The 57501-nt window shown below is 46.6% G+C and carries 55 protein-coding genes and 2 pseudogenes (1 of these 57 cut by a window edge); 38 read left to right on the top strand and 19 right to left on the bottom strand.

Features of this window, described 5'->3' with window-relative positions; all coding sequences use genetic code 11:
• Window positions 1-355, bottom strand: the 5' portion of a protein-coding gene (gene uspA, locus ACVA54_RS10540) for a universal stress protein UspA (protein ID WP_099079127.1). 71 nt of this gene lie to the left of the window's left edge; the window shows 355 of its 426 coding nt (coding positions 1-355); it begins with the start codon at window positions 353-355; its stop codon lies beyond the left edge, outside the window.
• A 227-nt stretch (window positions 356-582) separates the two neighbouring features.
• Here uspA and ftnA point away from each other — a divergent pair, with 227 nt between their 5' ends.
• The 3 genes from ftnA (at window position 583) to ACVA54_RS10525 (ending at window position 2835) form a co-directional block, all read left to right on the top strand.
• Complete coding sequence (gene ftnA, locus ACVA54_RS10535) at window positions 583-1110, top strand: non-heme ferritin (RefSeq protein ID WP_099079128.1); 528 nt, start codon at window positions 583-585, stop codon at window positions 1108-1110.
• A gap of 86 nt (window positions 1111-1196) precedes the next feature.
• Window positions 1197-1520, top strand: coding sequence for a universal stress protein UspB (gene uspB / locus ACVA54_RS10530; RefSeq protein WP_099079129.1), 324 nt, complete (start codon window positions 1197-1199; stop codon window positions 1518-1520).
• Window positions 1521-1641: 121 nt separating this feature from the next.
• A complete protein-coding gene (locus ACVA54_RS10525) occupies window positions 1642-2835 on the top strand; it encodes an NAD(P)/FAD-dependent oxidoreductase (RefSeq protein ID WP_099079130.1) in 1194 nt (397 codons plus the stop codon).
• A gap of 225 nt (window positions 2836-3060) precedes the next feature.
• Here the strand turns inward: ACVA54_RS10525 and ACVA54_RS10520 are convergent, their stop codons facing one another.
• Entirely contained in the window at window positions 3061-3966 is a 906-nt protein-coding gene (locus ACVA54_RS10520; protein WP_446580945.1) for a DMT family transporter, read from the bottom strand.
• Window positions 3967-4191: 225 nt separating this feature from the next.
• On the opposite strand from ACVA54_RS10520, the gene rmuC reads away from it, so the two are divergent.
• From rmuC to tatC, 7 genes are all read left to right on the top strand, one after another.
• Window positions 4192-5724: a DNA recombination protein RmuC gene (gene rmuC, locus ACVA54_RS10515; protein ID WP_099079132.1), complete on the top strand. Its 1533-nt coding sequence runs from the start codon at window positions 4192-4194 to the stop codon at window positions 5722-5724.
• 78 nt (window positions 5725-5802) lie between these two features.
• Window positions 5803-6582, top strand: a complete 780-nt coding sequence (ubiE, locus tag ACVA54_RS10510; RefSeq protein WP_099079133.1) for a bifunctional demethylmenaquinone methyltransferase/2-methoxy-6-polyprenyl-1,4-benzoquinol methylase UbiE — start codon at window positions 5803-5805, stop codon at window positions 6580-6582.
• A gap of 11 nt (window positions 6583-6593) precedes the next feature.
• Entirely contained in the window at window positions 6594-7229 is a 636-nt protein-coding gene (locus tag ACVA54_RS10505; RefSeq protein ID WP_005448553.1) for a ubiquinone biosynthesis accessory factor UbiJ, read from the top strand.
• Window positions 7226-8860, top strand: a complete 1635-nt coding sequence (ubiB, locus tag ACVA54_RS10500; RefSeq protein WP_446649600.1) for a ubiquinone biosynthesis regulatory protein kinase UbiB — start codon at window positions 7226-7228, stop codon at window positions 8858-8860. The genes ACVA54_RS10505 and ubiB overlap by 4 nt, the downstream gene beginning before the upstream one ends.
• Before the next feature lie 48 nt (window positions 8861-8908).
• Complete coding sequence (tatA, locus tag ACVA54_RS10495; RefSeq protein ID WP_099079135.1) at window positions 8909-9157, top strand: Sec-independent protein translocase subunit TatA; 249 nt, start codon at window positions 8909-8911, stop codon at window positions 9155-9157.
• A gap of 3 nt (window positions 9158-9160) precedes the next feature.
• Entirely contained in the window at window positions 9161-9562 is a 402-nt protein-coding gene (gene tatB / locus ACVA54_RS10490) for a Sec-independent protein translocase protein TatB (protein ID WP_099079136.1), read from the top strand.
• Between the two features lie 66 nt (window positions 9563-9628).
• On the top strand, window positions 9629-10375 hold the full coding sequence (gene tatC / locus ACVA54_RS10485; protein ID WP_099079137.1) for a twin-arginine translocase subunit TatC: 747 nt from the start codon (window positions 9629-9631) through the stop codon (window positions 10373-10375).
• A gap of 68 nt (window positions 10376-10443) precedes the next feature.
• Here the strand turns inward: tatC and ACVA54_RS10480 are convergent, their stop codons facing one another.
• The gene (locus tag ACVA54_RS10480; protein WP_446640854.1) at window positions 10444-11205 is read right to left on the bottom strand and encodes a TatD family hydrolase; all 762 of its coding nucleotides are present in this window, start codon (window positions 11203-11205) and stop codon (window positions 10444-10446) included.
• A 187-nt stretch (window positions 11206-11392) separates the two neighbouring features.
• On the opposite strand from ACVA54_RS10480, the gene hemB reads away from it, so the two are divergent.
• The 4 genes from hemB to ACVA54_RS10460 all read left to right on the top strand — a co-directional run bounded on the left by hemB (window position 11393) and on the right by ACVA54_RS10460 (window position 16664).
• Entirely contained in the window at window positions 11393-12454 is a 1062-nt protein-coding gene (hemB, locus tag ACVA54_RS10475; RefSeq protein ID WP_099079232.1) for a porphobilinogen synthase, read from the top strand.
• 123 nt (window positions 12455-12577) lie between these two features.
• Complete coding sequence (locus tag ACVA54_RS10470) at window positions 12578-13012, top strand: GNAT family N-acetyltransferase (protein WP_172438104.1); 435 nt, start codon at window positions 12578-12580, stop codon at window positions 13010-13012.
• Window positions 13013-13633: 621 nt separating this feature from the next.
• Window positions 13634-16423, top strand: coding sequence for a DNA polymerase I (gene polA / locus ACVA54_RS10465; RefSeq protein ID WP_099079139.1), 2790 nt, complete (start codon window positions 13634-13636; stop codon window positions 16421-16423).
• A gap of 193 nt (window positions 16424-16616) precedes the next feature.
• On the top strand, window positions 16617-16664 hold the full coding sequence (locus ACVA54_RS10460; protein WP_438356636.1) for a hypothetical protein: 48 nt from the start codon (window positions 16617-16619) through the stop codon (window positions 16662-16664).
• A gap of 515 nt (window positions 16665-17179) precedes the next feature.
• On the opposite strand, the gene yihA is transcribed toward ACVA54_RS10460, so the two are convergent.
• On the bottom strand, window positions 17180-17830 hold the full coding sequence (gene yihA / locus ACVA54_RS10455; protein WP_099079140.1) for a ribosome biogenesis GTP-binding protein YihA/YsxC: 651 nt from the start codon (window positions 17828-17830) through the stop codon (window positions 17180-17182).
• A 156-nt stretch (window positions 17831-17986) separates the two neighbouring features.
• Here yihA and ACVA54_RS10450 point away from each other — a divergent pair, with 156 nt between their 5' ends.
• The 5 genes from ACVA54_RS10450 (at window position 17987) to hemN (ending at window position 22611) form a co-directional block, all read left to right on the top strand.
• Complete coding sequence (locus ACVA54_RS10450) at window positions 17987-18604, top strand: c-type cytochrome (RefSeq protein WP_446649599.1); 618 nt, start codon at window positions 17987-17989, stop codon at window positions 18602-18604.
• A gap of 755 nt (window positions 18605-19359) precedes the next feature.
• Window positions 19360-19998, top strand: a complete 639-nt coding sequence (locus ACVA54_RS10445; RefSeq protein WP_446649598.1) for a class I SAM-dependent methyltransferase — start codon at window positions 19360-19362, stop codon at window positions 19996-19998.
• On the top strand, window positions 19998-20540 hold the full coding sequence (gene yihI, locus ACVA54_RS10440) for a Der GTPase-activating protein YihI (protein WP_446580937.1): 543 nt from the start codon (window positions 19998-20000) through the stop codon (window positions 20538-20540). The genes ACVA54_RS10445 and yihI overlap by 1 nt, the downstream gene beginning before the upstream one ends.
• Before the next feature lie 7 nt (window positions 20541-20547).
• Complete coding sequence (locus ACVA54_RS10435; protein ID WP_099079143.1) at window positions 20548-21036, top strand: DUF2489 domain-containing protein; 489 nt, start codon at window positions 20548-20550, stop codon at window positions 21034-21036.
• Window positions 21037-21219: 183 nt separating this feature from the next.
• The gene (hemN, locus tag ACVA54_RS10430; RefSeq protein ID WP_099079144.1) at window positions 21220-22611 is read left to right on the top strand and encodes an oxygen-independent coproporphyrinogen III oxidase; all 1392 of its coding nucleotides are present in this window, start codon (window positions 21220-21222) and stop codon (window positions 22609-22611) included.
• Between the two features lie 68 nt (window positions 22612-22679).
• Here the strand turns inward: hemN and add are convergent, their stop codons facing one another.
• The 6 genes and pseudogenes from add to glnA form a co-directional block, all read right to left on the bottom strand.
• A complete protein-coding gene (gene add, locus ACVA54_RS10425; RefSeq protein WP_099079145.1) occupies window positions 22680-23684 on the bottom strand; it encodes an adenosine deaminase in 1005 nt (334 codons plus the stop codon).
• A 146-nt stretch (window positions 23685-23830) separates the two neighbouring features.
• Window positions 23831-24456: pseudogene (locus ACVA54_RS10420) on the bottom strand (EAL domain-containing protein); the annotation flags it as partial.
• A 107-nt stretch (window positions 24457-24563) separates the two neighbouring features.
• A complete protein-coding gene (gene glnG / locus ACVA54_RS10415) occupies window positions 24564-25967 on the bottom strand; it encodes a nitrogen regulation protein NR(I) (protein WP_099079146.1) in 1404 nt (467 codons plus the stop codon).
• Between the two features lie 61 nt (window positions 25968-26028).
• Window positions 26029-27075: a nitrogen regulation protein NR(II) gene (gene glnL, locus ACVA54_RS10410; RefSeq protein ID WP_099079147.1), complete on the bottom strand. Its 1047-nt coding sequence runs from the start codon at window positions 27073-27075 to the stop codon at window positions 26029-26031.
• A gap of 129 nt (window positions 27076-27204) precedes the next feature.
• Window positions 27205-27786 (bottom strand): DUF4124 domain-containing protein, encoded by a 582-nt coding sequence (locus ACVA54_RS10405; RefSeq protein ID WP_446649597.1) that lies wholly within the window; start codon window positions 27784-27786, stop codon window positions 27205-27207.
• A 196-nt stretch (window positions 27787-27982) separates the two neighbouring features.
• Complete coding sequence (gene glnA / locus ACVA54_RS10400) at window positions 27983-29392, bottom strand: glutamate--ammonia ligase (RefSeq protein WP_099079149.1); 1410 nt, start codon at window positions 29390-29392, stop codon at window positions 27983-27985.
• Between the two features lie 528 nt (window positions 29393-29920).
• On the opposite strand from glnA, the gene typA reads away from it, so the two are divergent.
• Both typA and ACVA54_RS10390 read left to right on the top strand, forming a co-directional pair.
• Window positions 29921-31753 (top strand): translational GTPase TypA, encoded by a 1833-nt coding sequence (typA, locus tag ACVA54_RS10395; protein WP_099079150.1) that lies wholly within the window; start codon window positions 29921-29923, stop codon window positions 31751-31753.
• A 140-nt stretch (window positions 31754-31893) separates the two neighbouring features.
• A pseudogene (locus tag ACVA54_RS10390) lies at window positions 31894-32427 on the top strand (AAA family ATPase).
• 51 nt (window positions 32428-32478) lie between these two features.
• On the opposite strand, the gene ACVA54_RS10385 reads toward ACVA54_RS10390, so the two are convergent.
• Window positions 32479-33120, bottom strand: a complete 642-nt coding sequence (locus ACVA54_RS10385) for a DUF2959 domain-containing protein (RefSeq protein WP_099079152.1) — start codon at window positions 33118-33120, stop codon at window positions 32479-32481.
• Window positions 33121-33155: 35 nt separating this feature from the next.
• On the opposite strand from ACVA54_RS10385, the gene ACVA54_RS10380 reads away from it, so the two are divergent.
• The 3 genes from ACVA54_RS10380 to ACVA54_RS10370 all read left to right on the top strand — a co-directional run bounded on the left by ACVA54_RS10380 (window position 33156) and on the right by ACVA54_RS10370 (window position 35553).
• A complete protein-coding gene (locus ACVA54_RS10380; protein ID WP_446649596.1) occupies window positions 33156-34100 on the top strand; it encodes a virulence factor BrkB family protein in 945 nt (314 codons plus the stop codon).
• Complete coding sequence (gene dtd / locus ACVA54_RS10375) at window positions 34072-34506, top strand: D-aminoacyl-tRNA deacylase (protein WP_446640851.1); 435 nt, start codon at window positions 34072-34074, stop codon at window positions 34504-34506. Before ACVA54_RS10380 ends, dtd begins: the two co-directional genes overlap by 29 nt.
• Window positions 34507-34635: 129 nt before the next feature.
• Window positions 34636-35553: a bifunctional GNAT family N-acetyltransferase/hotdog fold thioesterase gene (locus tag ACVA54_RS10370; RefSeq protein ID WP_099079155.1), complete on the top strand. Its 918-nt coding sequence runs from the start codon at window positions 34636-34638 to the stop codon at window positions 35551-35553.
• On the opposite strand, the gene ACVA54_RS10365 is transcribed toward ACVA54_RS10370, so the two are convergent.
• The 4 genes from ACVA54_RS10365 to hslR all read right to left on the bottom strand — a co-directional run bounded on the left by ACVA54_RS10365 (window position 35539) and on the right by hslR (window position 41056).
• Window positions 35539-37635, bottom strand: a complete 2097-nt coding sequence (locus ACVA54_RS10365) for an AsmA family protein (RefSeq protein WP_446649595.1) — start codon at window positions 37633-37635, stop codon at window positions 35539-35541. The genes ACVA54_RS10370 and ACVA54_RS10365 overlap by 15 nt on opposite strands.
• A gap of 163 nt (window positions 37636-37798) precedes the next feature.
• The gene (pckA, locus tag ACVA54_RS10360; protein WP_099079157.1) at window positions 37799-39427 is read right to left on the bottom strand and encodes a phosphoenolpyruvate carboxykinase (ATP); all 1629 of its coding nucleotides are present in this window, start codon (window positions 39425-39427) and stop codon (window positions 37799-37801) included.
• 335 nt (window positions 39428-39762) lie between these two features.
• Window positions 39763-40638 (bottom strand): Hsp33 family molecular chaperone HslO, encoded by an 876-nt coding sequence (hslO, locus tag ACVA54_RS10355; RefSeq protein ID WP_099079158.1) that lies wholly within the window; start codon window positions 40636-40638, stop codon window positions 39763-39765.
• Window positions 40639-40669: 31 nt separating this feature from the next.
• Entirely contained in the window at window positions 40670-41056 is a 387-nt protein-coding gene (gene hslR / locus ACVA54_RS10350) for a ribosome-associated heat shock protein Hsp15 (RefSeq protein WP_099079159.1), read from the bottom strand.
• Window positions 41057-41307: 251 nt separating this feature from the next.
• Between hslR and gspC the strand changes: the two genes are divergently transcribed.
• From gspC to ACVA54_RS10290, 12 genes are read left to right on the top strand one after another with little or no spacing between them, the layout of a single operon-like run.
• Window positions 41308-42231, top strand: coding sequence for a type II secretion system protein GspC (gene gspC, locus ACVA54_RS10345; protein ID WP_099079160.1), 924 nt, complete (start codon window positions 41308-41310; stop codon window positions 42229-42231).
• Window positions 42232-42267: 36 nt separating this feature from the next.
• The gene (gene gspD / locus ACVA54_RS10340; protein ID WP_446649594.1) at window positions 42268-44292 is read left to right on the top strand and encodes a type II secretion system secretin GspD; all 2025 of its coding nucleotides are present in this window, start codon (window positions 42268-42270) and stop codon (window positions 44290-44292) included.
• Entirely contained in the window at window positions 44292-45794 is a 1503-nt protein-coding gene (gene gspE, locus ACVA54_RS10335) for a type II secretion system ATPase GspE (protein WP_119464501.1), read from the top strand. The genes gspD and gspE overlap by 1 nt, the downstream gene beginning before the upstream one ends.
• On the top strand, window positions 45794-47011 hold the full coding sequence (gene gspF, locus ACVA54_RS10330) for a type II secretion system inner membrane protein GspF (RefSeq protein WP_099079163.1): 1218 nt from the start codon (window positions 45794-45796) through the stop codon (window positions 47009-47011). The genes gspE and gspF overlap by 1 nt, the downstream gene beginning before the upstream one ends.
• A 60-nt stretch (window positions 47012-47071) precedes the next feature.
• A complete protein-coding gene (gspG, locus tag ACVA54_RS10325) occupies window positions 47072-47515 on the top strand; it encodes a type II secretion system major pseudopilin GspG (protein WP_099079164.1) in 444 nt (147 codons plus the stop codon).
• 31 nt (window positions 47516-47546) lie between these two features.
• Window positions 47547-48152, top strand: coding sequence for a type II secretion system minor pseudopilin GspH (gene gspH / locus ACVA54_RS10320; RefSeq protein ID WP_099079165.1), 606 nt, complete (start codon window positions 47547-47549; stop codon window positions 48150-48152).
• On the top strand, window positions 48133-48528 hold the full coding sequence (gene gspI, locus ACVA54_RS10315) for a type II secretion system minor pseudopilin GspI (protein WP_172438106.1): 396 nt from the start codon (window positions 48133-48135) through the stop codon (window positions 48526-48528). The genes gspH and gspI overlap by 20 nt, the downstream gene beginning before the upstream one ends.
• The gene (gspJ, locus tag ACVA54_RS10310) at window positions 48515-49234 is read left to right on the top strand and encodes a type II secretion system minor pseudopilin GspJ (RefSeq protein WP_119464502.1); all 720 of its coding nucleotides are present in this window, start codon (window positions 48515-48517) and stop codon (window positions 49232-49234) included. Before gspI ends, gspJ begins: the two co-directional genes overlap by 14 nt.
• Window positions 49227-50237: a type II secretion system minor pseudopilin GspK gene (gene gspK / locus ACVA54_RS10305; RefSeq protein WP_446580962.1), complete on the top strand. Its 1011-nt coding sequence runs from the start codon at window positions 49227-49229 to the stop codon at window positions 50235-50237. The genes gspJ and gspK overlap by 8 nt, the downstream gene beginning before the upstream one ends.
• Window positions 50206-51408 carry a type II secretion system protein GspL gene (gene gspL, locus ACVA54_RS10300; RefSeq protein ID WP_182852715.1) on the top strand — a complete coding sequence of 401 codons (1203 nt, stop codon included), beginning with the start codon at window positions 50206-50208 and terminating at the stop codon, window positions 51406-51408. Before gspK ends, gspL begins: the two co-directional genes overlap by 32 nt.
• Window positions 51409-51416: 8 nt before the next feature.
• Window positions 51417-51908, top strand: a complete 492-nt coding sequence (locus ACVA54_RS10295; protein ID WP_182852737.1) for a type II secretion system protein M — start codon at window positions 51417-51419, stop codon at window positions 51906-51908.
• Window position 51909: 1 nt separating this feature from the next.
• A complete protein-coding gene (locus tag ACVA54_RS10290) occupies window positions 51910-52671 on the top strand; it encodes a type II secretion system protein N (protein ID WP_446640846.1) in 762 nt (253 codons plus the stop codon).
• A gap of 291 nt (window positions 52672-52962) precedes the next feature.
• Here ACVA54_RS10290 and cysQ read toward each other — a convergent pair whose 3' ends face one another.
• The 4 genes from cysQ to ACVA54_RS10270 form a co-directional block, all read right to left on the bottom strand.
• Complete coding sequence (gene cysQ, locus ACVA54_RS10285) at window positions 52963-53790, bottom strand: 3'(2'),5'-bisphosphate nucleotidase CysQ (protein ID WP_119464507.1); 828 nt, start codon at window positions 53788-53790, stop codon at window positions 52963-52965.
• A gap of 45 nt (window positions 53791-53835) precedes the next feature.
• Window positions 53836-54405, bottom strand: coding sequence for an ADP compounds hydrolase NudE (gene nudE / locus ACVA54_RS10280; RefSeq protein WP_099079172.1), 570 nt, complete (start codon window positions 54403-54405; stop codon window positions 53836-53838).
• Between the two features lie 214 nt (window positions 54406-54619).
• Entirely contained in the window at window positions 54620-55204 is a 585-nt protein-coding gene (nfuA, locus tag ACVA54_RS10275) for a Fe-S biogenesis protein NfuA (RefSeq protein WP_099079173.1), read from the bottom strand.
• A gap of 97 nt (window positions 55205-55301) precedes the next feature.
• Window positions 55302-56027, bottom strand: coding sequence for a phosphoribosyltransferase family protein (locus tag ACVA54_RS10270; RefSeq protein WP_446649593.1), 726 nt, complete (start codon window positions 56025-56027; stop codon window positions 55302-55304).
• Window positions 56028-56111: 84 nt separating this feature from the next.
• Here ACVA54_RS10270 and bioH point away from each other — a divergent pair, with 84 nt between their 5' ends.
• Both bioH and ACVA54_RS10260 read left to right on the top strand, forming a co-directional pair.
• The gene (gene bioH / locus ACVA54_RS10265) at window positions 56112-56879 is read left to right on the top strand and encodes a pimeloyl-ACP methyl ester esterase BioH (protein WP_446649592.1); all 768 of its coding nucleotides are present in this window, start codon (window positions 56112-56114) and stop codon (window positions 56877-56879) included.
• 116 nt (window positions 56880-56995) lie between these two features.
• On the top strand, window positions 56996-57460 hold the full coding sequence (locus tag ACVA54_RS10260; RefSeq protein WP_099079176.1) for an ATP-dependent Lon protease: 465 nt from the start codon (window positions 56996-56998) through the stop codon (window positions 57458-57460).
• Window positions 57461-57501: the final 41 nt, after the last annotated feature.

Below are 57501 nucleotides of genomic sequence, written 5' to 3'. Positions count from 1 at the left end.
TCTTGCTCCAGAAGTCTTGATGGTGGCCACATACCACTAAGTCGATGTTGTATTCATTAATAGTATCGCACAATTCATTGTTAAGGTCGCCGCTACCCACAAGCGTATGTGTGATAGGGTATTCCGCGTATTCTTCAAAATTGGCGAGTTGAGTTCGTGACGCTTCCATCGCTTGATGTTGGGCTTCTGCCATGTTGATGTCGATAAGCCCAGTGTAGAGTTCGGCGTAATTCACATCGATATGAATGAAAGAGACTTTCGCATCCAGAGGTTTAGCCAGCGACACGGCTTTATTGATCAACACTTTACTGTCGTCAGATAGGTCGACGGCTACAAGTATGTGTTTGTAACTCATATTGCACTCTCCTTGATGGGATAAAATATCCAAGTAACTTCGAACGAAAACCAGTATCAAGGCTTTGAATCCTACATCTTGATGTCACTTGGGCATAGTTTCAGATTAGCACTAAGTCCCAGAAAATTTTGCTGAAGTGATCTCATATCATTATTTTTGGCACAAACCTTTGCCATAGTAATCATGTTATAGTGGCGTTATACGCATGCATATAAATAGGAGTTAACATGCTGTCTCAAACTATGGTTGCACAATTGAATGAGCAAATTAATCTAGAATTTTTCTCATCCAATCTATACTTACAAATGAGTGCTTGGTGTGAAGACAAAGGATTTGAAGGTGCGGCTGAACTTTTGCGCGCTCACGCAGTAGAAGAGATGGAGCACATGCAACGTCTGTTCACCTATGTCAGTGAAACTGGCTCAATGCCAATTCTGGGGGCGATTGAAGCACCAAAGCATGATTTTGCCAGCCTAGGTGATGTTTTCCGTGAAACTTACGAGCATGAGAAAATGATCACCGGAAAAATCAATAAGTTGGCGCATGGTGCTTTTACAAGCCAAGATTACTCGACGTTTAACTTCCTACAGTGGTACGTGGCTGAACAGCACGAAGAAGAGAAGTTGTTTAAAGGGATTTTAGACAAGATAGAACTGGTTGGTGAAGATGGTAAGGCTCTGTTCTTTATCGACAAAGATCTAGCACAAATGGCAAAAGAAGGTTCATCTTCAATCATGGATGCTCCTGCTGGATAAAGCGTTCTGAGCGCAGGAGACAGCGGGTAAAGGACGAAGCAGTCGTCTTTTTCTTTTGAGCATCATTGAAGGTGTAGGGAGGAAAGATGATCAGTGGAGACACAATCTTATTTGCGCTAATGGTAGTAACGGGCGTCAACATGGTCCGGTATCTCACCGCTCTTCGTTCTCTAATTCACATTATGCGTGAAGCGCATCCTTTGCTTTATCAGCAAGTGGATGGTAATGGGTTCTTCACCACTCACGGAAATGTGACTAAGCAGGTGCGTTTGTTTCACTACATTAAGAGTAAAGAGTATCATCATCATCATGATGAACTGTTTACCGGTAAATGTGAGAGAGTACGTGAACTGTTCGTACTCTCGACGGTTTTACTTGGTGTCACCCTGTTAGCGGCCTTTATTCTTTAGGTCTAAAAGCGGCACTTGGAATTTAAGCGCTTTTCCCATTAGAATAGCGTTTATCGAAAGCAAGGATGTGCATTTAGCACATCCTTTTTTATTTTGTATAGCAGGGCATAAGAGCTACCCGATGAGTAAGAAATTTGATGTTGTTGTAATTGGTGCAGGTGCTGCGGGTTTGATGTGTGCCGCAGAAGCGGGCAAACGAGGCCGCAGTGTACTCGTGCTGGATCATGCCAAAAAGCCGGGACGTAAAATCCTCATCTCTGGTGGTGGGCGCTGTAACTTTACCAACTATGATGTCTCAGCGAGCAACTACTTGTGCCAAAACCCACATTTTGTGAAATCGGCCCTGTCCCAATACACCAACTGGGATTTCATCTCAATGGTCAGCAAGTATGGAATTGAGTTTGAAGAGCGCGATCACGGACAGCTATTCTGTGTTGATGCGTTTACGGCAAAAGACATCGTAAAGATGCTGTTGGCAGAGTGCGACATGCCAAACGTCCAGCAGCGTTACCACTGTGACGTGCACTCAATCGAAAAAACCGATGCGGGTTTCCGTTTATACGCAGGAACAGACATCATTGAGTGTGAGTCTCTGGTGGTCGCTACGGGCGGGTTATCAATGCCAAAGTTGGGCGCAACACCATTTGGTTACAAGATTGCCGAGCAGTTTGAGATCCCGGTGATCACGACAACAGCAGGTCTGGTGCCTTTCACTTTGCATAAAGAAGACAAAGAAGATTTCGCTGAGTTATCGGGCATTGCGATCCCGGCCGAAATCACCGCGCAAGATGGCACCATGTTCAAAGAAGCCTTGCTGTTTACGCATCGTGGTTTGTCTGGTCCATCCGTTCTACAGATTTCATCGTTCTGGAAAGCAGGTCAGAAGGTGATAATTAACCTCGTGCCAAATGACGACGTGGCTGAATTATTAGAATATAGCCGCGAAAATCACCCAAACCAGTCTCTTAAGAATACCCTCGCCAAAGTGCTGCCAAAGCGCTTGGTGGAAGTACTGGTTGAACGTAAAGAGCTGGCAGACAAGCCACTTAAGCAATTTAATCCAAAAGAGATGGCTGCCATTGTTGAGCGTCTAGAAAACTGGACCGTGGCACCAAATGGTACCGAAGGCTACCGTACGGCCGAAGTTACTTTAGGTGGTGTCGATACTGATCATCTGTCATCAAAAACCATGGAATGTATAAACATCAAAGGCTTGTACTTTATCGGCGAAGTGATGGACGTGACCGGTTGGCTTGGTGGCTACAATTTCCAATGGTGCTGGTCGAGTGGTTTTGTGGCAGGTCAGTGGGCGTAATACCGAATGAGCGTCACCAAGTTGGGTAGAGCTTTATCTCGATTCTGCCCAATTTGGAACTTAAAAAATTAAATGTTCGCTTGGGAGTGCCCTCTAATGAAATACGCGGTGTTTGCACAGGAGATTGCTTATTTTTGAGAGAGAGCCAGAGGCAGAGTCCACGTCAATAGTGCCATTTAGGTGGACTCAGTTGCATTGAAAAATGATAAAGCCGAGCTTTTGCTATCAACTTGGCTCAGATATTTGCGAAGCTTTACTCCAGCGAACTTGCTGAATCACCAAACCGCTGATGATCAGCACAAGACCAATCAAAGTGGATGGATGGATCTCTTCGCCGATGATTGTCGCAAGTAAGGCGAGAGAGATAAACGGCGATGCAAAAATCAGGTTACTGATACGCGCCGTATTCTCGGTCAATTTGAGCGCAGTAAGCCACAGCACAAACGTCACCCCCATTTCAAACAGGCCGACATAAGTCACCGCAGCCCAACCTTTGGCAGAAATCTGGCTCCAACTTGCCCCCTCATAGAGGCTCAAGCCAATCGCAAGAGGAATCGCAACTAAGAAGCCCAGTAGTACGCCCACCACAGGGTCTGCTTTGTTTTTGGTGTTGAGAATCCAGTAACTTGCCCAAAGCAGGGTTGAAAGCAGAGCTAACCCCACCCCAAGCGGGCTTTCGAATTCCATTCCCAATACATTGCCTTTGGTGGCAATCACAATCACGCCTAAGTAACTAAAACCGCAGGCAATCCAATCTTTGCCACGGATTTTTTGCCCCAAGAAAACGGCCGCCATGAGCGTCAGTGTGATCGCCCAACTGTAGTTGATTGCTTGAGCTTGAGAGGCGGGCAGAAGAGCGTAAGCTTTAAATAAGATTAGGTAGTATGCAAGTGGGTTAATCAAACCAAGCAGTAAGTAATACCAAGGGTTAGAAAGAAAAGTGGTACTGAGTTGGTTGAGCTTGCCTTGCACACCACACACCATCGTTAGGGCAATGGCGGATACGATGCTCGCCATGGTGAGCATCTGAATCGGTGTGAATTCCGCCAAAGTCAATTTAAATGCGGTTGCTACTGTTGACCAAAGTAATACCGCGGAAAGCCCAAATCCTAGGGCGCGACGCTCGTTCATGATGCCTCTATGTAATGATGATGTACTGCTCGTTGTCGAAAATATGAACAGGAGTGAGTATGTTGTACAGAAACTCGAGGGCATGATGACCTCTCGGGTGAAATATAACCGTTTGAGGTTAACCTCATCTAGTGTATGCGAGGAGTTTTCATTCAACAAACTGGACATTTATCCAGTATGAAAATACCATTGTTAAAGATAAAAAACACAGGCTAACTCACTATTATGCAATGGATTCTTGAGTACCAATCTCTCATTTTCTCTTCTCTTTTTGCCGCGACGGTTAGCGGCGTGACGGTGGGTTGGTGGGTCAAACAACATTTTGCCACGCAAACTCAGCTGCTTGAACAGCAATTACATTCGGAAAAACAGTTTCATCACCAACAACTTGAGCAAGTGAAGCAAAGTTTGTCCGATGCGCAGCAAGAATTAGATGAGCTTGATGATGAACGCGATAAAGCGGCCTTCGAGGTGCGTCAAACGCACGGAAAATTGATGGCGGCGATGGAAAAACTGCGCTATTTCGAAGCGGTAAAACAAGAGCGTCAGCAGTATTTTGATGAGCTAGGGCTGATGCGTGAGCACAAGTCGCGTCTTGAAACTCAGCTTGGTGAGCAGCAAGCGCGGCACGAACAAATCAATCAAGCCAATGCGGAAAAACTGCAAATTTTGGAACACGCAGAGTCGCGTTTAAAGCAACAATTTGAACACTTAGCGAATCAGTTGTTCGAAGAGAAAACCGCCAAAGTCGATATGCAAAACCGTCAGAGTCTGGAAGGTTTGCTTTCTCCACTGAAAGAGCAGTTGGAAGGGTTCAAAAAACAAGTTAACGACAGCTTTAGCCAAGAAGCCAAAGAGCGTCATACGTTGGTGCATGAGTTGAAGAACCTGCAACGCTTGAACGAACACATGACCCGAGAAGCGGTCAACCTAACCCAAGCCTTGAAAGGTGACAACAAGCAGCAAGGCAACTGGGGTGAGGTCGTTCTGGCTCGCGTGTTAGCGGAATCTGGCTTGCGCGAAGGGCACGAATACCAAACTCAGGTGAGCTTGCAAAACGAAGCGGGCAAACGCTATCAACCGGATGTGATTGTTCATTTACCGCAGAACAAGCAAGTGGTGGTCGATTCGAAAATGGCGCTGGTGGCGTACGAGCGCTATTTTAATGCAGAGAGCGATATTCAACGTGGGCAGGCGTTGAGCGAACACCTTGCCGCGCTGCGTTCACACATCAAAGGCTTAAGCCTTAAGGATTATCATCAATTAAAAGGCATCCAGAGCCTAGATTACGTACTGATGTTTATTCCGGTTGAGCCTGCATTCCAAGTCGCGATTCAAGCTGATCCGAGTTTGGTAAAAGACGCGATGGAACAAAACATCATTTTGGTTAGCCCGACAACTTTGCTGGTGGCACTGCGCACGATTGATAACTTGTGGCGTAACGAGCGCCAAAACGAAAATGCCCAATTGATTGCGGAGCGTGCGGCTAAACTGTACGACAAATTGCGCCTGTTTATTGATGATATGGAGGGGTTAGGCGGCGCGCTTGATAAAGCCAATCAAACTTACCAAGGGGCGATGAATAAGCTCGCTACGGGGCGTGGCAACGTGATCCGCCAAGCGGAAAGCTTTAAGCAACTTGGTGTTGAGGTAAAACGTCCTATTTCTCCTGATCTTGCCCAGTTGGCGCAGAGTGAGTCATTTTCGGAAAATGCTTCTTTAGTAGAAAGACATCCGGCTGAGGATAAAGTAAACTAATCGACCGCAGTGCAGTGGGCGACCATATTAATTAGCAAACGCCCCGAAGTGAGAAAGTGCTGCCGAAGAGGAATCAGAATGACGGACACAAGCGTGCAATCAAATACAGCGTTAGATAATGACACTACCCACTTTGGTTTTACCACAGTGGCAAAAGAAGAAAAAGTGACCAAAGTTGCCGAAGTTTTCCACTCAGTGGCAGCGAAATACGACATCATGAACGATCTGATGTCAGGTGGTATCCACCGTCTTTGGAAGCGTTTCACTATTGATTGCAGTGGCGCTCGTCCAGGCCAGCGTATTCTAGACTTAGGTGGTGGTACGGGTGACCTAACCGCGAAATTCTCGCGTATTGTAGGTGACCAAGGCCATGTGATCCTAGCGGACATTAACAACTCGATGCTGAACGTCGGTCGTGACAAGCTACGCGACAACGGCATTGTGGGTAACGTGCATTACGTACAAGCGAACGCAGAAGAACTGCCATTCCCTGACGATTACTTTGATGTGATCACGATCAGTTTCTGTCTACGTAACGTAACTGACAAAGACAAAGCACTGCGCTCTATGTTCCGCGTATTGAAGCCAGGCGGTCGTCTGTTAGTGCTTGAGTTCTCAAAACCAATCCTAGACCCATTGTCAAAAGTGTATGACGCGTACTCTTTCCACCTGTTGCCAAAAATGGGTGAGTTGGTGGCGAACGATGCAGACAGCTACCGTTACTTAGCAGAATCGATCCGCATGCACCCAGATCAAGATACGCTGGAAGGCATGATGATCGAGGCGGGCTTTGAAAACACCAAATACTACAACCTAACGGGTGGTATTGTGGCGTTACACCGCGGCTACAAATTCTAAGGATAAGCGGCATGCCATTTGAACCTCTTATCACGGCGGTTATTGAAACAACGCTGAACACCTTGATTAAAGACGATCCAGAACTGGGTCGTCGTTTGTCACGTCTGAAAGGTCAGGTGATTCAAATCCATCTGAAAGAAATCAATAAGACGCTGACGTTTATCTTCAGCCAGCAAATCGATGTACTTGGCAATTACGAGGGGCAACCAGATTGTTATTTGTCGCTGAATCTCAGCGTACTGCCTGAACTGCGCGATCAAGCCAACATCACTCGCCTGATCAAACAAGATAAACTTGAGTTAGAAGGCGATATCCAATTGGCACAGAAATTCTCTCAATTGATGGTGGATTGCAAACCAGATATCGAAGAATGGCTGTCTCGCGTGACGGGTGATGTCGTAGCTCACACCTTTGTGCAAGGCACCAAAAACGTCGGCGGTTTCTTTGCTTCTCAAGCAGAAAAACACCAACGCCACCTAGCTCAAGTGGTGACGGAAGAGTGGAAATTGGCGCCAGCACCGCTGGAAATCGCCCACTTCTGTGACCAAGTGGATGACGTTCGCAGTCAAGCTTCTCGTGTTGAAGCGCGCCTAAACGCACTACTAAACAAATTCGATTCGGATAAGCCTGCGCTGGAGAACTCATGACGCCAGCAGAAATAAAGCGCTTATACCAGATCATTAAAGTCCAGCTGGAATACGGCTTGGATGAGTTGTTACCTGAGCATCAACTGACCAAAGCGCCGCTATTGATGCGCAAAAGCCTATTCTGGATTAAGAACCAACACCCAGAAAAACCGTTGGGCGAGCGTCTTCGTCTTGCCTTACAAGAGCTTGGTCCGGTTTGGATTAAGTTTGGTCAGATGATGTCGACCCGCCGTGACCTTTTCCCTCCACATATCGCTGATCCACTTGCGCTTTTGCAAGACCAAGTCGCGCCATTTGATGGGCAGTTAGCGAAGGAGCAAATGGAGTTGGCACTGGGGGGGCCGTTAGATACGTGGTTTACTGATTTTGATATTAAGCCACTGGCGTCGGCGTCGATTGCTCAGGTGCATACTGCACGCCTAAAAGATACTCACCAAGAAGTGGTATTAAAGGTCATCCGTCCAGATATTCGTCCGGTGATTGATTCCGATCTAAAGCTGATGCATCGCATGGCGCGTATAGTCGCCAGAGCAATGCCCGAAACTCGTCGCTTAAAGCCCGTTGAAGTGGTGCGTGAATACGAAAAAACGCTGTTGGATGAGCTTGATTTACGTCGTGAAGCCGCCAATGCGATCCAACTGCATCGCAATTTTGAGGGCAGTGAAGAACTGTACGTACCAGAAGTTTTTCCTGACTTCAGTAATGAAACGGTCATGGTTTCTGAGCGAATATATGGTATTCAGGTCTCTGATATTGAAGGCTTGAAGGCGAATGGTACGAATATGAAGTTGCTCGCGGAACGCGGCGTGAGTGTGTTTTTCACTCAGGTGTTCCGAGATAGCTTTTTTCATGCCGACATGCACCCGGGCAACGTGTTTGTTAAACCCGAGCATCCAGAGAATCCAATGTGGATTGGGCTAGATTGCGGGATTGTTGGTACACTTAATAGTGAAGACAAACGCTATTTGGCGGAAAACTTCCTCGCCTTCTTTAATCGTGACTACCGTCGCGTGGCAGAATTGCACGTTGACTCGGGGTGGGTTCCGGCGGATACCAACGTCGACGAATTTGAATTTGCGATTCGCATTGTGTGTGAGCCAATTTTCGCTAAACCACTGTGTGAAATCTCTTTCGGTCACGTACTGTTGAACCTGTTCAACACCGCGCGTCGATTCAATATGGAAGTGCAGCCGCAACTTGTATTGCTACAAAAAACGCTGTTGTATGTGGAAGGCCTTGGTCGTCAGTTGTACCCGCAACTTGATTTGTGGGAGACCGCGAAACCTTTCCTTGAAGAGTGGATGATGAACCAGGTGGGGCCACAAGCTTTGGTGAATGCCATCAAAGATCGTGCGCCATTTTGGGCAGAGAAACTACCGGAACTGCCAGAGCTGCTTTACGATAGCCTCAAACAAGGTAAAGCCATGAATCAACGCATGGATCAGCTTTACCAAGGTTACCGTCAGAGTAAGCGTCAGCAGGCGACAGGAAAGTTTTTATTTGGTGTTGGAGCCACTTTAGTCGTATGCTCGGCAATATTAGTGGATCACGCTTATGAACAGTTATCGGTCGCTAGCGGCATCGCTGGTGTCACATTTTGGCTGCTTAGTTGGCGAGCTTATCGTCGTTAGACGTTAAACTCTTAAAATAAATTTGTTTAAAGACCCGAGGTAAAAAGAATGGGTGGTATCAGTGTTTGGCAACTTCTAATCATTGCTGTAATTGTTGTATTGCTATTCGGAACTAAGAAACTACGTGGTATCGGTGGCGATCTAGGTGGTGCCGTTAAGGGCTTCAAGAAAGCAATGAGCGAAGATGACTCTGCGAAGAAAGAAGAAAAAGACGCAGACTTCGAGCCAAAAAGTTTAGAAAAACAGCAGCAAAAAGAAGCTGCACCTGAAACGAAAAAAGACAAAGAGCAGGCGTAATAAGTGTTTGATATCGGTTTTTGGGAACTGGTATTAATATCTGTCGTTGGTCTGGTTGTTCTTGGACCGGAGCGTTTGCCTCATGCTATTCGTAGTGTTTCTCGTTTTGTCGGTGCTGCTAAGAGCATGGCAAACAGCGTGAAAGACGAACTGTCACATGAGCTGAAGGTCCAAGAGCTGCAAGAAAATTTGCGCAAAGCAGAGCAAATGGGGATGGAAGATCTGTCTCCGGAGCTTAAATCTTCGGTCGATGAACTGAAGAAAGCGGCGCAATCTGTAAACCGCCCTTACGCAGAGCCAACCAAATCAGACGCAGAGCCAACGAAACACGAGGCAAGTGCGACTGAAACCGTTGAGAAAGCGGAAGAGATCAAGGTTACAGCGGCAGATAAAAAAGCCGAATAGTCTCAGTAGGAGGAGCTACACAAGATGGTAGCTCCTTTTTGATCAGCTTTATAAAAGAGGTTTGCCATGTCTACCGTCGAGCAGACACAACCTTTAATTAGTCATTTGCTAGAACTCCGTAACCGACTATTGCGTGCCATCTTGGCAGTGTTGGTGGTGTTCGTCGGGCTAATTTATTTTTCTAACCACATCTATGAGTTTGTCTCAGCCCCATTGGTTGAACGACTGCCAGAGGGTGCAACTATGATTGCAACGGATGTGGCTTCGCCGTTTTTTACACCATTGAAGCTGACGTTAATTGCTTCGGTGTTTATTGCGGTGCCGTTTATCTTGTACCAAGTATGGGCCTTTGTTGCGCCAGGTTTGTACAAGCATGAACGTCGATTGATCATGCCACTGTTATTTTCTAGTTCATTGTTGTTCTACTGTGGTGTGGCGTTTGCTTACTTTGTGGTATTCCCACTGGTGTTTGGCTTCTTTACTGCTATCTCGCTAGGTGGCGTAGAGTTCGCAACCGATATATCGAGTTACCTCGACTTTGTACTCGCGCTGTTCATGGCATTTGGTATCGCGTTTGAAGTCCCTGTGGCAATTATCTTGCTATGTTGGACCGGCGCAACGACACCGCAAGACTTAAGAGAAAAGCGTCCATACATCATTGTGGGTGCGTTTGTGTTCGGTATGTTGCTTACCCCACCGGATATTATCTCTCAAACCTTGCTAGCCATTCCGATGTGTTTGCTATTTGAAGTCGGTTTGTTCTTTGCTCGCTTTTACACTCGCAAAGATGAAGAGGCAGAAGTGGAAGAGTAATCCATTCCAGAATGTAAAAAAGCGGCTTATCGAAGCCGCTTTTTTGATCGCTTGGTGCTCTTATACCGTTATAAGCGAAAGAGCGCGGTCGCATTTTGAGTCGTGATGCGATCAATCTCTTCTACCGTTGAGTTGGTCAACTCAGCGACACGAGCGGCAACCAATGATGTGTATGCTGGCTCGTTGCGTTTACCACGATGCGGCACGGGTGCTAAGTAAGGGCAATCCGTTTCTAGAATGACCCAGTTCATATCTAGATGTGGAATGATTTTGTCCATACCGCCGTTTTTAAAGGTTGATACGCCACCCAAACCTAAATGGAAACCAAGTTCATTAATCGCTTGCGCCTCTTCTATACTGCCACCAAAACAGTGGAATACGCCGCGCAAGCGACCATCTTGTTCTTGGCGCAGCAGAGTGAGCGTTTCTTCGATGGAATCGCGGGTATGAATGACCACGGGTAAATCCATCTCTTTTGCCCAGTTCAACTGAGTGACAAACGCCATCTCTTGCTCAGCGCGGAAGGTTTTATCCCAGTACAGGTCGATGCCAATTTCACCCACTGCAATGAACGAATGTTTGCCGAACCAACCACGGATTATTTCAAGTGTATGTTCGACATTGCCGTCAACGTAACACGGGTGCAGCCCCATCATCGAGTGACAAACCTCAGGATAAACCGCTTCAGTTTTCAGCATGGGTTCGATAGATTCTAGATCGATGTTCGGCAGCAGGATTTTATTAATGCCTTGTTCTAAGGCGCGTTTCACTACGTCATCGCGGTCGTTATCAAATTCACTAGCGTAAATGTGAGCATGGGTATCGATCATCGTCAGTCTCTATGGTTCATCGTTGAGTGGGATTGATGAGAATTATACTTGAGTGTGAGTGCTGGGTCATTTTCAGTTTTTTTCACCGCCTTTTTGTACATTGCTACTCGCAAGGTGGAACAACAGTGATATGATTTTGCCCACTAGATGATGTGATCATCCTAACCGTCCAGACAAGGAGAAAATGGTGTCTGTATCAATTCAAGGTCCATTCCCTGCGCGCCGTATGCGTCGTATGCGTAAGCACGATTTTAGTCGTCGTCTGATGGCTGAGAACCAAATTTCAGTAAACGATCTGATTTACCCAATGTTCATTCTGATGGGTAAAGATCGTCGTGAAAGTGTGGCATCGATGCCGGGTGTAGAGCGTTTATCGATAGATTTAATGCTAGAAGAAGCCCACTACTTAGCCAAACTAGGTGTGCCAGCCATTGCGCTTTTCCCTGTTGTAAACCAAGACGCGAAAAGTTTATGCGCTGCGGAAGCATACAACCCTGAAGGTTTGGTTCAGCGTGCAGTACGCGAATTGAAAGAGCACGTACCTCAAATGGGGGTGATCACCGATGTGGCACTGGACCCATTTACGACTCATGGCCAAGACGGCATCATTGATGAAAATGGCTACGTGATGAATGATGAAACGACAGAAGTACTGGTCAAACAAGCGCTTTCTCATGCAGAAGCGGGCGCAGACGTCGTGGCGCCATCAGATATGATGGATGGCCGAATCGGTAAAATTCGTGAAGCTTTAGAGCAAGCGGGTCATATTCACACCCAAATCATGGCTTACTCTGCGAAGTATGCCTCAAACTACTACGGTCCATTCCGTGATGCCGTCGGTTCGGCGTCGAACCTAAAAGGTGGCAACAAGAAAAATTACCAAATGGATCCGGCGAACAGCGATGAGGCGCTACACGAAGTGGCACTCGACATCAATGAAGGTGCGGATATGGTGATGGTGAAGCCTGGTATGCCTTACCTTGATGTGGTTCGCCGTGTGAAGACAGAACTACAAGTACCAACGTTTGCTTACCAAGTCTCTGGTGAATACGCGATGCACAAAGCTGCAATTATGAACGGTTGGTTAAAAGAGCGCGAAACCGTAATGGAATCTCTGCTTTGCTTCAAACGTGCTGGTGCAGATGGCATCCTAACTTACTTTGCTAAAGATGTCGCAGAGTGGTTGGCACAAGAAAATGGGCAGGCGGCTCAGCACCTAAATATGACTCAAGAAGCGTCAGAAGAGTAATTATCGCTCAATGAGAAAAGCCTGAGTAGCAACAGTTGTCGGCCTGCATGCGCCCAAGTAACCTCAGTCATAAGTACATGACCTGATGTTACTTGGGCACTTTTATTTCTGGAGAGTAGAACAATGACAATGCTGATTCGTGAAGGCACGCTGGAAGAGGCGCTCCAAGTCGTAGCACGTGTAACTGAGTTTGCACGTGGTGAAACGGTTGAATCCATGGCAGCACGCCTTGGTGATAAAAAGAGTTTAATCTTAGTCGCTGAGAAAGCGGGTGCGATCCTTGGTTTTAAAATCGGCTATGAATTTGATGATTACACGTTTTATAGCTGGTTTGGTGGAGTAGCACCAGAAGCGCGCAATGAAGGCGTAGCGCAAATGCTGTTAGAGGCTCAAGAAGAGTGGGTCGCAGAACAGGGTTATAAGATGCTAAAAGTGAAATCACGTAATCAATTCTCAGCGATGCTACGTTTACTGCTAAGAAATGACTACATTATTGAAAAGTTTGAAGAAAAACCAAATCTTCGCGAATCTCGAATTTATTTCATTAAAGCGCTGTAAAAAAATAAATGAGATTTTTTCTCATTTGCACGTTGACAGTTAAATGATAATCATTATTATCAATGGTGTTTTAGGGAATGAGGAAAAGTCACAAGGACGTTGAATTACTGATTAACAAAAGTTGATAAACCGAGTGTTGAGAAGGTAATGAAACATTTTTCCAGAACTTGCACGAATTCTTTTTGACACGACATTGCTCACATTGCTTCCAGTGTAATTTATAGCTTTTGGGTTTAGCGATCGTCTTCATTAAGTTGGCTTTACCATTTTTGCTAGGCGACCCTAATCTGGGTCGCTTTTTCTTTTATACGATTTCTCATTGACGTCACCTGATAAAACTTTTCCACATAGCATGATCATTTCTCGATCATTGATCTTGCTGATCCTGATCTGATAATTCCTTTCTAAACATGGATTTATTTTGGTTTTTTTGTTTTTTTGTTTCGTTTGGATAAGTGGTGGATAATTTCTATAAACAGAGTTATCCACAGGTGGTGGGTGCATTTATGAATAAAATCAAAAAATTTACGCGAACTGGATCGAGCGAACAAGATAGATTCAGATCGGTAGTCATGGCATTCTAAGCAGATCTCTTAAGTATTGATTTGGATACAGACAATTATGGCAAGTATTCCTGAAAACCCGTTGATTCTGATCGATGGCTCTTCTTATCTATATCGCGCTTTTCATGCTTACCCAGGCACGATGAGTAATGGTGACATCCCAACGAATGCCGTTTACGGTGTGGTAAACATGCTACGCAGTATGATGCGCCAATTTGCTTCTGATCGTATTGCTGTGGTTTTTGATGCGAAGGGAAAAACCTTCCGTGACGATATGTACCCGGAATATAAAGCACATCGTCCGCCGATGCCGGATGATCTTCGTTGCCAAATTGAACCTCTCCACAATGTGATCCGCGCCATGGGTTTGCCACTCATTTGTGTCCCTGGTGTGGAAGCTGATGACGTTATCGGCACGCTCGCTTACCAAGCGTCTCAACAAGGCATGCCTGTATTGATCAGTACTGGCGATAAAGATATGGCGCAGTTGGTGGATGACAATATCACCTTGATCAACACCATGACGAACGTTGTTATGGATCGCGAAGGCGTGGTGGAGAAGTTTGGAATCCCGCCAGAGCTGATCATCGACTACTTAGCGCTGATGGGCGATAAAGTCGACAACATCCCGGGCGTTCCTGGTGTCGGTGACAAAACTGCAACCGCGCTGCTACAAGGCATTGGCGGTCTAAACAAGCTATATGAAAACCTAGACGACATCGCGGCACTTGGTTTCCGTGGGTCGAAGACCATGGCGAAGAAGCTTGTGGATAACAAAGACAACGCCATGCTGTCTTATGAACTTGCGACCATCAAGCTGGATGTCGAGTTAGAAGAAACGCCAGAGTCGCTACTAAAAGCAGAACCAAGCAAAGATGAGTTGATCAAGCTCTACGGCCAGTTAACCTTCAAATCGTGGTTAAATGAACTATTAGAAGGCGGCAATGGTGTGGTTGAAGCGGATGAATCTGCTGGTGCAGTACGTTCATCTTCTGCGTCGAAAACCGATATGGATACCTCTGCGGTGAAAATCGATCGCAGTCAGTACGAAACCATCCTTGATGAAGCGTCTTTTAATGTGTGGCTAGATAAGCTGAAAGCGGCGGAGCTGTTCGCGTTTGATACGGAAACCGACAGTCTAGATTACATGGTGGCGAACCTCGTTGGTTTATCATTTGCGATCGATGAAGGTGTGGCGGCTTACGTTCCGGTTGCACACGACTACCTAGATGCACCTGCACAGCTAGATCGTGACTGGGTTTTAGCACAGCTTAAACCGATTCTTGAAGACGACGCTCAAGCGAAAGTCGGTCAGAACCTGAAATACGACGCTTCAGTATTGGCTCGCTACGGCATCGAGATGAAAGGCATCAAGCACGATACCATGCTGGCGTCCTACGTTTATAACAGCGTTGGTGGCAAGCACGATATGGATAGCCTTGCGCTGCGTTTCCTACAACACAGTTGTATCTCGTTTGAACAGATTGCAGGCAAAGGTAAGAACCAGCTTACGTTCAACCAAATCGAACTTGATCAAGCCTCGCCATACGCTGCCGAAGATGCGGACGTGACCCTGCGTTTGCACAATCGCTTGTCTGCGAATATCGAACAAGATGATAAGTTGAAATCGATATACGAAGAGATCGAAATGCCACTTGTGCCAGTGCTATCTCGCATTGAACGCACTGGCGTATTGATTGATGATATGAAGCTTGGTGCGCAATCGGTGGAAATTGCGGCCCGTCTAGAAGAGCTTGAGAAAAAAGCTTACGAAGTCGCAGAGCAAGAGTTCAACATGAACTCACCGAAGCAGTTGCAAGCGATCCTGTTTGAGAAAATGGGGCTGCCAGTCGTTAAGAAGACGCCATCAGGCACCCCTTCGACGAATGAAGAAGTATTACAAGAACTTGCGCTGGATTATCCTCTACCGAAACTGATTTTGGAATACCGTGGTCTGGCGAAGCTAAAATCGACCTACACTGATAAGCTACCGAAGATGATCAACCCTTCAACGGGTCGTGTGCATACCTCTTACCACCAAGCGGTAACGGCAACGGGTCGTCTATCGTCAACCGATCCAAACTTGCAGAACATCCCTATTCGCAATGAAGAAGGGCGTCGTATCCGTCAGGCGTTTATCGCTCCGACAGGCTACAAGATTCTGGCCGTCGACTATTCGCAAATTGAACTGCGTATTATGGCGCATCTCTCTGGTGACCAAGCATTACTTGATGCGTTTCGCCATGGAAAAGATATCCATGCGGCGACGGCTGCGGAAATTATGGGGTTAGCGATTGAAGATGTATCAAGTGAACAGCGCCGTCGTGCCAAAGCGGTTAATTTTGGTCTGATTTACGGCATGAGCGCATTTGGCCTTGCCAAGCAACTGGGTATTCCTCGCGGTGAAGCGCAAGCGTACATGGATAAATATTTTGAGCGTTACCCTGGCGTGATGCAGTACATGGAAGATACGCGTAGCACTGCTTCTGCTCAAGGTTATGTAGAAACCATCTTTGGTCGTCGTCTGCACCTTCCAGAAATTCAATCGCGCAACGGTATGCGTCGTAAAGCGGCGGAACGTGCGGCGATCAACGCACCGATGCAAGGTACGGCTGCGGACATCATCAAGAAAGCGATGCTGTTAGTGGATCAGTGGATTCAAGCTGAAGGTGATGGTCGTGTCAAACTTCTGATGCAAGTACACGATGAATTGGTGTTTGAAGTTGAAGAGTCGTCTTTAGTCGAAATTGAAAGTAAAGTACAAGAATTGATGGAGTCTGCAGCAGAGTTAAACGTCCCTCTAGTGGCAGATGCAGGTCATGGTGATAACTGGGATCAGGCGCACTAGACGGTTTCTGTTCAATTCAACTGATTTAATATGAGCTAGCGCACAAATGCTGGCTTTTTTTTGCCAGTAAAAAAGTATTCTGATTTTTCACCGCTATGTTGTTTAACAAAACTTTCATGAAAAAAAACTACAAAAATACTTTGCATATCTGACCAATTGTTGTACATTAGTTCGCGTAGGGTACAGAGGTAAGATGTTCTATCTTTCAGACCTTTTGTTTCACGTTATTGGATTAGGCTGATTCAGCCGCCCCAGTCAGTTTTTGACTGGGGCGTTTTTTATTGGGCGAAAGAAAAATTTTCTTCCTGAACAATAAGTTAATCCTCGAATGCGTAAAGTCTCCCTGCTGGTTTCGCTAAGTCATTGCAAAACTTAACTATTTCCTATCTCTTTCTTCATTTTATTCATCCTGTAAATTTACACCAGTCACACTATAATTTTTTCTTTAAAGAAACTAAGTTACGCCTATCTGATGTTTGCCATTTATTAAGTTGTTGAGTTTTAAAGTGATTTGCTGAGAGTGGCGGTGTGGTGTGATAAAGAATGAAGTGCAGGTTGTTTTTTAACCTATTGTAATCGAATCTTAGTTCAGTAATGCTTCGCCACATAACAATAATTACCAGTTTTTCTCTCCCGTTATCCCTGCCAGGAAGGCGGGGATTTTTATTGTCTGAAATTCATGTGGCTGCGCTGCAGATAAACAAAAGCCCCACCAAAAGGCAGGGCTATGCGAAAAAATTTAACAAAATATGTTAATTATTCTTCACCGTTCTCAGGCGCATCTTCTTCAAGCAGGTGTGCGAACGCTGGTGCAAACCAAGTATCCAGTTTGGCACGCAGTTGGTCGACACCCAGACCTTTCAGCGAAGAGAACACATCAACCGATACGTCACCACCAAAGGTTTCTACTTGCTTACGTACTTGAAGTAGTGTTTGCTTACGAGCCCCACTTTTAAGTTTGTCTGCTTTTGTTAGTAGTACCTGCACAGGGATGCGGCTGTCGATTGCCCAGAAAATCATTTGCTGGTCGAGGTCTTTCATTGGATGACGAATGTCCATTAGAACCACCAAGCCTTTTAGGCACTCGCGCTTCTGTAGGTATTCACCTAATGACTTCTGCCATTTGTTCTTCATCTCAACGGGAACTTGAGCGAAGCCGTATCCTGGCAAATCGACGATATGACAACCTTCTTCCACTTTAAACAGGTTGATCAATTGAGTACGACCAGGGGTCTTTGATGTCTTGGCTAAGCTTTTTTGGTTAGTTAGACGGTTAAGTGCACTCGATTTACCAGCGTTTGAGCGTCCTGCAAACGCGATTTCGACACCTTCGTCTTCAGGTAAATGACGAATATCAGGTGCGCTGGTGATGAAATGCGTGTTTTGGTAATGAATTTTTACGCTCACTGTTAACTCCATCTCGACTTTGTGTAGTCGATTGATTACTTTTTTGTGAAATTGTGTAAAATAACCGTGCTCGGCATAAGGTCGCCTATTGTATCATGAGTGTACGCGAGATGTTCAATCATGGTACTGAAAGCTTGATAATTATAATGGAATGTCATGAAGAAATTAGCGCTAATTTTGAGTCTTTTAGCCAGTTGCTCAGTATGGGCCCAAGGTAATATTGAAGCTGGTAAAGCAAAATCACAAACCTGTGTTGCCTGTCATGGAGCAGATGGTAACAGTGCACTCGCAATGTACCCTAGCCTTGCAGGCCAACACGCTAAGTATCTTGAGAAGCAGTTAAAAGATCTAAAACTCGGTATGACTAGTGGTGGTAAACAAGGTCGTTACGATCCTGTCATGAGTGGCATGGCAATGCCACTGAGTGATGAAGACATTGCGGATCTCTCTGCTTACTATGCCTCTTTACCCATCGCAGAGAGCTCAACCCCTGAAAATGTGGTGGAGCAAGGCAAAGTACTGTACACCGCTGGTGATGCAGAACGCGGTCTAACCGCATGTATTGCATGTCACGGTCCTCGTGGTAACGGCACTGAGCTTTCAGGTTTCCCTAAAATTTCGGGTCAGCATGCGGACTACATCAAAGCTCAGCTAGAAAAATTCCGTGATGGCCACCGTGGTAACGATATGAATGCCATGATGCGTGACATCGCGAAGAAAATGACAGACGAAGACATTGACGTTCTGTCGAAATACGTTGGCGGTCTGCACTAACTCCCTACATCGTTCGAGCAAGGATATACAAAAATGCCCCGGTAAAACTGCTGGGGCATTTTTGTTGGCTATTTTTAGTGATCATGGTCACATTTGAATTTTGATGCAAAAGTGATAGATAGCTCGGGGGTTTGTGAGACATTTGCCATACCTGCTCGATACAATTTCTCGTCTTTATTTTTAAGCTGTTGATAGATTGGGTTATTTGTTTTTGCTCAAAAAATATTGTGAATAATTACGTTCCATGACTTGTCGGTTTTTGGATAAACCGTAAAGTAGACGCTGTTCACAGGACGTGAATCACCGGAATTTAGACCATGGATATGAGGTCTCCAAGGACGCAAACGAAGGACGTTTGATAGTCGGAAAAAGGATGTAGGTAGGCAAGGAGCCTGCCAGATAAGGATGATCATCTCGTCTGACGGTAAAGACAGCGAAACGGATTCAGGCTTCAGGAAGTAGCTCAGAAGACAGGAAGTGAAGGGATAGCCAAAACTCATCAGGAAGATGAAGAACAACACTTTTTGGCAGGGAAAGCGCTAAAAACAAAAGGATTCTTGGTGCACTAAATGTGTGCAACACAGTTTCGCCATCTATGGTGGCATTCAGAAAGCGACAGTTTGACTGTCGCTTTTTTTATATTCATTTTTACCAATCAAAGTTTTTTAACAAAAATTGCTGAAAAAGTATCCAGCAACACTCCAATCTGTGTCCACTTTCTGGTATGTTTCGCATCCCTGTTTGAGGAAGTCAGCATGCACACCTGTCCTTTATGTCAGAATCAGCGAACTCACCACTATTTTGAAGATAGACAACGCGAATACCTTCAATGTGAACAGTGCCATTTAGTCTTTGTGAATCCAGACCAGCGTTTGGATGCGAAAAGTGAAAAGGCTCACTATGATCTGCATGAGAACAATCCCAACGATATGGGATATCGACGCTTTTTGTCGAGAATTGCTGAGCCAATCACAGCGCGAATTTCACCACAATCGAACGGAATCGACTTTGGTTGTGGTCCAGGCCCAACGCTTTCATTGATGTTAGAAGAAGCGGGGCATAGCATGGCGTTGTACGACCTTTACTACCACCCTGATACCTCGGTGCTAGAAAAGCAGTATGATTTTATGATAGCAACAGAGGTGATCGAACACCTCTACCACCCCAATTTGGTGTGGAAGCAATGGTTGAATTTAGTTAAGCCAGGTGGCTGGATAGGCTTGATGACGAAAATGGTCATCGACGCAGAAGCCTTTCAATCATGGCATTATAAGAATGATCTCACTCATGTGGTGTTCTTTAGCCGTGATACCTTCCAGTTCCTAGCTGAGCGGGATAAGCTCGAACTCGAATTTATTGGTAATGATGTTATTTTACTGAGGAAGACCCAGTAATGAGCCGTACAAAGAAATCTAGAAAGCCAGGTGCAGCAGGCGCACCTGATGTTATTGTTACTCGCAACCGTACAGAATCGGATGTGGAAGGCCGTCTACGCAAACGCGCTAAAAAGCGTAAAGGCTTAAAAAAAGGTAGCCGTAACTCTGAAGTCAACGAGAAGAAGAAACAGGCCGCGGCACAAAACCGTGATCCTCGTTTAGGCAGCAAGAAAAAAATTCCTTTGATTGTTGAGCCAGTGAAGAAGATGACTAAGCAGGAGCGTCAACTGTCAGCGCAACAAGAGCTAGAGATGCTAGAGAATGATGCGCAATTGAACGTATTGCTGGATCGCATCGAAGCGGGTGAAAACTTAGGTAAGGGTCTGCAGCAGTACGTTGATGAGAAGCTTGATCGTATCGAAAAACTGATGGACCAATTGGGTCTATTAGAGCCAGAAGAAGAGGAAGACTTTACTGCTCCTACAGTAAAAGGCTCTCGCAGTGATGATGATCTACTGGCGGACTTCGACGATATTAACTTCGACGACTACAAAGGATAAGTAATTCATGAACGTAACCTTATTAGCGATTGCGGGTGCAGTGATTATTATCGCGCTGGCTTCATATGCAGGTTACCTTCTGCTTCAATTGAAAAAGCAAAAGGAATTGCAGCTGAAGCATCAAAAATTGGCAATCGACAAGCGTAACGCCAATATTTTTGAGAGCGTGCATACTTTGTGTCAGGCTGGCATTCAGGGGCAGTGTGATTTGTCTGAAATCAGCATCCGTGTTTACAACATCATGGACTATGTCCAAGGTGACGATCGGGTGGATTTTGATAAAACCTATCCTGCAATTTCTGAGCTTTTTCATATTGTAAAAGATATGGCGCGCGGGGAAGACCGCCAGCAGCTCGCCAAGAAAGAGCGTATGCAACAAAATTTGATGCGTCATAATGCGGAAAGTCGCTTAACGGATGCGATCATTGAAGAACTCAAAATATTGCAGAAAAACGTCCAACCACTGAATAACCAAATTAATATTCAGATGATCTAATTGTTACACCCGGTGGTTTCCTTTAACCTCCGGGGTATCGTGATCACGCTAGCACTTCTTTGGTTTTATACTTAAAAAGCGGTTAGCGGTTACCTTTGTTCCCACTGTCGTGTGGCAAAATAACGGTTTCTGAATATCGGGTGACAGTTTTCGTTGCCCTAGCATTTTACGGAAAGTACCACCATGTCGAATCAACACTCTGAATCGAAACAGCAAATCGTCTGGGATCAAGCGGTATTGGATAAGTACAACTATTCCGGTCCTCGCTACACGTCGTACCCAACAGCGCTGGAGTTTCATGAAGCATTTACCATCTCGGACTACGATATGGCATGCACTCAGTACTCAGATCGTCCGTTATCGCTGTACGTTCACATTCCGTTCTGTCATAAGCTTTGCTATTACTGTGGCTGTAATAAAGTGATTACTCGCCATTCGCACAAAGCCGACGAATATCTCGATGTGCTTGAGCATGAGATTCGTCAACGCGCCGCATTGTTGGTTGGACGCAAGGTAACTCAGCTGCACTTTGGTGGTGGTACGCCAACGTTCCTGTCAGAAAAGCAAATCACTCGCGTGATGAACCTATTACGTGCAGAGTTTAGCTTCAGTGTCGACGCTGAGATAAGCATTGAAGTTGACCCACGTGAAATCGAGCTATCCATGCTCGATCACCTGCGTGGTGAGGGCTTTAACCGTTTAAGCATTGGCGTGCAGGACTTTAACAAAGAAGTGCAGCTTCTTGTAAACCGTGAACAAGATGAAGCGTTCATCTTTGCGATGGTGGCTCGTGCGAAAGAGCTTGGTTTCCGCTCGACTAACTTGGATTTGATTTACGGTTTACCTAAGCAAACCAAGGATTCCTTTGCTAAGACGCTTGAGCAAGTGTTAGAAATGCAGCCGGGTCGTTTGTCTGTGTTTAACTACGCACATATGCCACAACTGTTTGCTGCGCAGCGCAAGATTAAAGATGAAGACCTACCAAAAGCGGAAGAGAAGATGGCGATCCTACAAGACACCATCGCAACGCTTACTGGCGCTGGCTACCAGTTTATCGGCATGGATCACTTTGCGATGCCGGATGATGAACTCGCTGTGGCGCAGCGTGACGGTATTTTGCACCGTAACTTCCAAGGCTATACTACTCAAGGCGAGTGTGATTTGGTTGGCTTCGGCGTTTCAGCGATTTCAATGATCGGTGATGCTTATGCGCAAAACCAGAAAGAGCTGAAGAAGTACTATGCGCAGGTGAATGAGTTGCGTCATGCGCTGTGGAAAGGCGTGTCACTGGATGCGGATGATTTACTGCGTCGTGAAGTGATTAAGCAGCTGATCTGTAACTTCAAGCTAGACAAAAAAGCGATCGAATCTGAATTTAAGGTTACCTTTAATCAGTACTTCAAAGAAGATCTACAGCTACTGCAAACCTTCATCAATGATGGTCTAGTGGAAGTGGATGACAATGAAATTCGCGTTACGCTACGTGGTCGTCTGTTGATCCGCAATATCTGTATGTGCTTCGATAAGTACTTAAGAGCGAAAGCGCGCCAGCAGCAATTCTCTCGAGTAATCTAAACTACGCCACGTAGAGCAAATACAAAAATGCCAGCAGATGCTGGCATTTTTTATGTCTTTCGTTGTAACTAAACGCGATCTTTTACTTTTTCTTTTAGCTCAGATTTCTCTGCTTCTGACAAGAATGCAAGGTCGAGGCCGTTGATTTGTGCTTGGCGAATTTGTGCTTGGGTTAAACCTGCGGCTGGTGCCGCGACTTCGTATTCGTATGGTAATTCGATGCCCTCAACCGCTGGGTCGTCAGTGTTTAGACACGCAAGTACGCCATGGTCTAGGAACGGTTTGATAGGGTGGTTTGCCAGTGACTCAACCGTACTGGTTTGGACGTTCGATGTTAGGCAAGACTCAATACCAATACGGTTTTCCGCAAGGTAATCCATCAGCTTAGGATCGTGAATTGCCTTCACGCCGTGACCAATGCGGGTGGCACCAAGTTCATTGATTGCTTGCCACATGCTTTCTGCACCAGCCGCTTCACCTGCGTGAACGGTAATGTTTAAACCTGCGTCACGTACTTGTTTGAAGTGAGAAACAAAGCGTTCGCCAGGTTGACCAAGTTCGTCACCCGCTAAGTCGACAGCGACAATGTGATCTTTCTGGCTAAGGATGGCATCCAGCTCTTGTTGGCAAGCATCAGTACCAAAAGTACGGCTCATGATACCGATCAGGTTCGTTTTGATGCCGAAATCGCGCATACCAGCCTGAACACCATCAACAACAGCTTCGACTACGCCTGCAACGGGTAGTTTGTGTTTCATTGCCATGTAGTAAGGAGAAAAACGCAGTTCGGCGTAATCAATTTGTGCGTTCAGCGCATCTTCTACGTTTTCGTAAGCAACACGGCGACATGCGTCTAGATCACCCAGAACTGCGACGCCCCAGTCAAGTTTAGAAAGGAAAGCAACCAGCGATGGTTCTGCTTCGACAATCTGAACGTGTGGGGTTAAAGATTCAATATCGTAAGCGGGTAGAGCAACACCAAACTGTTGGCCAAGCTCGAGAATGGTCTTAGTACGAATGTTACCGTCAAGGTGACGGTGCAAATCAGTTAGGGGAAGATTCTTAGTTATCATTATGTCGATCCGAATGTTGTGAACAGGAACAAAGCCCCCGAATTATCAGTGATAATGCATGGGTAAGATTTGCAGTTAAGTATAATGAACAGTTAGCTAGATTGTCAGTAGAGGTTGACTATGAAAGCAACGATTTTAGCTCTTTTCTACTTTATGTTAACGAAATTCGGTGGCCATTCTTCTATCGGCAAAGGACGGCGGTAATAAAACCCTTGAACTTGATTACCGGCCAATGAGCTAAGTAGTTGAGCTGCATGGCATTCTCCACCCTCTCCGCCACTACGTACGCTTTCAGGCTTTTCGTGATACTTATGATGGTGGCCACCACAGAGCTACCTGAGTCCTCTTTGCTTAGTCGGGTGATGAAGGTGCGGTCTATCTTTAAGCATGTGAATGGCAGGGTGTGCAGATAGGCCAAAGATGAATATCCAGTGCTCAAGTCGTCAATCGCAGTACCCAGCCCCATTTCACACAGTTTCATCATACTGCCCAAGGTGGTTGGTAGTGATGGGTAAACTCACGGTTATCAATTTCGGTTTGAGTTTGGGTCACCACTTTCGTGCGGAATTTTTATGCGCTCGCCATCTCTGGATGATAATCGCATCCCCGTTTGTGTATCTTGCTTAGTGTCACTGAGAGCAATGCTTGCATTACGTAACCAGAGTGGCATGTTTTGTCTTGCATGAGTTTGTACGACACCAATGGATACTTTGATAAACACAGCCTCACATTCCAGCATAAAAGGTGAAGCAACGAGTTGAGTAAGCATTTTTCCATTAAGCTAATCACACTAGGGATGGAGGTCTGCGATTGTACTGACGTTTGAGCTATCAAGCGAGTCGAATAATATTCGCTTGATAACTATTTCTTACATTGTCGTTAGTACAATTCTTTTAATTTTCTGGTTAGTGTATTGCGACCCCAACCCAGTACTTTCGCCGCATCTTGCTTGTGACCTTTAGTGTGTTCTAGCGCGGCTTCCAATAGAATGCGTTCAAACTCTGGTAAGGCGTAAGACAGCAACTCTTTATCTCCTGCAGCCAAAGCATGACGCGCCCATTTAGACAATTGCTCTTGCCAACGGCCATGTTCCGAATCTGTCGTGATCTTTTTCTCTTCCAGTAACTCTGGTGGTAGATCGCTCGGAAGGACTTCACTGCCACTTGCCATCACGGTCAGCCAACGACAAATATTTTCCAGTTGTCGCACGTTCCCTGGCCAAGCTAAACGATTGAGGATCTCAACGGATGATGGGTGTAGAGTTTTGGTTTCAACACTGAGTTCATCGGCGGCACGCACTAAGAAGTGTTGAGTCAGCTTTTCGATATCTTGTCGACGTTCGCGAAGTGCGGGAATTTGTACGCGAATAACGTTGAGACGATGAAACAAGTCCTCACGAAAATCGCCATTGTGGACCAGTTTTTCTAAGTTTTGGTGAGTGGCGGCGACAATCCGGACATCAACGCTGATCGGAGAATGCCCACCGACGCGGTAGAACTGTCCATCAGCAAGTACGCGTAATAATCGAGTTTGAATATCTAACGGCATGTCCCCAATTTCATCTAAGAATAAGGTGCCACCGTTGGCTTGTTCGAAGCGCCCTTGGCGCACACTATTGGCACCAGTAAATGCGCCTTTTTCATGACCAAACAGTTCGGACTCAATCAAGTCTTTAGGAATGGCGGCCATGTTGAGGGCAATAAAAGGTTTATTCGCTCGTGGACTATGGCGATGTAAAGCATGAGCGACAAGTTCTTTACCCGTACCTGATTCGCCATTAATTAATACCGAGATTGATGAGCGAGACAGTCGACCAATGGCTCGAAACACTTCTTGCATTGCAGGTGCTTCACCAATGATCTCTGGCGCATCAGCAGGTACATCGTCAGGCAGTAAATGCTCACGCTTGTTCTCTTGGCTATGGGCGATTGCCCTTTCTACAAGTGTGAGTGTTTCATCAATATCAAAGGGTTTCGGTAGATATTCAAACGCTCCTTTTTGGTACGCATTGACGGCTGCATCGAGATCTGAATGTGCTGTCATGATGATAACAGGCAGATCAGGGTAATTCTGTTGCAGTTGCTTAAGCAGTTCTAGGCCATCAATGCCTGGCATTCGAATATCAGACACCAATACATCAGGGACTTCACGTTCGAGCGCCATTAGTACGCTCTCCCCATCGGCATAGGTTTCACATTTGATATTGGCCGAAGAGAGGGTTTTCTCCATCACCCAGCGAATTGAACTGTCGTCATCAACGACCCAAACATATCCTTTACTCATGTCATAAATCCTTGCAGCAAAAGGCCTAATTACTGACGAATACTCAAGTTATAGAGGTTGGTCAGATTGGCAAATAAATCGTAAAATTGGTGTGGCCCGGCCAGCTCTCGACATCAATCTTGCCGCTATGCTGGTCGATCAAGTTTTGTGAAATAGACAACCCAAGTCCAGTGCCCCCCTCACGGCCGCTGACCATAGGGTAGAACAGGGTATCTTGTAGTTCTGGTGGTATTCCCGGACCATTGTCAGTGATTTCAATGCGAGCGGCGAGTTTACAACGCTGACCATGAATGTTCGCTTGGTGCACCGTTCTGGTGCGAATTGTGATTTTTCCATGTTCTTGGCGAGACAGAATCTGCGCTGCGTTACTGACGATGTTAAGCATGGCTTGCTCGATTTGATCGGCATCCATCAATATTTCTGGCAAGCTCGGATCGTAATCTCGTTCAATCACGACATTATGCTGAGACTCCAGCTCAACCAGTTGGCGAACTTTTTCCAAAACTTGATGAAGGTTCTCTTCGCTTTTCTTGCCCGGTTTTTGTGGGCCTAGTAGGCGATCAACGAGTGCTCTTAAACGGTCGGCCTGCTCAATGATGATATGGGTGTATTCCTGTAGTGAGGGATCTGGCAACATTTTTTGTAAGAGCTGTGCGGCTCCGCGCAGGCCACCGAGTGGGTTTTTAATTTCATGAGCAAGCCCTCGAACCAACAGCTTGGCGGCTTGCTGTTGCGCGTGTTGATTGAGCTCTTGCGTCAGACGACGTTGCTGATCGATTTTACGCATTTCTACTAGTAGCATCAGCTGTTTTTGCCAAGTGATCGGGCTAACGGTGACTTCTAACATTAAAGGGCGCCCATCGACGACAAAAGTGACGTCACTGTCGGTAATGCTTTGGCCGCTTTGTAATGGTTGTGTAAGTAGGGCTAAGTCCATCGAAGCATGTTGGATAAGTTGCGATAGCGGCTGATCGATAATGCGTTTGGCACTTTGAGAGAATAGTAGTTCAGCGGCAGGGTTGGCATGGCGAATAGCCAACTCATCATCAAGAATCAGTGTTGCTGTCACCATGTTATTGAGAATGGCGCAGGAGAGGCTGGTATCCACATTACGTCCTTGTTTGCGTTGTGACTGTGCGTTGCACTACATTGGTGCAATAGAGCGTAAGTATGGCGAATAATTCTCAGAAGAAAAAGCGAAAAGCGTGGTTAGAGTTCGTTTTTTTCACTAAATATTCTAATTTGCCCCTTTAATGGTCGGCTTGATACTTGCTCTATGTAAATGCACCGTTATAGGGCTAGTAGATGCAATAAGCTTGCCGCTTCGCTTCGCTTGCACCGCAAGGGTGTGGGTGCCTCGATCAATATTGTTCAGCTGCCAAGTTAAACGGTGTTGTGGCACGCCATGGGGCTTACCATCAAGGAAGAGTTGCAACTGTTCGTCAATACCTAATTTACGGTTGGCCTCGAGCTGAATGTGGATGATTCCTTGATTACTGCGAATGGTTTCATCATGCTGAGGGGCGAGCGTAGCGAGGGAAAGCGGTAAAGGCTTGTCTGTTTTTGGTTTATCATTCGCTTGTGGTACAGGGCGTGTTTTTTTTTGAGGAGTGAGAGACTCGGTATTTTCCACTCTAGGTGCAGATGAAGTGGATTCGAGGTTTGGTAGAGAAATGGCTTGCGCACCTTGGTTTGGTGTATCACTGAAGTGCACCTGCCCCTCTTTATCAACCCAAGTGTAAGCCACTTGGGCCAATGAAGCCGTGGTAATTAGCAAGCTGCTGATCACGCATAGCGATGGTAAAAGCTGAACTTTCATTGCCCACCTTCTTTTGATCGATGATTTCACGTTTTGGTTGCTTACGCTTTGACTCATAAGAAAAAGAGTTTGAGTGTATTTCAGTTATCCCTCCATGTTAAACACCCTAGTTAGTCGAGCGAATACAAAAAAGGCCCGCCTGCGAGGCGAGCCTAATATTTAGTAACCTGTGTTTACACCTTACACAGCGAGGGTCTTATACTGAGTAGTATAGTTCGAACTCAAGTGGGTGAGTCGCCATGTTGATACGCTCTACATCTTGAGATTTCAGTGCGATGTAAGAATCGATGAAGTCATCAGAGAATACGCCACCTGTAGTTAAGAACTCGCGATCTTCGTCAAGTGCTTTTAGTGCCACTTCTAGAGACTCTGCCACTTTTGGAATTTCTGCCGCTTCTTCTGCTGGTAAGTCGTACAAGTCTTTGTCCATCGCTTCACCTGGGTGAATCTTGTTCTTGATACCGTCAAGACCAGCCATTAGTAGACATGCAAACGCTAGGTATGGGTTTGCTGCTGGATCTGGGAAGCGAGCTTCTATACGACGCGCTTTCGGGCTTGGTACCACAGGGATACGGATAGAAGCACTACGGTTACGAGCAGAGTAAGCTAGCATAACTGGTGCTTCAAAGCCTGGTACAAGACGTTTGTATGAGTTCGTTGATGGGTTAGCAAACGCGTTGATAGCGCGAGCATGCTTGATGATACCACCGATGTAGTAAAGTGCAGTTTCAGATAGACCACCGTACTTGTCGCCAGCAAATAGGTTAACACCATCTTTTGCTAGAGATTGGTGAACGTGCATGCCGCTGCCGTTATCACCAACAAGAGGCTTAGGCATGAATGTTGCCGTCTTACCAAATGCGTGAGCTACGTTGTGTACCACGTATTTGTAGATTTGGATTTCGTCCGCTTTAGCCGTTAGTGTGTTGAAACGCGTCGCGATTTCGTTTTGACCTGCCGTTGCTACCTCGTGGTGGTGAGCTTCTACAACTAGGCCCATCTCTTCCATGACTAGACACATTGCAGAGCGGATGTCTTGAGATGAATCCACTGGTGCGACTGGGAAGTAACCGCCTTTCACGCCTGGACGGTGACCTTTGTTACCACCTTCGATTTCAGTACCGGTGTTCCAAGCTGCTTCTACGTCGTCGATCTTGAAGAAAGAACCAGACATGTCGTTAGAGAATTTCACATCGTCAAATAGGAAAAACTCTGGCTCAGGACCGACAAGAACAGTGTCTGCGATACCCGTAGAGCGCATGTAGTCTTCAGCACGTTTAGCGATTGAACGTGGGTCACGATCGTAACCTTGCATTGTTGCAGGCTCAAGAATGTCACAACGAACGTTTAGCGTTGCGTCTTCTGTGAATGGGTCAAGCACTGCAGAAGATGCGTCTGGCATCATCACCATATCTGACTCGTTGATACCTTTCCAGCCCGCAACTGAAGAACCATCGAACATCTTACCTTCTTCGAAGAAGTCTGCGTCGATTTGGTGAGCAGGGATAGAGATATGTTGCTCTTTACCTTTCGTATCAGTAAAGCGTAGGTCAACAAACTTAACTTCGTTTTCTTGGATCAGCGATAGAACGTTTTCTACTGACATCTTGGATAACCTCCAGTGTTAATAAAGCGGTAAACTCGATTGATGAATCGTTGATAAAATCCAGCATTGATTAATCTGTTTGACATATCGTTAATCGATGCTTGTTTATCTAAAGCCAAAACCGTGCCAAAAAAAATATTACAGTATTTTCAGTGCCTTGTGGTTTTTGGTGCTCATTTGGTGCAAACGTTTGCACCAAAATGATCTAATGATGCACAGGTTTGGTGCGTCAAACTAGTGTTGCACCATCATGTGACAAAATTATTGTTCATTCAGCCTGTTTTTTGAGCGTTGGTCAATTTCTATTAACGGTGATGGGGATAAAATTGAGCTGAATCAATCCGCTGTACATCAGAAAGTGAGCGTTAAGCGTAAATTTGACAGAAATGCTCGGGAGTAGATCACATATTTCTATGCTTTTTGCTAAAATCTGGTACATTATGGCCGTTTTTTTAATCAGCAAATGTCACCTAGAGAGCACCCGTTCTCAGTGTGGGGGCATTTCATCTATCTAAGTGAATCAAATCCATGGCTACTCCACAGATTGATAAATTAAGAAATATCGCGATCATCGCGCACGTTGACCACGGTAAAACAACACTGGTTGATAAACTACTACAACAATCAGGTACTCTAGAGTCTCGCGGCGAAGCTGAAGAGCGAGTCATGGACTCAAACGACATCGAAAAAGAACGTGGTATTACCATTCTTGCTAAAAACACAGCAATTAACTGGAATGATTACCGCATCAACATCGTTGATACTCCGGGACACGCGGACTTCGGTGGTGAAGTAGAACGTATCATGTCGATGGTAGACTCAGTACTACTTATCGTAGACGCAGTTGACGGCCCAATGCCACAAACGCGTTTCGTTACACAAAAAGCATTCGCGCATGGTCTTAAGCCAATCGTTGTAATCAACAAGATTGACCGTCCTGGCGCACGTCCTGATTGGGTTATGGACCAAGTGTTCGACCTATTCGACAACCTAGGTGCAACGGATGAACAGCTAGACTTTAAAGTGGTTTACGCATCAGCACTAAACGGCTGGGCGACGCTAGAAGAAGGCGAAACTGGCGAAAACATGGAACCACTGTTCCAAACTATCGTTGATCAAGTAGAAGCGCCAAATGTTGACCTTGACGGTCCACTACAGATGCAAATCTCTCAGCTAGATTACAGTTCATACGTTGGTGTAATCGGTGTGGCTCGTGTAACTCGTGGTACAGTGCGTCCTAACCAACAAGTGACTATCGTAAGCGCTGATGGTAAGAAACGTAACGGTAAAGTGGGCACAGTAATGGGCTACCTTGGCCTAGAACGTCATGACATCGAGCAAGCTAACGCAGGTGACATCATTGCGATCACAGGTCTTGGCGAACTTAAGATCTCTGACACTATCTGTGACGTGAACAACGTTGAAGCGATGATTCCGCTTTCTGTTGATGAACCAACAGTAACCATGACGTTCCAAGTAAACACTTCACCGTTCGCGGGTAAAGAAGGTAAGTTCGTTACTTCACGTAACATCCTTGAGCGTCTACAAAAAGAGCTTGTTCACAACGTTGCTCTACGCGTTGAGGAGACGGATAACCCAGATCGCTTCCGCGTATCAGGTCGTGGTGAACTTCACCTATCTATCCTGATCGAAAACATGCGTCGTGAAGGTTTCGAGCTAGCGGTATCTCGTCCTGAAGTAATCATCAAGCGTGATGAAAATGGTAACCTAGAAGAACCGTTTGAAACGGTAACTATCGACGTCATGGAAGAAAACCAAGGCGGTATCATGGAAGCTATCGGTCTTCGTAAAGGCGAACTGACTGATATGTCTCCAGATGGCAAAGGCCGTGTTCGTATGGACTTCATGATGCCTTCTCGTGGTCTGATTGGTTTCCAAACAGAATTCATGACACTGACTTCAGGTTCTGGTCTTCTTTACCATACGTTTGATCACTACGGCCCACACAAAGGCGGTACGATCGGTCAACGTAACAACGGTGTTCTAATTTCGAACGCAACAGGTAAAGCTCTGACTTACGCACTGTTCAACCTTCAAGAACGTGGTCGTTTATTTGCTGAGCACGCGGATGAAGTATACGAAGGTCAGGTTATCGGTATTCACAACCGTTCAAACGACCTAACAGTAAACTGTCTGAAAGGTAAGCAGCTCACCAACGTTCGTGCATCAGGTACTGATGAAGCGCAGGTTCTTACTCCAGCAATCAAATACACGCTAGAGCAAGCACTGGAGTTCATCGATGATGACGAACTAGTAGAAGTAACACCTGAAAGCATCCGTATTCGTAAACGTCACCTGACAGAAAACGATCGTAAACGTGCTTCACGTGATGCAAAGTAATCCTCTAATCTAGGTTAGTTGATATCAGAAAGCCCTAAGCCGCACTGCGACTTAGGGTTTTTTATTGCCTGATTCTCACCGATTCCGTATGACGACAGAATCGGTGAGAGATCTTAGATCGATGAGCAATGAGGTCATGAGTGAAACCCATCATCATTACTGGCGGACCGGGAGCCGGAAAAACCACACTTGTTAAGGCTCTGTCTGAATTTGGTTATGCCACTTTTGAAGAAGCGTCTCGTCGGTTAATTGCCGAGCAAAGTCGTATTCCTAATGGAGTGCTCCCTTGGACGAATTTGCCGGCGTTCGCTAAGTTATGTCTTGCATTGATGAGGAAGCAATAACATCAGGCTTTGTGTCATGAGATTGCTTTTGTTGATCGCGCGATCCCAGATATCGCCGCATACTTGAAAATCGGCGGTTGTAGTGCGGAGAGAGCCTTTGCTGTTGAGGGGATAGGCTACCATCACCTGGTATTTGCCTGCCGACCTGAAGCGGCTATTTATGTGCAGGATGAGGTTCGTCCACACCGTTTTGAGGAAGCACTGCAGATTCATCAGACGTTAGTCGATACTTATGCTGGACAGGGTTACCAAGTGGTCGATGTGCCATGGGGAACGGTAGAAGACAGAGTCGCTTTTATTCGGCGTGCTAGTGGGTTGCTTGGGCGATAAGAAAATGAACCCCTCCTCACGAGGAGGAGGGGGTAGTTAGATATAGTCTGCTTATTTTTGGTTGAGCTTTTGCAGGAACTTGTCTGACTCAGCAATCGCCGCGTTCATCTGTTTGATCGCGTACTGAATGTCTTTCTCTAAGCTAGAAAACTCCCCCTTTAGAGAGCCGATAGCGCTAGCGTTGAGGTTATGTTTTAGGTAAAGGGTATTGTCGCGCAGCGTGTTCAATACTGGCGTCATTTTTTGCTCAGCACGTTTCATTGCACTTAGCATGCTTTTGTAAGACGATTTGGTTTCACGCAGCTTTTGCTCGCTCGAACGGCGCAGCTTTGCGTTGGTGTACAGCTCTAATTCATCTTGCCATTCATCAAACAGAGCATCAGAGACATCTTCAATTGCCGCAATACGATCGCGCACGTCTTGTGCTGCTTTCTCGCTGTCTTCGTACTTATCATTAATATTGTTGTAGACCGATTCTAGCTCACCACCATCGAAGTTGGTAAGAGCGGAAAGTGCTTCAAGCGCGCTGGTAAACTCTTCCTGTGCATCTTGTTGTGACTCTTTGGCATCTTCAACCCGGTCGACCATGATTTCTCGCTTGTGATAGCCCACTTGCTCCATCGCTGAGTAATAAGCGGACTGACATCCTGTCAAAGTGAAAATTGATAGTACAATTGCTAATAAATAAGGCATTCTTATGTCCTCGACGCTAATTTATGAGATGAACTATGAACCAGTTATCAGAGAGTTACAAGGTGAGATTGATCAAGCTCGTGCCGGGGAGCGTCGCATTTGTTAAATATTTGCTTAAGCGCATGACACATGATCGCGTGAATGTGAATGCCGGCTATCTTGCTTATATCACTCTGTTGTCTATTGTACCGATGTTGACCGTTCTATTATCGATACTGTCTCAATTCCCGGTATTTGAAAACGTTGGTGATGTGCTTCAAGGCTATATCATCGACAACTTTGTCCCTGCATCAGGAGACGCAGTAAGAACGGCGCTACAAGAGTTTGTCGCGAATACCGGTAAGATGACGGCGGTTGGCGGTGCGTTTTTGTTTGTCGCGGCGTTAATGCTGATCTCCAATATTGATAAGAACTTAAACTATATCTGGCGAGTAAAAGATAAGCGTCGACCAGTTTTTTCATTCTCAATGTACTGGATGGTGCTTACGTTAGGGCCTATTTTGGTGGGGGCCAGTATTGCGGCGACGTCGTATGTGACATCGTTAAAAATTATCGACAATGAAACGCTTACAGGAGCCTATAACGTGTTCTTGCGTTGGCTACCATTTCTGTTGTCTTTCTTTGCTTTTATGGGCCTGTACTTACTTGTTCCGAATAAGAAAGTATACCTGTCCCATGGTATCGTTGGGGCGGCCATTGCGGCGTTATTGTTTGAGTTGAGTAAGAAGGGGTTTGCTTTTTACATTACTCAATTCCCATCTTATCAGCTCATTTACGGTGCATTAGCGGCCATTCCGATCCTATTTGTTTGGGTGTATTTGTGCTGGTTGATTGTACTGATTGGCGCAGAAGTCACGGCTGCACTTGGTGAAAGAGAGCACTGGAGTGATAACTTAGAAATGATACACTCGACCGCTGAATCTCAATTAACAAATGAAGGAAGCGAGAGTCGTGATAGCGCTAATCCAACGAGTCAGTGAAGCGGCCGTTCGAGTCGATGGTGAGGTAGTCGGTGCGATCGACCAAGGCCTACTTGTCCTACTTGGTGTCGAGAAGGATGATGATGAAGCAAAAGCAAAACGTTTGATGGATCGTGTAACTACTTACCGTGTGTTTGAAGACGATGAAGGAAAAATGAACCTGAACGTCAAGCAAGTGAGCGGTAAGGTTTTGGTGGTGTCGCAGTTTACGTTACCAGCGGACACCAAAAAAGGCACTCGCGCGGGGTTCTCTCGTGGTGCACACCCTGCCGATGCAGAACGTCTGTATGACTATTTTTCTGATCTGTGTGAGCAAGAGTTGCCAACGCAGCGAGGCCGATTTGCGGCTGATATGAAGGTGTCTCTGGTAAATGATGGCCCAGTGACGTTTTGGCTGCAGGTTTAATTGCACTCGAAAAACCAATGTGCCCTAGCAACCATAACATCATGGTCTAAGCTTTAAGCCCAAGTGAATTGAATTTGCTTGGGTATTTCTCCTAAGACTTTCATTTGATTTGTACTTTCAAGGATTGATATGTTCAAACTTATAACGCCAAAAACAGAAAATCAGCTTAATAAGTACTATCAGTTTCGTTGGCAGATGCTGCGAGAGCCTTGGCAGATGCCGGTCGGTTCGGAGCGCGATGAATTTGATGCGATGAGCCACCACCGGATGATTGTCGATGGTCGTGGCCGCCCGATGGCGATTGGGCGTTTGTACATCACCCCAGATAACGATGGTCAGATCCGTTATATGGCAGTGAAAAACAATCGTCGTAGTAAGGGGGTGGGCTCCTTGGTGTTGGTGGCATTAGAATCTTTGGCCCGTCAGGAGGGAGCAAAGCGCCTGGTGTGTAATGCGCGCGAAGACGCGATCGCTTTCTATGAAAAGAGTGGCTTTGAACGTCGAGGTGAACTGACCGATGAACGAGGTCCAGTTCGTCACCAGCAAATGGTGAAGCCGCTCGATCCAATGGCGGAGGTATTGCGTCGTCCTGATTGGTGTATGGAGTTGCAACAACGTTGGGAAGAGCAGATCCCAATTAGTGACAAAATGGGCATCAAAATCAATCAGTATACAGGCTATCAGTTTGAGTGCAGTGCGCAGCTCAATCCAAATTTGAATCCGCATAACACCTTATTTGCGGGATCTGCTTTCACCTTAGCGACATTGACTGGCTGGGGGATGACATGGCTGTTGATGAAAGAACGTGGTTTACATGGCGATATCGTTTTAGCCGACAGTTCGATTCGATATCGTCACCCAGTGGAGCAAAATCCCGTCGCTAGCACGTCACTTGATGGTATCAGTGGTGATTTGGATCGCTTAGCATCTGGGCGTAAAGCTCGCATTGTTATTCATGTGGTGATTTACAGTGGGGATGTGCCAGCCGTCGATTTTGTTGGCACTTACATGCTACTGCCTAACTACTCGAAATTACTCCGCTGTTAGTGTTTGTTCTGTTGCGTTTTCTTTGTCACCTGAGGCAGATTGATCTTCGGAAATAGAGGGCTTAACTGGCTCATTTTCTTCGATAATTTCTTCGGGGAACTCCTCTCTCGGTTCCTCTATAGTCGGTTTATCGAAGACATTGTGCTTTGCGGGTTCACTTGTCATTTGGACCGCTTCCGCTTGAACTTGCGCCACTTCCTTCTGTTGCTTGGGGTTACTTACACATTCGTTTATCTCCACTTCTTTACTGAGTACGTCACCTCTGATGGCCCCGCATACGTCATTTAGCGTATATACAATGCCACTCAGTGGATTATTTGCCATATCAAACTCGCCCGATATTTTGCCAGTTATGCTTTTGCCAGAGAGGGCAATAGGCTGGATGGAGACCTCGCCACGCTGAGCATCTAAACGAAGTGGGCTCAATATGACGGCTTTGAGTGAATGGTCAGCTTGTGATTTCAAGGTGGTGTCACGCAAGTTGGCCTCAACATGGCCCGTTAAGCTATAGGCAAGCATATTGCGATCGCCAACCAAGCCTTGCAAATCTAGGCTCAGGTCGGAGAAACCATTTAGTGCCAGTGCCTTTGGCAAATATGGGTGGAATAGTTGCAATGGGATGCCATCGGCATTGAGATTGAGCGTCCACGGTTGGCTAGGGGGGCTTAATTCTACTTGGCCAAAGCCTTCAATATAGCCTTGTTCAAGCGGTGCAAATAAGCGAGTGAGCTGCCACTGACCGTTGTCACTTTGCATTGAAAGCGCCGCATGAGAGGACAGTACTTGGCCATAGCTGGCATTGACGACGCTGGCATCGAGTTTTCCATGCCACATCCCCCAGTGTCCGTGGCGATGTTTCACTTCAAGTTGGTCGCCTTCCAAATTCAAACCAGAAAGCTGCCAGTAAGGTTGTTTAGATAATTGGATGACTTGGCTGCGTTCAATCTCTAATTGCTTAATATCGACTTGGTGGAGTTTTTTTGTGGCGGTTTGCCACCAATCGGTCTTATCTTCAGGTTGAATTGCCCACTTCAAGCCACTGATGGTAGCGTTGCTGATTTGCCAATGGTGTGGCTCGAAGTGGCCTGATACTCGTACTGCGCCTTGCTGCCAATCTAAGCTCAGTTCTTGCAGCCGGATCTCGCCCGGTTTGAGTTGGGCATTCAGTCTAGGTTCTACCGCAGTTTGTTGTTGAAAATGCACGCTGTCTGCTTGCAGAGAAAGTTGAGCGGTTGTATTCCATAGTGAGAGCGGCAGAGTGGCATTTTCTAGTGACAATTCTAGGTTTTTCCAGTGCCAATCACCGTACTCGATATCGGCATTGAGCAGATCGAGACTATTGATATGAGTGATCGTAATTGGCAGTTCTTGCCAAGGCTTAGCGAGCAAGGATTGCAGTTGTAGGTTGTTGATATTCAGCTTATCTACGGTCACATTCACCAGTGACCAACCTTGTGGGTATTGCTCGCCTTGGCCTGAAACTTCGCTGCCGCGCCAGTTAAACGATGCACCATAGAGCGTGCTGTCTTGCGCTCTGTAGTCTACGTCCAGTAGGAGCTTATTAAACGCTTCTCCATTCCAATACCATTGTTCGGCAGAAAGTTGGATCTCTCCATATGGTATTTGCTGAGTGTCGCTTGACCAAGTTGGTTCCTGGATTTGTATGTTCACCCCATTGATGCTGAATGCATCATCGGCGTAGTCGAGGTTCTTCAAGGCAATTTGGTGGAAGTAAACCGTGGCTAGGTTTGGCAGAGTTGGCATCCCTTGCTGAAGATCTAGACCATCGATCAGCAAACTATCGAAAATCCATTGTCCATCTCGACGAATGTCTGGGTTAAGCCATATATCCACTTGATCAATGAACGGCAGGCTTTCTTGCTTGAACGCAATTCTGTTGAGGGTGAGATGGTATGGGAACTCGTACTGAACGTTATCTGCTTGCAGTGGTAGGTCGACCAGATCCGAAATCAGATGCCATGTTTGGCGAGAATAGGAGGTGGTCAGCATGGTTACAAAGGCCGCTGGAATTGCAATGGCGAGTATGAGTATAAAAAGTAGAATCCGACCTGCTGTTTTCATCCGACTAAAGCCTGTACGTAATGTGGAGTAAGTCGCGAGTCGTTGACTTACTTAGATAGGCTTAAGCTTGTATCAATCTTGGGTGGGATTCAATAAAAAGCCCCTCAAAATAGGGGCTTGACGATGGTTTTTGTAGCTAAGTCACGAAGACGTAGATCGTGGTTTAGTCGAGTTGAGGACCAGCAGTCACCAATGACTTACCTTCTGCGTTGTCAGTGTATTTATCAAAGTTATTGATGAAACGCTCTGCTAAATCTTTCGCTTTGCTTTCCCACTGTAGTGGGTCAACGTAGGTATCACGAGGATCAAGGATGCTTGGATCCACACCTGGTAGTGAAGTTGGCACTTCTAGGTTGAAGATTGGAATGTGCTTCGTTTGTGCGTTTTCAATTGAACCATCAAGGATGGCATCAATGATGCCGCGTGTATCTTGGATAGAGATACGTTTGCCACTACCATTCCAGCCCGTGTTCACCAGGTAAGCTTCTGCACCTGCCGCTTCCATGCGTTTCACCAGTACTTCTGCGTACTTAGTTGGGTGTAGCGTTAGGAACGCTGCGCCGAAACAGGCAGAGAAGGTTGGTGTTGGCTCTGTAATACCACGCTCTGTACCTGCTAGTTTGGCCGTAAAGCCTGATAGGAAGTGGTACTTAGTTTGCTCAGGTGTTAGTTTAGACACGGGAGGAAGTACGCCAAATGCGTCTGCCGATAGGAAGATCACTTTGTTTGCATGACCGCCTTTCGATACTGGCTTCACGATGTTGTCGATGTGATGCAATGGGTAAGACACGCGAGTGTTCTCTGTCTTAGAACCGTCATCAAAGTCGATAGAACCATCATTGCGAACCGTCACATTCTCTAGCAGCGCATCGCGACGGATGGCGTTGTAGATATCTGGTTCCGCTTCTTTCGATAGTTTGATGGTCTTCGCGTAACAGCCGCCTTCGAAGTTGAACACGCCGTCATCATCCCAGCCGTGCTCATCATCACCAATCAGTGCACGTTTAGGATCGGTCGATAGGGTAGTTTTACCTGTACCAGATAGACCGAAGAAAATCGCTACGTCGCCTTCTTCACCCATGTTGGCACTACAGTGCATAGATGCGATGTCTTTTAGCGGCAGGAAGTAGTTCATCATCGCGAACATGCCTTTCTTCATCTCGCCGCCGTACCAAGTACCGCCGATCAGTTGCATGCGCTCTGTTAGGTTGAATACCGTGAAGTTTTCAGAGTTAAGACCGTGGTCTTCCCACTTCTCGTTAGTGCATTTCGCACCGTTCATTACCACGAAGTCTGGTTCAAACGTTGCCAACTCTTCTTCTGTTGGACGGATGAACATGTTTTTTACGAAGTGCGCTTGCCATGCGACTTCAGTGATCACTCGAATGCTCAGGCGAGTGTCTGGGTTTGCACCACAATAACCGTCAATCACAAATAGGCGCTTACCAGAAAGCTGGTTGGTCACGAGCGCTTTTAGGTCATTCCATACTGCTTTGTTGATTGGTTTGTTGTCGTTTTTCACTGCATCGGAAGTCCACCACATGTGCTCTTCAGTGGTTTCGTCTTTAACGATGTACTTATCTTTTGGTGAGCGACCAGTAAAGATGCCGGTATCTACGGCTACCGCACCGAGTTCTGTCACCACACCACGTTCATAACCTTCCAGGTCAGGACGGGTTTCTTCCTCGAACAGCATTTCATAGCTCGGGTTACGAATAACCTCTTTGACGTTATGCAGTCCATGCTTGGTTAGATCAAGTGTTGCAGCCTTTGTATGTTCCATAACGGTCATAGGTGCTCCTTATTAGGATTTTGTAGGGATTTTGTAATATTGTTTTTAAATTTATCTACTCACATGCTAGCAACGGGGCGGGGAGAAAACAGGGATATAGGTCAAAAAATACCCACTATTTACATGTGGATTTAGGTGTCCCGTCACATATTGGTTTGAGTAGTTTATCGTGTGCACAATCCATTGCGCCAGAGCAAAGTTATTATTAATCTTTTAAAATTAAGAGGTTGCTTTATTACATGCAAAGCTAGATGTTACGGGGGTTGGGTCACAAAAAGGCCAGCATAGCGCTGGCCTTTTGATAGGTAAATTACAAGCTTGGTAAGCTATGAAAATTAATGTAGCGTTTTGCTCTTTGGCTGAGCTTGTACATATAGCTCGGTGATCTCAGATTCGTCAAATGAATATGACGTGCCGCAGTAATCACAATGTAAAGAAACTGATCCTTCTTCGGCCAAAATGTCATAAATTTCAGACTTTTCTACCGTGATGATGGCTGCGCCACTGCGTTCGCGTGAGCAACCGCAATGGAACTCCACTGGTTGCGGCTCGTACAGGCGAACTTTGTCTTGGTTGTACAGTCGGTATAGCAGCTCATTGGCTTCTAGCGTGAACAACTCTTCATTTTTTACCGTGTCGGTTAGTTGCTCTAAGTGCTCGAAATCTTCAGGTGTGCCTGTACCATCTGGCATGGTTTGAATCATCATACCCGCCGCGTGTGCTTTACCTTCATGCTCGCCAGTGCGGATCCATAGACGCGTTTTTAGCTGCTCTGAGTTTGCGAAGTAACCTTCGATCACTTCTGCTAGCGTGTCACCTTCTAGGCCTACGACACCTTGGTAGCGCTCACCTTTCTTCGGCTCGATAGTGATCACTAGGTAGCCTTTGCCCATCATGTCATGCAGGCTAGCGTCATCAGCAATGTTGCCTTCCCAGCGTGCAACGCCACGGATTTTCTGGTCATGGTCACCATTGATAACCGCGAGAGACACCGGACCATCACCTTGCAGTTGGATGGTGATTGAGCCTTCGAATTTCAAAGTTGCCGTCAAAAGTGTGGTTGAAACGAGTAGCTCACCCAACAGCTTTTGCAATGCTGCCGGATATTCCTTGCTGGAGATAATACGTTGGTATGCTTCATCCAATTGTACCAACTCGCCACGCACTGAAAGGTCTTCGAACAGGTAGCGGTTTAAAACATTATTTGCCATGGAGTGCTTTCCTCGTGGGTAATTCCGGCTTCTATTGGTGTTTGAACTTGATGATGTCACGACGCTGCTTTTTATCTGGGCGGCGCTCGGGACTTGGGTTATGGGCGTTCAGTTTACGTTGCGTCGCCATCTCTTCACGTTGACTGATGCTTGCTTCAGTTTCGCGATAGAGCGTTTGTGCGACAGGTGCACCCATACGTCGGTCGGAGATTTTCTCGATAACCACGGTTTTCTCTTCGTTACCCTGACGAAGGCGGATCTCTGCACCCAGCTCTACGATTTTACTCGGTTTGCTTCGTTGGCCATTATAGTGGACTTTGCCACCATCGACCATATTACGAGCGATAGAGCGGGTTTTATAGAATCGGGCTGCCCAAAGCCATTTATCTAGCCTTACGGCTTCATTTTCGGAACTCATAGAACTCTACACTATCTAATCACTGCACGAATGGTGCAATGACTGGTGGATTATTCACCTATAGATGGTGTTAAGGCGGTTTTTTTTCAAGGGAGTTGGCAAAAACTCAATAAGAAAAAAGGTACAAAATTTAAGTTGTGATATAGTTTGGCGCTCTTTGTTGAGTAGTAATTTTATTGCAAATTTAGCAACGTAGAGTCGTTTTCGCCTATAACAAGGACGGCTGACGTTAGAATAAAGGAATGAGTTCAGTGAAGCGTTTAGAGCTAAGTGCAGGATTATCAAGTAGCCCGCTACTGGCTCAGATCAAGTCCAATCATCGTGCTATTCAAGCAAAACTCAGTTTGTTTTTAACTTGCCTATTTATTGCCATTACTGGGTGGATTCTCGGTAAAGTGGTGTGGTTAGTCATGCCTCAAACGGCGGATGTGGCTCAATGGAAACCGTCAGTCAGCGACGTCTCATTGAACAACCAGCGTGATGTCATCGACTTTAATGCCCTCCAAAGCGCCAATTTATTCGGTCAATACACGGAGCAAAAGCCGGTCGTCATTGAGCAGCCCGTGGTGAAAGATGCGCCGAAAACTCGGTTAAACCTTACCTTGGTTGGGGCAGTGGCAAGTTCCAATGCCAACACGAGCCTAGCCGTTATCGCGAATCGCGGTAAACAAGCGACTTACGGCATTGGTGAAGAGATCGAAGGGACACGAGCGAAATTAAAAGCGGTATTGGTGGATCGTGTGATCATTGATAATCAAGGCCGTGATGAAACTCTGATGCTGCAGGGTATTGAATACAAGAAGTTGTCTGAAACACCTCAGGCGACCCGACCACAAGCAACGAAGTCAGCTGTCTCGTCAACCGTGGGTGATAAGTTAGATCAAATTCGAGCGGAAATCGCACAAGATCCGCAGAGCGTATTTAAGTACATCAACATTTCCCCAGTGAAAAAAGAGGGGGGAATTGTCGGCTATCGCGTCTCACCAGGTCGTGATCCGGCGCTGTTTAATGATGTCGGTCTAAAAGCGGGTGATATTGCGGTGCAATTAAATGGGATCGATTTAAGTGATCCGTCATCTTCAGTACAACTGATGCAGGTGATGAACGATCCGCAAGAGCTGAATTTGACTGTTGAGCGTGATGGCCAGCAGTACGACATCTATATCCAATTGTAATACTTAGGCAATCTGCGTAAGTTCAGGGAGACATACGTGAAACATTGGTTTAGCAAAAGTGCTTGGTTATTGGCAGGGACTCTTCTCTGCGCACCAAGTGCGATGGCGAACGAATACAGTGCCAGCTTTAAAGGCACGGATATTCAAGAATTCATCAACATTGTTGGTCGTAACTTAGAAAAGACCATTATTGTTGACCCCTCAGTACGCGGAAAAATCGACGTACGCAGCTATGACGTATTAAATGAAAAGCAGTACTACAGCTTTTTCCTTAATGTACTCGAAGTGTACGGTTACGCCGTGGTTGAAATGGAAGATGGTATTCTCAAGGTCATCAAAGCCAAAGATGCAAAAACGTCGGCGATTCCTGTGGTGAGCAGTAACGCGGAACCGGGTGATAGCGTCATCACTCGCGTTGTGGCGGTGCGTAACGTTTCGGTGCGTGAGTTATCTCCTTTGCTGCGTCAGCTTATTGATAATGCTGGCGCGGGTAACGTGGTGCACTACGATCCAGCCAACATCATTTTGATCACAGGTCGCGCTGCGGTGGTCAACCGTTTAGCAGAGATCATCAAGCGTGTAGATCAAGCTGGCGACAAAGAAGTGGAACTGGTGGAGTTACGTAATGCTTCTGCTGCGGAAATGGTACGTATCGTTGATGCCTTGAATAAAACCACCAATCAGAAAAGCACACCTGAATTCCTCGAGCCAAAAATTGTGGCTGATGAGCGTACTAACTCGCTGTTGATTTCTGGTGATCCGAAAGTACGTGCTCGCCTGAAACGTTTGATTCGTCAACTTGATGTAGAAATGGCGACCAAAGGCAATAACCGAGTGGTTTACCTCAAGTATGCCAAAGCAGAAGACTTGGTTGACGTGCTTAAAGGCGTTTCTGACAACCTGCAAGCAGAGAAGCAAGCAGGTCAAAATGGTGCATCGAGTACGCAACGCGGTGAAGTCGTGATTGCGGCTCACGAAGCGACCAATTCACTCGTATTAACGGCGCCGCCAGATATCATGATGGCCTTGCAAGACGTGATTGCTCAATTAGACATTCGCCGCGCGCAGGTATTGATTGAGGCACTGATTGTCGAGATGGCTGAAGGCGACGGCGTGAACTTGGGCGTGCAGTGGGGTTCGCTAGAGACAGGCGCGGTGATTCAATATGGCAACACTGGCGCACCGATCGGCCAAGTTATGGTTGGTCTGGAAGAAGCGAAAGACATCACTAAAACAGAAAGTTTCTGGGATAGTGAAAACAATCAGTGGGAAACCCGTGAATACACTGAAGATGGGGATTACTCGACACTCGCCGCTGCACTCGGCGGTGTTAATGGCGCTGCAATGAGCATCGTTATGGGTGACTGGACGGCGCTGATCAGTGCGGTAGCCACCGACTCGAACTCTAACATTCTGTCTTCACCAAGTATTACCGTGATGGACAACGGTGAAGCATCCTTTATCGTCGGTGAAGAAGTCCCCGTGATTACGGGCTCTACGGCGGGCTCAAATAACGATAACCCATTCCAAACCGTTGATCGTAAAGAAGTGGGCATCAAGCTGAAAGTGGTCCCTCAGATCAACGAAGGTGATTCCGTGCAGTTGAACATTGAGCAAGAAGTCTCCAACGTTCTCGGTGCCAACGGCGCTGTTGATGTGCGCTTTGCTAAACGTCAATTGAATACCTCCGTCATGGTGCAAGACGGCCAAATGCTGGTACTTGGCGGCTTGATTGATGAGCGTGCGTTAGAAAGCGAATCGAAAGTGCCACTGCTTGGTGACATTCCCGTGCTTGGCCATTTGTTCAAATCGACCAGCACTCAGGTAGAAAAGAAAAATTTGATGGTGTTCATTAAGCCAACGATTATTCGCGATGGCGTGACGGCCGATGGCATTACGCAACGTAAGTACAACTTTATTCGTGCAGAGCAGCTCTATAAAGCAGACCAAGGTTTGAAGCTAATGGCGGATGACCATATTCCAGTGCTTCCAGAGTTTGGTCACGAACGTAAGTACCCAGCAGAAATTCAAGTATTCATCGACCAAATGGAAGTGAAGTAATGGTGGATATGTTAGACACAGCGCCAAGCTTGCGTCGTCTGCCATTCAGTTTTGCCAATCGCTTTAAACTGGTATTGGAGACGGAGCACCCTGAGCGCCCTCCAATGTTGTATTACGTTGAGCCGCTTAATCCAGCGGCTCTGGTTGAAGTGCGCCGCGTACTCAAACAAAGCTTTATACCTCAGCCTATCGACAAAGAGGCATTTGATAAAAAGCTGACAGAAGCGTATCAACGCGACTCTTCTGAAGCACGTCAGTTGATGGAGGACATTGGTGCGGATAGCGATGACTTCTTCTCTCTGGCGGAAGAGCTGCCACATGATGAGGACTTGTTAGAGTCTGAAGATGACGCGCCAATCATCAAATTGATCAACGCCATGTTGGGTGAAGCGATCAAAGAAGGGGCGTCGGATATCCATATCGAGACATTTGAGAAAACCCTTTCTATTCGTTTCCGTGTCGATGGTGTTCTACGTGAAGTCTTAACCCCAAGCCGTAAGCTGGCACCGTTGCTGGTCTCCCGTGTGAAAGTCATGGCGAAACTGGATATCGCAGAAAAGCGCGTGCCTCAAGATGGTCGTATCTCACTACGTATTGGTGGGCGTGCCGTTGACGTGCGTGTCTCGACCATGCCTTCTTCACACGGCGAGCGTGTGGTAATGCGTCTATTAGACAAAAATGCCACTCGGCTTGATTTGCATAGCCTAGGTATGACGCCATCGGTGCATAGCAGCTTTGCTCACCTGATTCAGCGCCCTCACGGCATCATTTTGGTGACCGGCCCAACCGGTTCTGGTAAATCAACCACGTTGTATGCGGGCTTGCAAGAGATTAACAGCAACGAACGTAACATTCTGACGGTTGAAGACCCGATCGAATTTGATATCGATGGTATTGGTCAGACACAGGTCAATCCAAAAGTGGACATGACTTTCGCCCGTGGTTTGCGTGCGATTTTACGTCAGGACCCGGACGTGGTGATGGTGGGTGAGATCCGTGACTTGGAAACGGCGCAGATTGCCGTTCAAGCCTCGTTGACGGGTCACTTAGTGATGTCGACCCTGCACACCAATACCGCGATTGGTGCGGTTACGCGTCTGCGTGATATGGGTATTGAACCTTTCCTCATTTCATCTTCGCTACTTGGCGTACTTGCGCAACGCTTAGTTCGTACGCTTTGTCGAGACTGTAAAGAGCCTTACGAAGCGGACAAAGAACAGAAGAAATTGTTTGGCATGGCAGAGCATGAGTCTCTGGTTCTGCATCGTGCCAATGGCTGTGAAGCGTGTAACCATAAAGGCTATCGTGGCCGTACTGGTATTCACGAGCTACTGATGATGGATGAGAAAGTGCAAGAACTTATCCATCGCGAAGCGGGTGAACAAGAAATTGAAAAAGCGGTACGTGCGCACACGCCAAGTATTCGCAGCGATGGACTGAGTAAGGTACGTCTTGGTATTACTTCTCTTGAGGAAGTGATGCGCGTAACCAAGGAAGTGTAATGGCGGCATTTGAATACAAAGCGCTGGATGCGAAAGGCAAGCAAAAGAAAGGCACGATTGAAGGGGATAATGCCCGTCAGGTGCGCCAACGCCTAAAAGAGCAGGGAATGATCCCTGTGGAGGTGATGGAAGCCAAAGCAAAAGCCGCTAAGTCTTCAACGACGGTGGGGTTTAAGCGTGGCATCAAGACTGCCGAGCTCGCACTGATCACGCGCCAACTTTCTACGTTAGTACAGTCAGGCATGCCGCTTGAAGAGTGCCTCAAGGCGGTTTCAGAACAAGCAGAGAAGCCGCGTATTCGTTCGATGATTGCTGCTGTTCGCTCCAAGGTCACCGAAGGTTACCCACTGGCTGATAGCTTAGGTGATTACCCGCATGTGTTTGATGAGCTGTATCGTTCAATGGTGGCGGCGGGTGAAAAGTCGGGTCATCTTGATGCGGTTTTGGCGCGTTTGGCCGACTACGTAGAAAACCGTCAGAAGATGCGCTCTAAATTGCTGCAAGCGATGATTTACCCAGTGGTATTGGTGGTCTTTGCTGTGGGCATCGTCTCTTTGCTGCTCTCTTCTGTGGTGCCGAAAATCATCGAACCTATCATTCAAATGGGACAAGAATTACCGCAATCGACCCAAATTCTGCTGGCAGCCAGTGAGTTTGTTCAAGCGTGGGGCTTCATTATCTTTGTCGTGGTAGTGGTGTTTTTTTACGGCCTCAAACTCGCATTGCAAAAACCAAACTTTCGCTTGTCTTGGGATAGAAAAATACTCAGTTTGCCGCTGGTCGGCAAAATTTCAAAAGGACTCAACACGGCACGATTTGCGCGTACCTTGTCTATTTGTACATCAAGCGCGATTCCAATTCTTGAAGGCATGAGAGTGGCGGTGGACGTGATGTCGAACCGTTACGTGAAACAGCAAGTACTCATTGCGGCAGATAACGTACGAGAAGGGGCGAGCTTGCGTAAGGCATTGGATCAGACTCGTCTGTTTCCACCTATGATGCTGCATATGATCGCCAGTGGTGAACAAAGTGGTGAACTGGAAAGCATGTTGACTCGTGCGGCAGATAACCAAGATCAAAACTTTGAATCCACAGTTAATATTGCTTTAGGTATTTTTACGCCCGCATTGATTGCATTGATGGCTGGCCTGGTGCTTTTCATCGTGATGGCGACCTTGATGCCAATGTTGGAAATGAATAACTTGATGAGCGGATAAAATTCGGGTTAAGACGTGTCTATTGATGACATGGCTTGAATCTAACTTTTGGAGAAAACAATGAAATTTAAGCGTAGTAAACAGCAAGGCTTTACACTTTTAGAAGTGATGGTTGTTGTCGTTATCTTGGGTATTCTGGCGAGCTTTGTGGTGCCAAACCTACTTGGTAACAAAGAGAAAGCCGATCAACAAAAAGCGATCACAGACATTGTGGCGTTGGAAAACGCATTGGACATGTACAAGTTGGATAACAGCGTTTACCCAACGACAGACCAAGGTCTAGACGCATTAGTAAGCAAACCGTCTAACCCAGAGCCACGCAACTACCGTGATGGTGGTTACATTAAGCGTTTGCCAAACGATCCTTGGGGTAACGAGTACCAGTACCTAAGCCCTGGCGATAACGGTACGATTGATATTTTCACCCTAGGCGCAGATGGCCAAGAGGGTGGTGAAGGCCCTGCAACAGATATCGGCAACTGGAACATGCAAGATTTCCAATAATATTGAGCTTAAACTAGCACTAATGAAGCAAATGCAAAAACATCAAGGTTTTACATTAATAGAAATTCTATTGGTGCTGGTTTTGTTATCTCTTACCGCCGTTGCGGTGATCGCTACTTTGCCGACCAGTCAAAAAGACCTTTCTAAACAGTACGCACAAAGTTTTTTTCAGCGCTTACAACTGCTCAATGAAGAAGCGGTGCTAAGTGGCAAAGATTTCGGTCTGCGTGTTGATGACGTTAAATCTAGTTATGCATTGCTCAGTTTGACCCAAGACGGTTGGCAACCACTTGAATTAAAGCAGATCCCAAGCGAAACAAAGCTCGAGGGGGATATTTCACTGCAATTGGATTTAGGTGGCGGTGCGTGGGATAAAGACGAACGGTTGTTTGAACCTGGCTCTTTGTTTGATGAGGACATGTTTGCTGAGGAAGAGGACAAAGAGAAGAAAAAAGTGAAGCCACCTCAGGTGTTCATTTTTTCAAGTGCAGAGATTACGCCATTCACGCTTTCTTTCTTTCCTGAAGATGGTGATACGTTTAATGACGGTTGGCGAATCATTGGTAAAGAAACTGGTGAGATAAAACTACTCGCACCAGGAGAAGAAGCGGAAGACGATGACAATACGACATTCTAAGCCAAATCGTATTGGCGCATCGCACCGACAAACACGAGGCATGACGTTGCTTGAGGTGTTGGTAGCGCTCGCGATTTTTGCCACGGCGGCGATCAGTGTCATTCGCTCGGTGAGCCAGCACATCAATACCGTCAGCTATTTAGAAGAAAAAATGTTTGCAGCCATGGTTGTGGATAACCAAATGGCCAATGTGATGCTCGCAACTGAAAAGTTAAAAGCTAAAAACGGTACCGAAGAGCTAGCAGGGCGCACTTGGTACTGGAAAGTCACGCCGGTTGCCACTACGCAGCCATTGCTGAAAGCATTTGATATTAGCGTTGCGACGGAGAAAAACGCGAGTCCAGTGGTGACGGTGAGAAGTTATGTGGCTCAGTAGAATTCAACATACCGCTAAACGCGCCAATCGACAGCGTCAGCAACGTGGCTTTACGTTGATCGAAGTGTTGGTGTCCATTGCGATTTTTGCCAGTTTGAGCGTTGCAGCCTATCAAGTGGTGTCTCAGGTACAGCGCAGTAATGTGTTATCGCAAGAGCGTACACAGCGTTTGAATGAACTGCAGCGTGCCATGGTGATGATGGATAACGATTTTCGTCAGATGGCAATGCGGCAAATGCGCACCAACGGTGAAGAACCGTCGAATCAACTGATTTTTTGGTCGGATTATCTGTTGGATTCGGACGCGAAAGGGGTGATGTTTACGCGTGTTGGGTGGCACAACCCACAACAGCAATTCCCACGAGGCGAAGTGACGAAAGTGGGTTACCGCATTAAAGACAATGTGTTGCAGCGAGTCTGGTGGCGCTATCCTGACACGCCAGTTGGTCAAGAAGGGGTTATTACCCCACTTTTGACTCAGGTCGACGGGTTGGATATGCGATTTTACGATGGTAAATCGTGGAAAAAAACGTGGGAAAGCAATCAAGAATTACCCCAAGCCGTCTCGGTGATCTTGCAGTTGAAAGATTACGGTGAAATTACGCGTACTTATTTGACGCCCAATGGCAAGTTGATCGCAAGTGAACAAGAGGGTGCCTCGGGAAATGACTCTGCCAATGGCGGATCCGGAGGCAACAATGGCTAACCGTCAGCGCGGCGTTGCGCTCATTATTGTCCTGATGCTGCTCGCGATCATGACCACGATTGCAGCGAGCATGTCTGAGCGTTTGTTTTTGCAGTTTCAGCGCGGCGCAAATCAGATTCATTACCAGCAAGCCTATTGGTACAGCTTGGGAGTTGAAGCGTTGGCCGAAGTGGGTATCGAACAGAGCTATAAAGACAGCGATACCATTAACTTAAGCCAGCCTTGGGCAATCAAAGAACAAGTGTATCCGCTTGATTATGGCCAAGCCGCGGGGCGCATTATTGATAAGCAAGCTTGCTTCAATCTGAATGCACTCGCAAGTGTCCAACCGACAGGTGAACAAACAACACGGCCGTATTTAGTGCAAGTGCTCCAGCGTTTGTTGGAAGAGTCTGATGTTGAGCCGTATCAAGCGGAAGTTATTGCTGACTCCACCTGGGAATACGTTGACAGTGACAATAGCGTGCGTTCGACAACGGGCGTAGAAGACAGTACTTACGAAGCGATGAAGCCTGCTTACTTGCCGCCAAATGCTTGGGTGGCGGATGCCAGTGAGCTTCGCGCGGTGTACCAGGTTTCGGGTGACATTTTTCAAAAGGTGGCGCCTTTAATTTGTGCACTCCCTAGCGATGATTGGCGATTGAATGTCAATACCATTGAGGTAGAGCAAGCGCCGATTCTGGTGGCGATGTTTACTCCAGGATTGAGCAACAGTGATGCGGTGCAGTTGATCGAGAAACGCCCTTTCGATGGTTGGGACAGTGTTGATGAATTTTTAGCCGAGTCAGAATTAGCTGGCTTAAGTGATGATGTAAAGAAAAAGGCCAAAGGCTATTTGGGTGTAGACAGCGCCTTTTTTGAGTTGGATGCGCAAGTGCTGGTGGATGAATCCCGAGTACGTATCCGCAGTCTTTTGCAAAGTACGAATAGAGAAACGGTGACAGTCGTTCGCCGTCGTTTTGGAGGAATCAGTGAGCGAGTTTCTGACCGTTCGGCTGAGTAGCGAACAACAAAGCACCATTCCATGGTTGGTTTGGTCGACACAACAGCAAGAAGTGATTGCCAGTGGTGAAATCGCCGGATGGGAACATCTGGATGAACTGGTCGCGTATGCTGAGCAGCGTCCCGTGGTGGCGTTGTTGGCAAGTAATGATGTGGTACTCACCGAAGTGGATATCCCACCAGGTGCCGCACGTCAGTTTGATAGCATGTTGCCGTACTTGGTTGAAGACGACGTCGCGCAAGATGTCGAAGGTTTGCATTTTACCGTATTAGGTAAGCAAGCTGACAAAGCGCAGATATGTGCGGTTGAACGGGCATGGATTCAAACCATTTTGAAGCGCTTTTCCAGTCAAGGTATTACGATTAAACGACTCTTACCGGATGTATTGGCGCTGCCAGCTGCCAATGAAAGCAGCACGGCGGTATCAATCGGAGAGCAATGGTTGATCCGTCATACGCACACTCAAGGTGTCGCGGTGGATACCTCTTGGCTGGACTTATATCTGTCGGCTTATCTGCAAAGTAACCCGGGGTGGAAGTTGGAGTGCTACAGTTCACTGCCAGAGTCAGCCGCCAATGAGCTTTGGGTTGCGAAGCCAGAAGAGATGGCCATGGCGTTACTCGCAAAAGGCGTGGCAGATAGCAAAACCAATCTTCTGACTGGTCGCTTTAAGCCAAAATCTTCATGGGGCAAATACGTGAAGGTATGGCAAACCACGGCGATCGCCGCTGGCGTGTTACTGGTTGTGATGGTGGCTCAACAATTGTTGATGGTGCACAAGTACGAGGCGCAAGCTCAAGCTTACCGAGATGAAAGTGAACGTATCTTCCGCCAAGTTTTTCCGGACAAGCGCCGCATTCCAACCGTTAGTTATCTGAAACGTCAGATGACAGATGAAGAGCGTCGTTTATCCGGTGGTGCAAGTGATGAGCCTATGCTCTCTTGGTTGGCAGCGTTGCCTTCTACTCTTGGTCAGGTAAAAGCATTGCAGATCACCAGCTTCAAATATGATGGCCAACGAGGTGAAGTCCGAATTCAAGCGAGTAGCTCCGGCTTCCAACCATTTGAGGAAGCGCGAGTGAAGTTGGCCGAGAAATTTAATGTCGAACAAGGCCAGCTTAACCGCAACGGGGATGTGGTAATGGGCAGCTTTGTGTTGAAGCGTTTATGAGGTTGATGATGAAGAACTTAATCTCTCCAGTTCAAACTTGGTGGAGCAGCATCTCGCAACGCGAGCAACGTCTAGTGATGGGTTGCGGCGCGATGGCGGTGGTGGGCGTTCTCTATTGGGGAATTCTGCAACCAATGAATCAGCGTGCTGAGTTAGCTCAATCTCGCATTCAAAGTGAAAAGCAGTTGCTGAACTGGGTGCAAGATAAAGCCGATGACATTACAACGTTGCGCAAAAGCGGTGGTGTCAGCTTTTCTAGCCAGCCACTTAACCAAGTGGTGTCCTCTTCTGCCCGCCGATACAAGGTTGAATTAATTCGAGTGCAGCCACGAAATGACAGTGTTCAAGTTTGGATCAAGCCATTAGCGTTCAACCAGATGGTAGATTGGCTGCGATACTTGAAAGAACAGCAAGGCATTGAAGTGGAATTCCTAGATATCGATCGAACAGAGCAAGCCGGTATGATCGATGTCAACCGTCTGCAATTTAAGCGAGGTTAAGGTGAAACGAGCAGTACTTTACGTTGTTATTTTTATTGCCTTTTTCTCAGTTAGCTTACTTGCTGGTTTGCCTGTCTCTTGGGTGTTGAAGCAAGCACCTACCGTGAGAGGCTTGGACATTCAAGGTGCACAAGGCACAGTATGGCAAGGCAGTGCAACGAGCGTGCGTTGGCAGAATCAAGACATTGGAGAAGTGAACTGGGACTTCCAATTATCGAGCTTGTTTGCTGGTAAAACCGAGTTTTCGGTTCGCTTTGGCCGTGGCAGCGATATGGATGTGCGTGGCCGTGGCTTAGTGGGTTATAGCTTAACGAGCGGTCCTTATGCAGAAAACCTTGTTGCTTCGATCCCTGCTGCTAAAGTGGTTGAGCAAGCGCGAATTCCGGTACCAGTCGGTGTGGAAGGTCAGCTAGAGCTTAATATCCGTCATGCGACTTACGCCGCACCTTGGTGTAAGACAGGCGAAGGTACGTTAGTTTGGAGTGCGAGTGGTATTCAAAGCCCGCTAGGTAGCCTTGAGCTTGGTCCTGTCATTGCAGATTTGAACTGTAAAGACAGTGTGCTAACCGCATCAGGCGAGCAGCAAAGTAAGCAGGTATCGGCCGCATTTTCTGCGGAGATGACACCGAATCAGCAGTACTCAACCAAAGCATGGTTTAAGCCGGGGGCAGAGTTTCCTTCTGGCATGGCCGATCAGCTTAAGTGGTTGGGGAATCCAAACCCTCAAGGCCAATACGAGTTTGATTACAAAGGGCGTTTTTAATCACATCTAGAAACTATCTCATCGTCAAAGAGCTGCCAATGTGCAGCTCTTTTTGCTTTTAGATCATCATAGGCCAAAATCTAATTTTGCTGTACAGTCATTTTTATCCAACATTGCCGCATTGGTTAAAAAATTGATTTTTAAATGCTTATCTGGTTGGCGTACAGGTATGAAAGTCTTTGGGTTGCCATAGGAAAAATGTGCTTAACGCTGTACCGTCGATAAAAAGGAAGGTCACGAACAGACTTCGTGACCTTATTGAATGAATGGAAAGAATGGTGAGCCTGGCAATTAATCTTTGCGTTGTAAAATCTCATCCCAAGGTAAGTCTGCATCCCCAAGAACGATGAAGTTCGGGTTCTCCAGCGTCTCGCGTTTGTTGTAAGACAGGGGCTCAAGTTGGGTGCTTAGAATGCGTCCACCGGCTTCTTCCACAATACACTGAGTCGCGGCGGTATCCCATTCTCCCGTCGGGCCCAAGCGCAGATAGCAATCCACGGCACCTTCTGCAACCAAACATGCTTTCAGTGCTGCTGAACCGAGTGGAATTAAGTCGTAGTTCCAAGCGCTGCTCATGCGGCTGGTGATGCGGTTGATATCTTGACGGCGGCTGATGGCAATCGCGATGTTTTGCCCTGGTTGTTCATGCTTGTGCGTGTGAATTTTCACGCTCTCAGACATGTCAGGAATTTTCCATGCACCTTTGCCGCTATAGGCGTAGTAAGTGACACCTGAGACAGGGCCATAAACGACGCCCATGGTCGGTTTGTTGTTGTCGACCAAAGCTATAATGGTTGCGAAGTCACCACTACCTGCAATGAATTCTTGTGTGCCATCGAGAGGGTCGACTAGCCAGTAGCGCTGCCATTGAGCGCGTTGTTCTAAGCTGATGTCTGCATCTTCTTCAGAAAGTACCGGAATATCAGGGGTTAGCTCGCTTAGGCGTTCTGTGATCAGTTTGTGCGCAGCAATGTCGGCACTGGTGACTGGGGTTTTGTCACTTTTGGTGTAGGCTTTGAACTGCTTATTTTCGTAGATATCCAAAATCATTTGCCCAGCGCTGCGGGCGACCTCGATAACTTGCGGAAGCAGATGAGATAAATCTTTGGTCATTGGCATAAGTATGGATCCTTTCTCACAATGATTGCTCGGTTTTTAAAACCGTTATTGGTTTTGGATGTGAGTGGTGTTTTGTAAGTGTTTTAGTGCCAACATTAACGCTGTGATGCTTCGTGCTTCACAAAAATCCAAGTGGGCTAATAGCTCTTCAGCTTGCGCCAGTGGCCAGCGAACGATTTCCAAGGATTCTGGCTCGTCACCTTGTTGTTTCTCTGGATAAAGAGCTTGCCCTAAAAACAGCGTCATCTTACTTGAGAAGTAGGATGGTGCGAGGATCACCCGTTTTAGAGGGACTAAGTCTCGAGAACCAAAGCCGATTTCTTCTTTGAGCTCGCGATCGGCCGCTTGTTGTGGTGTTTCCCCTGGATCGATGAGTCCTTTAGGAAAACCTAACTCATAGCGTTCCGTTCCTGCAGCATACTCGCGTACCAGCAGCAAATCGCCTTGCTCTGTGACTGGCACTATCATCACGGCATCGCGTCCGCTTGGTTTCAAGCGCTCATAAATACGGTGTTCGCCATTGGAGAAGCGAAGGTCGAGGGCTTCCACTACAAACAGGTTTGATTTTGCGACCGTCTGGCAAGAGAGAATCTCTGGTGGGGTCCTTTTCGACATAGTGCTGGTTCCTTGGTGCATTGACTCAATAAGGGAAATGAGATTTCTTAATATATGAGAAGAACGCTTGAGTTTCTAGTTTGATAAACGGGTGAAAACAAAAATAGGAGGCAAATGCCTCCCATTTTATTCAGTTAAATCGATCTAAATAAGTAGCAGGTCGCTTTCGCAAGTACTCGGTGCAGACGTATTCAGAAGACGATGGTTGATGCTCTTAATAGTAAGAGTGGTCGCCACGGTCATGTTCCGTTGCGTCGCGCACGGCCGTCAGTTCACCAGCGAATTGGTTCAATAGCTCTTTTTCGATGCCTTCTTTCAATGTTACATCAACCATTGAACAGCCATTACAACCGCCACCGAATGCAACGATAGCAATGCCATCGTCTGTAATTTCAACGAGGTTTACGTGGCCACCGTGACCAGCCAGTTGTGGGTTCACCTGAGTTTGAAGTGCGTACTCAACACGTTCTACTAATGGTGCATCGTCAGCCACTTTACGCATTTTCGCGTTAGGTGCTTTTAGGGTCAGTTGTGAACCCATTTTGTCATTGACGAAGTCGATTTCCGCGTCTTCAAGGAAAGGCAAGCTTAGCTCATCTACGAATGCTGAAAAGCCGCTGTAAGCGATCTCAGTATCGGTTGCTTCAACCGCTTCCGGTGGGCAGTAAGATACGCCACACTCAGCGTTTTGTGTTCCTGGGTTTACGACAAATACACGAATGTTAGTCCCTTCAGGCTGTTGGCCTAAGAGGTTGGCGAAGTGTGTTTGCGCAGATTCTGTAATAGTAATATTTGACACGACGAATACCTGAGTGAATGTGTAGGTTATTGATGCTATTTTACTCCTGTTTATGTCTCGGTCTAGTCTTTTTGATGCTAAGGCATGGCGAAGTCATCTAAGTTGAACCGGGAGCAGGAGTTTTGCATATGCAGTAAATATCAATGCTTTCTACGCCAACTTCAAGTAGTAAATGACATAATTGTCGAACGGTACTGCCTGTTGTCACCACATCATCAACAATGGCGACATGAGAGTAATCTATTTGGGTTCGCAACGAAAACGCCCCTTTTAGGTTCTGCTCACGGGTGATTTTTTTGTTGCCACGCTGAGTTTTTGTCGGCTTTGCGCGTTGAAAAATCTCGCCATCAAATGACACATTCAGGTGATGAGCGAGGTGCGTGGCTAAGACGTGGCTTTGATTAAAACCTCGTCGTAAGTACCTTTGCCAGTGTAGTGGCACGCTTGTCACGACAGGGGCCGGTTGTACTATTCGTTCTGCCAGCAGTTGGGTTAACGCACTCACATGCCAAGACTCACCATGGTCTTTAAAGCGCTTCACTTCATTTGCAAGAGGAAAGTCATAATCGCCAAGTGTGAACAGCCGTTGCCAAGGCGGAGGCTCTTTGAGACATCCCCCGCACTCAGTTCCCAAGGGTAGCTCCTCTTCATTGAGTACGAGGCCACAGCGATGGCAGCGCTTGATAGGGGCTAATAATTCAAAACAGCTGCCACACCAACGGATGCTATTCGTTTGGTGAGTGACATCGAGAGGAAATCGGCATAAGCCACATTGGCTGCCGAGTACGCGATGCATGATGTTTTGCCATTGATGAGATAACATACATTTTATTCAAGGTTGGAGTCTAGTTAGGCTAACGCTTGTTTAAAGTGCTAAGGAATAAAAATAGTGGGGGAGAACGAGAGCATGAACACGAATTTACACTGGCAGTCGTTTGGTCAAGGGCCCGACTTGGTGTTGCTTCATGGCTGGGGTATGAATGGTGCTGTGTGGCAGCAAACCGTAGAATCACTTCAGCCTTACTTTCGTTTGCATGTCGTTGATCTACCTGGCTATGGACACAGTGCCGAACATCACGCACAGGATTTAGCACAGATCGCAGAGATGGTCTTGCAAGGCGCGCCATCAAAAGCAGTTTGGCTAGGTTGGTCTCTGGGAGGCTTAGTTGCGACACATATTGCGCTCAATACACCGGAGCGAGTCAGTAAGTTAATTACCGTAGCCAGCTCACCTAAGTTTGCGGCTGAGCGTCCTTGGCGAGGGATTCAACCTAATGTACTCAGTGCTTTTACCGAACAGTTAATGGAAGACTTTTCTCTTACTGTTGAGCGCTTTATGGCATTGCAAGCCATGGGCAGTCCATCTGCGCGTCAAGATGTGAAGCAACTTAAACAAGCGGTATTATCGCGTCCCCAACCGAACCCCAACTCGTTGTTAGTGGGCTTGAATATTCTTGCTGACGTTGATCTGAGAGATGCTTTAACGGCTCTGACGATGCCAATGCTGCGCCTTTATGGTCGACTGGATGGTTTAGTGCCGATAAAAGTGGCTATGGATTTGAACGAGCAGTTGCCTAACACACAACAGTTTGTATTTAATCAATCTTCTCATGCGCCATTTATGACTGAACATGACGCGTTCTGCTCACAAGTTCGAGATTTTGCTCACAGATAAAGAAGCACCGAAAAACACTAAAGCTGTTCAAAAAGTGGTCGATATAAATATTGACCTCGTTTTATGTGAATAAACCGGTCATATTGATGAGTGGGCGGCTCTGAGGAGGGTTCGCAATGATTGTGTCACCGGCGAACGTAAGTGTGCCGTTGATCGCCCCATCTGTGAATGTGCAAACGGAACAAGCGGCTCGGGATAATAAAATCCGAGAACCTGTGACACCGACAGTCGCATTAGCGAAAGCCAATGCAGAGCGCAAAGTAAAAAGTGATGAGAAAAGGCGACGCCAGTCGGCTTGGGATCCTTCAGAACATCCAGGTTATGAAGTGGAGCCAGAAGTGGATAGCCGTTATCACAACGAATCTGAGGATGCGCTTGAGCGTCTTTTCGGTTTGCTAGCGCTCAAGTCCTACAGTGAAGAGCAGGGGAAGGGTTACACGATACGCTTTCGGTTACCTAAGCGCATTTTGGATGCAGCGATCAAAGAGGGATTGATGGAAAAGCGCAGGAAGGTGATTAAGTTTCATTATGGTCACTCAGTTGCGCCCCATACACCGTCAGAAGTGATTGCAGTACTATGACGACTCAAACAAAAACGCACCAGTCAGAGCTTCTGACTGGT

Source organism: Vibrio sp. PNB23_22_6 (assembly GCF_052877535.1).
The sequence above is the reverse complement of the archived record's forward strand: the minus strand, read 5'-3'. Positions and strand labels throughout refer to the sequence as shown.

What these genes read in the sequence shown, in the direction of transcription:
- ftnA (WP_099079128.1), top strand. Translation starts at nt 583, where the DNA reads ATGCTGTCTCAAACTATGGTTGCACAATTGAATGAGCAAATTAATCTA.
- uspB (WP_099079129.1), top strand. Translation starts at nt 1,197, where the DNA reads ATGATCAGTGGAGACACAATCTTATTTGCGCTAATGGTAGTAACGGGC.
- ACVA54_RS10525 (WP_099079130.1), top strand. Translation starts at nt 1,642, where the DNA reads ATGAGTAAGAAATTTGATGTTGTTGTAATTGGTGCAGGTGCTGCGGGT.
- ACVA54_RS10520 (WP_446580945.1), bottom strand. Translation starts at nt 3,966, where the DNA reads ATGAACGAGCGTCGCGCCCTAGGATTTGGGCTTTCCGCGGTATTACTT.
- rmuC (WP_099079132.1), top strand. Translation starts at nt 4,192, where the DNA reads ATGCAATGGATTCTTGAGTACCAATCTCTCATTTTCTCTTCTCTTTTT.
- ubiE (WP_099079133.1), top strand. Translation starts at nt 5,803, where the DNA reads ATGACGGACACAAGCGTGCAATCAAATACAGCGTTAGATAATGACACT.
- ACVA54_RS10505 (WP_005448553.1), top strand. Translation starts at nt 6,594, where the DNA reads ATGCCATTTGAACCTCTTATCACGGCGGTTATTGAAACAACGCTGAAC.
- ubiB (WP_446649600.1), top strand. Translation starts at nt 7,226, where the DNA reads ATGACGCCAGCAGAAATAAAGCGCTTATACCAGATCATTAAAGTCCAG.
- tatA (WP_099079135.1), top strand. Translation starts at nt 8,909, where the DNA reads ATGGGTGGTATCAGTGTTTGGCAACTTCTAATCATTGCTGTAATTGTT.
- tatC (WP_099079137.1), top strand. Translation starts at nt 9,629, where the DNA reads ATGTCTACCGTCGAGCAGACACAACCTTTAATTAGTCATTTGCTAGAA.
- ACVA54_RS10480 (WP_446640854.1), bottom strand. Translation starts at nt 11,205, where the DNA reads ATGATCGATACCCATGCTCACATTTACGCTAGTGAATTTGATAACGAC.
- ACVA54_RS10470 (WP_172438104.1), top strand. Translation starts at nt 12,578, where the DNA reads ATGACAATGCTGATTCGTGAAGGCACGCTGGAAGAGGCGCTCCAAGTC.
- polA (WP_099079139.1), top strand. Translation starts at nt 13,634, where the DNA reads ATGGCAAGTATTCCTGAAAACCCGTTGATTCTGATCGATGGCTCTTCT.
- ACVA54_RS10450 (WP_446649599.1), top strand. Translation starts at nt 17,987, where the DNA reads ATGAAGAAATTAGCGCTAATTTTGAGTCTTTTAGCCAGTTGCTCAGTA.
- ACVA54_RS10445 (WP_446649598.1), top strand. Translation starts at nt 19,360, where the DNA reads ATGCACACCTGTCCTTTATGTCAGAATCAGCGAACTCACCACTATTTT.
- yihI (WP_446580937.1), top strand. Translation starts at nt 19,998, where the DNA reads ATGAGCCGTACAAAGAAATCTAGAAAGCCAGGTGCAGCAGGCGCACCT.
- ACVA54_RS10435 (WP_099079143.1), top strand. Translation starts at nt 20,548, where the DNA reads ATGAACGTAACCTTATTAGCGATTGCGGGTGCAGTGATTATTATCGCG.
- hemN (WP_099079144.1), top strand. Translation starts at nt 21,220, where the DNA reads ATGTCGAATCAACACTCTGAATCGAAACAGCAAATCGTCTGGGATCAA.
- add (WP_099079145.1), bottom strand. Translation starts at nt 23,684, where the DNA reads ATGATAACTAAGAATCTTCCCCTAACTGATTTGCACCGTCACCTTGAC.
- glnG (WP_099079146.1), bottom strand. Translation starts at nt 25,967, where the DNA reads ATGAGTAAAGGATATGTTTGGGTCGTTGATGACGACAGTTCAATTCGC.
- ACVA54_RS10405 (WP_446649597.1), bottom strand. Translation starts at nt 27,786, where the DNA reads ATGAAAGTTCAGCTTTTACCATCGCTATGCGTGATCAGCAGCTTGCTA.
- glnA (WP_099079149.1), bottom strand. Translation starts at nt 29,392, where the DNA reads ATGTCAGTAGAAAACGTTCTATCGCTGATCCAAGAAAACGAAGTTAAG.
- typA (WP_099079150.1), top strand. Translation starts at nt 29,921, where the DNA reads ATGGCTACTCCACAGATTGATAAATTAAGAAATATCGCGATCATCGCG.
- ACVA54_RS10385 (WP_099079152.1), bottom strand. Translation starts at nt 33,120, where the DNA reads ATGCCTTATTTATTAGCAATTGTACTATCAATTTTCACTTTGACAGGA.
- ACVA54_RS10380 (WP_446649596.1), top strand. Translation starts at nt 33,156, where the DNA reads ATGAACCAGTTATCAGAGAGTTACAAGGTGAGATTGATCAAGCTCGTG.
- ACVA54_RS10370 (WP_099079155.1), top strand. Translation starts at nt 34,636, where the DNA reads ATGTTCAAACTTATAACGCCAAAAACAGAAAATCAGCTTAATAAGTAC.
- ACVA54_RS10365 (WP_446649595.1), bottom strand. Translation starts at nt 37,635, where the DNA reads ATGAAAACAGCAGGTCGGATTCTACTTTTTATACTCATACTCGCCATT.
- pckA (WP_099079157.1), bottom strand. Translation starts at nt 39,427, where the DNA reads ATGACCGTTATGGAACATACAAAGGCTGCAACACTTGATCTAACCAAG.
- hslO (WP_099079158.1), bottom strand. Translation starts at nt 40,638, where the DNA reads ATGGCAAATAATGTTTTAAACCGCTACCTGTTCGAAGACCTTTCAGTG.
- hslR (WP_099079159.1), bottom strand. Translation starts at nt 41,056, where the DNA reads ATGAGTTCCGAAAATGAAGCCGTAAGGCTAGATAAATGGCTTTGGGCA.
- gspE (WP_119464501.1), top strand. Translation starts at nt 44,292, where the DNA reads ATGGTGGATATGTTAGACACAGCGCCAAGCTTGCGTCGTCTGCCATTC.
- gspF (WP_099079163.1), top strand. Translation starts at nt 45,794, where the DNA reads ATGGCGGCATTTGAATACAAAGCGCTGGATGCGAAAGGCAAGCAAAAG.
- gspG (WP_099079164.1), top strand. Translation starts at nt 47,072, where the DNA reads ATGAAATTTAAGCGTAGTAAACAGCAAGGCTTTACACTTTTAGAAGTG.
- gspH (WP_099079165.1), top strand. Translation starts at nt 47,547, where the DNA reads ATGCAAAAACATCAAGGTTTTACATTAATAGAAATTCTATTGGTGCTG.
- gspI (WP_172438106.1), top strand. Translation starts at nt 48,133, where the DNA reads ATGACAATACGACATTCTAAGCCAAATCGTATTGGCGCATCGCACCGA.
- gspJ (WP_119464502.1), top strand. Translation starts at nt 48,515, where the DNA reads ATGTGGCTCAGTAGAATTCAACATACCGCTAAACGCGCCAATCGACAG.
- gspK (WP_446580962.1), top strand. Translation starts at nt 49,227, where the DNA reads ATGGCTAACCGTCAGCGCGGCGTTGCGCTCATTATTGTCCTGATGCTG.
- ACVA54_RS10295 (WP_182852737.1), top strand. Translation starts at nt 51,417, where the DNA reads ATGAAGAACTTAATCTCTCCAGTTCAAACTTGGTGGAGCAGCATCTCG.
- cysQ (WP_119464507.1), bottom strand. Translation starts at nt 53,790, where the DNA reads ATGCCAATGACCAAAGATTTATCTCATCTGCTTCCGCAAGTTATCGAG.
- nudE (WP_099079172.1), bottom strand. Translation starts at nt 54,405, where the DNA reads ATGTCGAAAAGGACCCCACCAGAGATTCTCTCTTGCCAGACGGTCGCA.
- ACVA54_RS10270 (WP_446649593.1), bottom strand. Translation starts at nt 56,027, where the DNA reads ATGTTATCTCATCAATGGCAAAACATCATGCATCGCGTACTCGGCAGC.
- bioH (WP_446649592.1), top strand. Translation starts at nt 56,112, where the DNA reads ATGAACACGAATTTACACTGGCAGTCGTTTGGTCAAGGGCCCGACTTG.
- ACVA54_RS10260 (WP_099079176.1), top strand. Translation starts at nt 56,996, where the DNA reads ATGATTGTGTCACCGGCGAACGTAAGTGTGCCGTTGATCGCCCCATCT.